Source organism: Commensalibacter intestini A911 (genome assembly GCF_000231445.1).
Taxonomy (GTDB): Bacteria; Pseudomonadota; Alphaproteobacteria; order Acetobacterales; family Acetobacteraceae; genus Commensalibacter; species Commensalibacter intestini.
In genome coordinates this window covers 288356-346026 of sequence record NZ_AGFR01000009.1, presented here as the reverse complement: position 1 = coordinate 346026, position 57671 = coordinate 288356, and the positions used below count along the sequence as shown (strand labels likewise).

Below are 57671 nucleotides of genomic sequence, written 5' to 3'. Positions count from 1 at the left end.
TCAGTTTAGAAAAAACTATTCTGTTTAATATCCTTAAAGAGGCATCTGATCACGGTTTCCCAAATCTCGCTTTAGCAATTTGTAATTATGTTATTGAACAGAAAAAAATTAGTTGGCAAATACTTACTCTGGCAGCTGAATGTCAACATCGTCTAGGCAATTTATCTGCAGGAAAAAAACTAGCATATCAAGCGATAAAAGAATCTCCCTCTACTGGAAACTGTTATCGTATTTTAGCTCGCATTTTGCATGATATGGGAGATTTATTAGAAGCTGTAAAGGCTGCAACAGAAGGTGTTCATGTTGATCCAAATAGTCCACTAGGATGGAAAGATCTAGCTACATATTATAAAGAATTAGGACAACTACAACCTGCACTAGAGAGTGCAAAACAGGCCCATAACCTAGTGCCTTATGATAAATCAGTCACTATATTAATAGACTCTATTACAAAATTAATTACATCAGAAAAATAATCTCAATAAAAAGGAGGCTTAAAGCCTCCTTTTTATTATCTATCACAACAAATATTAATCTGCCATCAAGCGAAGAACATAAGGTAAAATACCACCATGACGGTAATACTCAACCTCTTCTTGAGTATCTACACGACAGATTAAAGGAACCTCTTGTGTCGAACCATCAGTACGATGAATACGCATTGTCATTTTTTGACGTGCTTTCAAGGTTTCAATACCAATAATATCGATTTGCTCATCCCCTTTAAGGTTCAATGTTTGACGTGTTGTGCCCTCCTCAAACAACAAAGGTAACACACCCATTCCAACAAGGTTTGAACGGTGAATACGTTCAAAGCTTTCTGCAACTACGGCTTTAACTCCTAAAAGATTAGTTCCTTTAGCTGCCCAGTCACGAGAAGAACCCATACCATATTCTTTACCACCAAACACAACCAAAGGTGTCTTTTCTTGCTGATATTGCATAGCAACATCATAAATCGCACCTTCTTTGCCATCTGGATAATGTTTCGTATAACCGCCCTCAACACCAGGAACCATCTCATTGCGAATACGAATATTCGCAAATGTACCACGCATCATCACTTCATGGTTACCACGACGAGAACCATAAGAGTTAAAGTCTTCTACTTTAACCCCATTTTCTGTCAAGTAACGTCCTGCTGGAGAGTCTTTACGAATAGAACCCGCTGGAGAAATATGATCTGTTGTTACGTTATCAGCCAAGAGTGCTAATACTCTTGCGCCCTTAATATCTGAACGATGAGCTGGTGCCTCTTTACCCATACCCTCGAAATAAGGTGGGTTACGAACATACGTTGATTTATCATCCCAACCATAAGTTTGTGAACCTGTTGCCACAGCCAATGCTTGCCATTCTTTAGGGCCTTTCTCAACGTGATCATACCCTTTAAGGAACTCACCTTGAGTAATCGAAGAAGCCATTGCATCAGAGATCTCTTTTGCTGATGGCCAGATATCTTTTAAATAAATTTCTTTACCATCTTTAGAAACACCTAACGCAACTTTGGTAATATCTTTACGCAAGGTTCCCAAAATTGCATAAGCAACAACTAATGGAGGGCTAGCAAGATAATTTGCACGAACATTCGGAGAAATACGCCCCTCAAAGTTACGATTACCAGAAAGAACTGCTGTTCCAACCAATTTATTATTTTCAATCGTATCAATGATATCATCCGTTAAAGGGCCTGAATTCCCAATACATGTGGTACAACCATAGCCAACGATATTAAACCCTAATGCATTCAAAGGTTCAATTAACCCTGCATTTTGCAGATATTCAGTAGCCACTTTGGAACCTGGTGCTAATGAAGTTTTCACCCAAGGTTTACGCGTTAACCCCAAAGCATGGGCTTTCTTTGCTAATAAACCTGCAGCCATCATCACTTCAGCATTGGATGTATTAGTACAAGACGTAATCGCTGCAATGACTACAGAGCCATGTTCTAATTCATAATCTGCATTAGCAACAGGATAAGATTTATCTTGATCTGCGGTCACATGGAATCCATCAACCAATTCTTTTTCAAAAGCTGAAGTTGCTTTCGCCAAATCAATACGATCTTGAGGGCGACGAGGTCCAGAAATAGAAGGAACAACGGTGCCAATATCTAACTCTAATGTATCTGTAAATTCAGGATCAACACTACTTGCATCACGGAACATACCCTGAGCTTTAAGATAAGCTTCAACCAGTTTAATTTGATGTTCATCACGCCCTGTTAGACGTAAATAATCTAATGCCTGTTGATCAACTGGGAAGAACCCACACGTTGCCCCATATTCAGGTGCCATATTTGCAATAGTTGCACGAGTATATAATGGCAAATGATCCAAAGCTGGACCAAAGAACTCAACAAATTTACCAACCACACCTTTTTTACGCAACATTTCGGTAACTTTTAAAACCAAGTCCGTTGCGGTTACACCAGCGGCCAATTTTCCTGTTAATTTAAACCCAATCACATCAGGAATTAACATGGTAATCGGTTGCCCTAACATAGCTGCTTCGGCTTCAATACCACCAACGCCCCAACCCAATACGCCAAGACCATTAATCATCGTTGTATGGGAATCTGTTCCATATAAAGTATCTGGATAAGCATAAGTCTTACCGTCTTCCTCATTATGCCAAACGACTTTAGCAATATGCTCCAAATTGACTTGATGACAAATCCCAGTATCAGGAGGCACAACAGAAAAGCCTTTAAATGCTTCTTGTCCCCAACGTAAAAATGCATAACGCTCTGCATTCCGTTCAAATTCCAACGTAATATTTTGCGTTAACGCTGTTGAAGAACCTGCATAATCAACCATCACAGAGTGATCGATCACTAAATTTACAGGAATTAAAGGATTAACTTTTTGTGGATCACCTTTTAAGCTGATCATTCCTTCTCGCATCGCAGCTAAATCAACAACCGCTGGAACGCCCGTGAAATCTTGCATTAAAATACGAGCTGGACGAAATGGAACTTCGGAATCACTGTGACGATTTTTAAGCCATCCAACAACTGACTTCGCATTATCAACCGTGAAAGCATGACCATTTTCAAAGCGCAAAATATTTTCCAACAATACTTTTAATGTATGAGGTAAATGTTTTACTGAGCCTATTTGTTTTTCTGCTTCAGGAAGTGAAAAATAATGATAGCTTTTTCCATCCACATCTAAAGTGCGACAAGTTTTTAAACTATCTTGGCCAATGAGTTTCATAATGGCATCCTTATTCGTATATTTTATTTCTGAACTATTAATATATTATTTATCAAAATTTTCGATTACCTTATAGTTTTTATATCTCGAATCGCATAAAAGCAATTATGAGAACCACTTTGTTTTTTCACTTACGTGTGTACTAAGCATAAAAAGGATGTAAAGCACTGGAACCGATATCTGATAATCTCTTATCTGTGACGAACATCAGTGCTTTTCGTGGGGAAAAACTCGTTTTAAAAAAAGTTAACTTTTCTCTATCCTCTGGCGAGTCTCTGATTATCAAAGGCCCTAATGGCGCAGGAAAAAGCACATTACTTCGCCTCTTAGCTGGATTACGATCTGTTGATGCAGGTCAAATTACTTGGAATAACCAAAATATTGCAGAATATTCTTATGAACACAGCCAAAATATTGCTTGGTTAAGCCATCAAGATTCTCTAAAGCCCGCTTTAACGGTCAAAGAAAATTTACAACTAACTAGTCAGATTTATAAAACAGACCTTTATGCTGCTTTAAAAACCGTTAATTTAACCCATATGGCAGATATTCCAACGCGTATGTTATCTGCAGGTCAAAAACGACGCACGGCTCTGGCTAGAATTTTATTGAAACCTGCACAATTATGGTTACTGGACGAACCTTCAGTGGGACTAGATCAAGAAACTATTCAGCAGCTAGGGTGTATCTTTGAGAATTTCAATCAGCAAGGTGGTATGATCATTACCACAACTCATGTGCCTCTTCCTTTACAAAATAGTAAAGTTCTACATTTAACTCCACCGACATCCATGGCATCAGCGTTATAAAATGCGTATTTTTTTCCTCTTTATTCGCCGAGAAATCCAACTATCTCTCCGATACAGCACAGATAGCCTAGGCACAATTTTATTCTTTATTCTAACGGCCTCTTTATTTCCTCTAGCTTTGGGGCCAGAGCCTCAATTATTACGCCAAATCGCCCCAGGAATTCTATGGGTATGCGTTCTACTTGCCGCATTACTTCCTATAGAGCGTTTATTTAATCATGAATATGAAGATGGATCTTTGGAGCAACTCTTATTGCTAGGCCTTCCCCCTTATGGTTTAGCACTCGCAAAAATGGTTGGACATTGGCTAACAACAGGGATCCCTCTGCTTATTGCTAGCATTCCCCTCGCTTTAATGTTTAACTTTCCTTATCACGCTATTCCGCTCTTTATCCTAAGCCTTATGGTCGGTACAGCCTGCTTATCTCTACTAGGTGGGATGGCAACCTGTATCGCTCTAGGAGCGAGAAGGAACGCTTTTTTGCTTCCTTTACTAACCTTCCCTTTACTGACACCTGTTTTAATTTTCGGGGCTATGATTACTGACGCACAGTTACATGCCCTGAACTATATGCCTCATCTTCAATTACTTGGTGCTTGCTTTGCGTTGGCATTACCACTCTGCCCATTCGTTGCAGGTGCTGGGCTTAAATTAGCAGCAGAGTGATCGCCTACAGGTGCAGCTGCAGTTCCAACAACCTTAAACGGTATTGAACCAGAACTCTCTTCACCTTTCCATGTCCAAATTTGCCATTGTAATTGATATTTCCCAGCTTTGAGCGGATAAGTTGTTTTGACCTCCGTGTGATCCAAAGAAACAGTTGCAGGAATTAAAATCGGCTCCCCTGTTTCACCCACCAATAATAATCTGCTTCGAAACTGATTAAAATCATGATCATATTTAACCATAATTTCTTGATTACCAGCTTGTAACGTTTGGTTTGCTTTTGGAATAGAGCTTTGAACACTAATCGCATAAGCAGAAAGACCACTTACCATCATGCCAACCATTACCATCGAAGTCATCATTGTCATTTTACAAAATTTTTGCACTTTTTTATCCTTTACCTATAAAAAAGAATTTATTCCTTTTGCATCCTAAGCTATCTTATTCCACGAAAACAATATCATTCTTTACTTCTATCCTAATATAGGAAATATAAATGGGTATGCCTATTAATCGTTTCGCCTTATTGACCCTTATCGGGGTTAGTTTCTCTAGCCTTATAGGGGCCTCGTCTGCATATGCCAATTATAAAAGATGTTGGATTCAAAAAGGAGTTGCGACGATTAACTGCGATCCTGCTGATGGATATTATTTTGTCAAAGAAAAAGATCAATATAAAAAATGTAACGTTGCAAATGGTGACTTAACCAATAAATGTAAACAAGAAGACGGCTTTGCCATGTTTTTAACCAATCATCGTTGGTATCAATGCCCTATTCAAAATGGTATAAAAACAGATCATTGCAGCCTTGCAGATGGTTATCATGTGATTTTTGTTCCGCATTTACCGTTATTATAGAATTTATGGGATTATATAATAAAGATAAATTTCTTTATCATTTACCTTTAAAAAATATCTTATTGTTCACACGTTTTAACAATCATAAAGATAAAACAAAAAATGGACCATTCTAATGCTAATAGCAATCAACTTACACATCAAGAAAGCCCACTAGCAATAATCTGTACATTATTTATTTTCATGATAATAATAACAGAACGAGCCTGTTACCTAGTCGAAGAAACACCACAAAACGATGCACGTTATATTGTAACATTATTTTTAATATGCATGATTTTGCTTTGGGTAACCTTATTCATTGTAACACGCAAGATGCAAACAAATAAAAACTTACGCGTATATTTATCGACAATACCTTTTATCCTGATTGTGTTCTGTGCCATAAAGCATATACCTATTAATAGCACGCTATCCTATAATCTAGTTACAATAACATATGGTACTTTTTTTTATCGCTATCATCTCAGCCGTTACATACATAATCAAGAATATATATACGCACTTAGATAAAACTAAGAAAAGCGAAAGGTGGTATTATATAATACCAATATCTGATGGGATAGTAACCACAAGTGTTCTATACATACTCTTACATTATTGTTCTCCAAATTTATTTCCATAAAAATTTATTATTCTCTACGAAAAAGTTAATATATTTTCCACTATTACAAAGATAAAATAATCTATTTTTTATTAACAATAAAAATACATAAAAAAGGCACCTCATTTCAGGTGCCTTTTTTATTTAATAAGCAATTAATTCTTATTTAGACTCTTGCTTTGTTGCTGGTACATCTTTCGCAAAAGGCTCCCCTTGAGGAGGATAAGCAGTATCCCAACTTGGAGGCGCTGGTAAAGAAACAGGATGTTCTTTCAGCTCTTTCATCAAGTAATCAACCGCTGTTTCCAATTGTTTATCATGACCATCTTGTAACTCTGCTGGCGTATTTTCAACTTCAATATCTGGTTTAACCCCATAATTCTCGATAATCCATTCAGAGTTCAATCCATATAGGCTTTCTTCTGGAATAGTAATATATCCACCATCACGCAAAGGCCAATATCCGCGGATACCACGAACACCACCCCATGTGCGTTTACCAATCAATTTACCCAATCCATATTTACGGAAGTAATAAGGGAAAATATCTCCATCAGAAGCAGAATACTGATTAATCAAGGTCACTTTAGGCCCGTTAATTAATTGTTGAGGCAAGGTTGCTTGCATATTTTCACGGTTCGTCGTCATACCAACTAAGATCCGTCGTAATCTTTCCAACAAGATTTGATCAATAAAGCCACCACCATTCCAACGATCATCAATAATCACAGCCTCTTTATCAAGCTGAGAATAGAACTGACGAATAAATTGCTGCATACCTAATTCTTCCATATCGGAAAGATAAATATAAGCAATGCGACCATGAGATAAACGATCAACCATCTGACGATTATGCTCTACCCATGCTCTTTCTTTCAAAGAAAGCTCATTTTTAAGCGTATTCACTTCAACGGTTTTGACCTTGCCTGTATCTTTGTCTTCAAAAGACAACTGAACAGGATTAGAAACCCCAACAAAGAATTGATATGGATTGACATTTCCTTTGACGTCTTGTCCATTCACAGAAAGTAAATAATCCCCTTCGTGAATATTCAATCCAGGCTCGGTCAAAGGACTGCGATATTGTTTACGGCTATTATCCCCTTGATAAATTTTAGCCAATGAGTAACGCTCTTTTTGTGCATCATAAGCAAAATCAACCCCCAATAAAGCCGTTGGAACAGCTTTCACAGGATCTTGTTGATCTCCGCCACCAACATATGTATGAGAATTTCCAATTTCACCAACCATTTGGCCAATAATATAATTCACATCGGAACGAGATCCTGCCAAAGGAATAAGTGCTTCATACTTATCATGCACAGCTTGCCAATCTTGGCCATTCATTTGAGAGTTTACAAATAGATCACGTTGTAAACGCCAAGCATCTTCAAACATTTCTTTCCATTCTTTGGGAGGCTCTACGCGAGTACGCATAGAAGAAACATCTAAGGTTTTATCATCTGCATGTTTTTCTTTGGCATCAGCAACTACCCAAGAATCTTTTTGATTATAGAGAACCTTGCTGCCATCATAAGAGAGACTGTAATTATCAATTCCTTTCTCAATCACGGCATCTTTACGCTCTTTCAAATCATAAACATGCATTGCAGGTTTTTCACCAGAGAACTCACCAGACATCGTTTGTGGTGGAGATAATAAATAATAAATCTTATCCCCCGCAGCCTGCATGTCGGTAATTTCACCACCCGTCATCGGCACAGGAACAATCCGTCGTTCTAAATTCTTAAAATCAATTTTCACTGCTGGTGTAGATGCTTTTTTATCTTTATCTGCTGGATTGACTTGATCTGCTGACTTAGCTTTTTCTTCTTGTGGTAATTGCCCTTCATCAGAACGAACAGCAAAAGGTGAAGGCGTATCTTTATCTAATGTTGCGATATAAATCCCAGCACTTTTAACTGTTAACGCATTCATTTCATTATCGGCAAACACCGTATTTTCATAACGGTTAGATGCAAAATACAAATATTTACCATCAGGAGAAAATACAGGTAAATAATCATTATTTTGCCCAGACGTTAACCTTGCAGGCATTTTTTGATCAATATTATAGGCCCACAGAGCGCGTTGTTGATTTGGTTGAGTTAAACTATACGCAATCCATTTGCTATCAGGGGAAAAACTAAAATCATGAATCTCTGCATTCTCATCAACAGCAATTTTCTTAAGATTATCGCCATTGCTATCCATTAACCATAAATTATGATTGCCATCAGAAAAGGCTATTTTTTTACCATTGGGTGAAAAACGTGGCGCATAATAATATCCCGTTTTAAAATCTGTTAAGATTTTTTCTTCCCCACCGACAGACGGACGAATAGCAATATTTTGTTCACCATTACGATCCGTTGTATAAGCAATCCATTTGCCATCAGGAGACCATACAGGATGGTCAGCATCAACATCACTAGAGTAGATTAAATTACGAATAGCCCCATGCTCAACAGGCACCGTAAAGATATTTCCTCTGGCAGCAAAAGCCGCTCGTTTTCCACTAGGAGATAAAGTAAAATCTGGTTGTTGAGCAGGATCAATTTTACGAATAGAATCAGAAACATTCACATAACGAGGCATTGTTCTGGTGCCATCATCTGGAACGGTTACAGAAACCTCATGCAACTTCTCAGATGGTAAGTCCAACAGATATAGTTTTCCACCTTGTTGGAAAACAATTCCATTATCTCCCAATGAAGGGAAATCAATATCATAATCTGTGAAATGGGTAACTTCTTTTGTCTGACCTGTTGCTTTATCATATACCCACAGATTTAAACGACGATTTGAATCTCTATCAGACAAGAAGTAAATCCTATTCTGATACCACATTGGAATAGTATCCGTGCCTTTCCAATGCGTAATTTGCTCTAGTTTCTTTGTATCAAAATTATAGGTATAAACATCTTGGGCCAGTCCGCCATCATAACGCTTCCATGTGCGAAAATCACGGTAAATACGAGTATAAGCAATATCTTTTCCAGAAGGGCCGTAACTGATAAATCCAGAACGATCCAATGGAAGTTGCTGAGGCAACCCTCCGTCAATAGAAACCGTAAAAGGAAGGCTCATCCAACTGTTCCACGCATTTCTGCGAGATAAAAAGACGATTTCTTTGGAATCTGGTGTCCACGTCACCACCATATTATCAGGGCCCCACCGCTCTGGAGCAGAGGCAACGACATCAGAATGATAGGTTAACCGTTTAACCTCACCACCATTCGCAGGCATGACGTAAACATCTCTATTTCCTTGATAACTCGCCGTAAATGCCAACCACTTTCCATCAGGAGAAAAACGAGGCATCACATCTTCACCCGTATCCGCAGTCAAACGCCGTGCAACACCACCTTCTTTAGGCACTTCCCATACATCACCACGCGCAACAAAAGCAATCTTATCCCCATGTAACGTTGGATAACGCATTAAAGCTTGTTCTTTTGTCGGAGATTTCACAGCCTCTTGTGCAGGTTTACTGTCTTCCTCTGCCAATACAGGGGTAAAGATCATCCCATAACCAATAGCTCCAACCTGTGCGAGCATGGTGCTTAATAATAATTTTTTCCATCGACTGATCTGAACCATTGGTATGTTTTCTCCTTAAATGACTCTTAAATATTTTTATGATCACATTATATAACAGCGATCTTCTTAAATCTTTCACCATCCATAAAACACGCATTATGGCGAATACTCAATCTATTATTTGTCAAATTTTAGAAAGAATTGTTGATGTTTAAACGATTATCTCCACCAAGTTATCGAACAAATCACAAACACAAGATGTTTTCTCTTGTCATGTTTCGATATTTTTTTGTAATAGATAAACACTACATACAGATTACATACAAGGAACCTCTATCATGACTGATACTCTTCCCGATCGTTTATCCGCAGATCCACACAGCCCTTATTATAACGAAGAACTCCTGAACCATGGCGTTGGCATTCGTTTCAAAGGCGTTGAAAAAGACAATGTTGTTGAATATTGTATCAGTGAAAAATGGGTAAAAGTCAGTGTTGGAAACACCGTAAAACGCGACGGTAAACCGATGACAATGAAATTAAATGGTCTTGTTGAGGCTTATGTCAAAGAAAATACTGACGAAAAAGCTAAATAAGATATTAAAAGCATTATATAAATTTATATAATGCTTTTTCTTTATTGAACTATAAATTACGTCCAAACAAACGAATCACAAGTTCCATACATGTTTGAAATAAAGCCGCATCATATCTTGGACCTTCATCACGCAAAAAAGCATGTTGTGCGTTAAATTCATGCCATTCATAAGAAGCTTCTGCTTTATGTAACGCTTGTTGAATTTGAATACGTCCTTCAAATGGCACATGAGGATCCTGTCTGCCAAACACAAACATGGTCTCCCCTTTGAGTTCATTCAAACGATGAATAGTATTATCACACTGCCCTTGTCCTAACGTCGAATCATGCACATTTGTTGCATAAAAACAAGCTGCTGCTTTGACATCAGAATGTAATGCTGCACGTAATGCCAAATGACCACCTAAGCAAACACCCATTGTGCCAATATGACCATTACAATGTTCATAGGTCTTCGCCCACTCAATCACCGTGTTAGCATCTGAATCATACGCAGAAATAGGCTTTTCAAATTTCAAGCAATTTCCGCGATCCGTTCCTTCTTTATCATATTCCAAGACAGTCCCTAGAGGTTCATACTCATGATACACTTCTGGCACAATCACGATATAACCTTGTCCTGCAATATAAGCTGCTAACCGACGAATAGGTTGCGTGACTTGATAAATTTCTGAGTAAAAAATAACTGCAGCATATTTTCCTTCAGCAACTGGACGAAAAATATGACAACGCATCAAGCCTGTTGGTGTTTTTAGATCAATTGTTTCATTCGTTTGGATAATCATGACTTTACTTTTACCGATCAATTTCTATGAAAAGCACTAATGCTCATATCAAGCCGAGTTTACCTAGCCCAACGAGCAATAATCAATGGATTATTTTGTGCGTCTAACAACTTTAAAACTTTGCCATGGATTGAATAAGATTTAATAGATTTCAAATAACTGAAAAAACGCGCATCCTGTGCATTGACATCATTTGATAAACAAGTTTCATTCGTTGTCACAATATCCTGAATGGTAACTGTATTTTTACCTTGGCTAAATTTTCCGAGAAATTTATTACACAAACCACGCCCAGTCACTTTATGACTGTAAGGATTAAAGGAAATAGATGCATAATTCTTTTCCCCTTGATAGGTTTGAAGCGTTTTTTTCTGACCTTGCAGAGATTCAACACGCCATACAGATTCATCAAATGGAGATTGTTTTTCTACCACCTGTGCAAAAGCCAAACCACTGCCAAGAACCATTTGAATACCGACGATCCATGCAAACAGATTTTTAATCATTCCAACCGATCCTAATTTATAAAAAGGATCATACTCTCATATTTTAATAATTCTATAAAGATCATCTGATAAAAGTTTACAATGAAATTTATGAAAGAAAAATCTCATACTTTGTTAATTCTTTTAGCATAATTTTATCCTTATGATACTAAAATATAGCAATAAAAAATTTATAAAACTTTTGAAAAAATTAAGTTCTTATGATTTCATTGCATATTCACATTAACATTGCTCATTTTAATATCAAATTAATTTTGATTAAATAACGATTATTTGATGTCATTACTATTAAAATCATTTCTTCTTATAATCTAGCCACAAAGATAAAACTGTCTATTCATAAAAAAATATGAAAAAGCCTTCTGCAATAATCTAAAAATTACCCATAAATACCACCTGTGCAAATAGATAAAACAACATTACCAGCCGCAGCAGTAATTACTTGATGCATATTAGCCCCTGCATAGAGAATAATTAATATATAATAGGTGTTAATAAGGTGACATAGGCAAAAACATTAAACATGATATTCACAACAGCGTTCGTTTTACTCAAGGGAACTCTGTGTAAAAGAAAGTCTCTATAACTACCATAAGGTTTAGCAATCAACGCATTCACTGGAACCGCAATTAATCGAGCATAAAATGATTGTCCAAAAGTCATCTTAGAAATTAAAATTTCAATAAACATATTGGTAATAGTACAAAAAATAACCATTGCCACCATATCTGCAACGATTAACCTAAATGGATCTGATTTAATTCCTTTTAATATTTTTTTACAAAAGAATAGTGGTGGTTACTAATAAAATTATTTAAAATGAAATGCATATTATCCTCTAATCATCATCTAATAAAACTTAAGGATATTATGCCCGTTTTCTCGCCAATCAGTATAATGAAGGATGGACAATTTATTGTTTAATTAGGACAGAAGATGACCACCAATGTAAAAAATAAACCTCTATTACTTTCTTCTTATTTTTCTGATGATTTTTTATATCCTTGTTGGTTCAGAACATCGGATATGCCTGCCAACTCCACTTACTCTGTCCTACACCATAAATCAGGAGAATTTGTCTTTACTTTTGATGGCAGCCTCGAAGTAAACGTTGAATCCAACCACCTCATTGCCCCAATGAATTATGGCGTATGGATTCCTCCTATGGTTGACCATGAATGCCTAAGTCGTTATATCACCAGCTCTTGCTCTGTTCATATCATGCCAGATTTTTGCATGGGCCTTCCAACTATTCCATGCACACTTGAAACCAATGAACTCTCCCGATCTATCTTAAAATACTTAAAATCTCTTCCACAAACCATGCTGGTTTCTGATGAAATACAAAGACTTTTAGTGGTCTTTATCGATCAATTAAAACAGATGAAAATACATAGTGACTTTCTACCATCATCAAACGATATGACGCTACGCCATCTTCTAGAATTTATAGAAGCCACCCCAGAAGATAACACACCTATCCAAATCTTAGCTCAAAAAGCAGGTATCACTGTTCGGACATTAAACCGAAAAAGTCACCATGAGCTGGGAATGCCATTCACCGAATGGCGCCGACGCTTTAAAATTGTTCAAGCAATGCATTTATTAGATCAAGGATATAAAGTAGAGGTTGTTGCCTATGAACTCGGCTATAGTAGTGCATCAGCCTTCATTACAATGTTCCAAAAAATTACAGGACGAACACCAAGACAAAAATTATAAAATACCTTAGCCATTCATAGACAGATTAAACTATTACAAACCTTATTGATCACCCCATTTACGATCCGGTTATCGCAAAGAATAAACGGTCATTATTCCTAAAATTGTTAAGATAATCGACGCACAGACATGGGTTAAGATAGTTATTCCAGCCCACATAAAACGGCCTTCTTGCATTGATAAAACAACTTCTGCAGAAAAACTTGAAAACGTAGAAAGACCACCAAGGAATCCCGTAATAATAAATAACCGCCATGGCACTAACGCTGGAATTAACACAAAAATAGCTACGGCAATTCCAATTAAATATCCTGCAATACAATTGGCAGCTAATGTTCCCAAAGGCATATAGGGGAACAAAGAATTTAAAGACATTCCTAGCCACCACCGAAGCAAGCAACCAAGCGTTCCACCAACACTGACCATCATAATTGAATTAAACATTTACCCTATCCTTATACAAATAATATGCCAGATAGGTACAGATCTACGCGCCCCGTACATACTGGCTCCGCGTAGATATCATCATCCGCAAAATGCGGCGGTTTACAAGGAGGATATCATCTCCTAAACTTTATTTATTATTGTTAATCCAGCTTTAATACACTGTCAATTTGTATATTCATACCAACAATAAAAAAGTCAGGTTTGAAATCACCTGACTTTTGTAGAATATCTAACAACTACTGATAAATAAATTTATTCAGCATCATTTGTGCTAACTGATATAAATAAAGACTGATTGCCTCTTAATATTCTTAATAAAACATCTGTATCTTTTTTCAGAACATTACGAATGGCATCTGTTACTGCATTAGGATTATCAACGGGATGATTATCAACAGACACAATCACGTCTCCAGGCTGCAATCCAGAACGATCAGCAGGTGAATTACTTTTAATCCCACTAATCACAACGCCTTTAACACTATCATCAACACCAATTTGTTGTCTTAAGTCAGGCGTTAACGGTGATAAAGCAAGCCCAAGATTACTTGTTTTTTTAATAACAGCTTTATTATCTTGTTTATCGTCACTCAGATTCGCAACCTTAGCCGTTAGATCTTTTTTAACCCCATCTCGTAACACGGTTAACTTGATATCTGTCCCTGGCGCAATTCCAGCCACACGCACGGCAAGTTCACGAGGATCTTTCACAACTTGGCCATCTAAACTTAAAATCACATCCCCTACCATAACTCCAGCTTTTTCTGCAGGACTATCCGGAGAAATAGACGCTACCAAAGCACCTTGTGGTTGCATACCATGTTCAGGCTCTGGAAGTTTTAACGCTTTTACCATAGAAGATGTTACAGATTGTGCTGCAACGCCTAAATAACCTCTGGTCACATGACCACTTTTTTCTAATTGCCCAATAATATTTTTTACGGTGTTTGATGGAATAGCAAATCCAATTCCAATGGATCCCCCTGATGGAGATAAAATAGCGGTATTTACGCCAATAACTTTACCATCCTGAGAGAATAAAGGCCCTCCGGAGTTCCCACGATTAATCGGCGCATCAATCTGAATAAAAGAATCATACGGGCCATCGCCAATATCTCGACCACGAGCAGACACAATCCCAGCTGTTACCGTGCCACCTAGACCATATGGGTCGCCAACTGCAATCACCCATTCTCCTGGTTCAACACCATTCGAATCTCCCAATTGAATAAATGGGAAGGGTTTATCAGATTTAATTTTTAATAAAGCTAAATCCGTTTTTGGATCTAACCCAACCACTGTTGCTTGATATTTCGAACCATCCTCTAAAGAAACTGTAATTTTCTTTGAATCTTTAACAACGTGATTATTAGTAACTACATACCCATCAGGAGAAATAATAAACCCAGACCCACGAGCTTCTACAACTTGTTTTTGCATTTGTTGAGGAAACATTGGAAAAGGAAACGGTGCTGGAAATCCACCATTCCCACCACCTGAAAAATTACCATTATCAGGGAAGCCACTGATTGTTTGATCGTCTCCACCAACGGTTATTTTTGATGAAATAGAAACGACTGCTGGTCGCACTTGCTTCACTAAATCAACAAAATTAGGTAGATTTTGAGTCGAGGTAACCGGCTTAATCGCCCCTGCATGTTCAGTTAATACACCAGCCGCATTTGCGGAATAAACCCCACCAAAAGAAATAGAGCTGCCAATCAGCAAAGAAGCCATCATCCCTTGTCTAATATATGGGGTGAATTGAGAAAATGCTTTAACAAATTGGTCTTTATTTAAAAAGTTAATCATTCAACACCTATTGTTTAAATTCATAATAATGAATAGTTGGCTCTACTATGATTGGTAATTATGGCAAAAATTAACAAGAAGTCGATCTCATTTGTTGGAAAAAATTTTTTAACAAGATTTGACTCTCTTGCTCTTGTACTCCACCGATAATTTCTGGACGATGCAACGACTGCCGATGAGAAAAAATACAAGCTCCGTGCTCTACACCACCACCTTTTGGGTCATACGCTCCAAACACAATACGATCAATACGATAATGCATCGCAGCAGCTGCACACATTGGGCAAGGCTCTAACGTAACAACTAAGGTATATCCTACCAAACGTTTTCTACTTAATAATGCACAAGCCTTTTCTAATGCCAATATTTCTGCATGTGCTGTAGGATTTTGTAATTTCTCAACTTGATTAAACGCTTCAGAAACAATCTGACCTTCAGGAGAGATCACCAATGCCCCAACAGGAACTTCACCTGCATCAAAAGCACAGTTTGCTAAATTCAGCGCAATATCCATCTTCCAAAAAGAATTTGCTTTCTTTTGCAATCATATATCCTTAAATAAGTATAATATAACCTAACCTTCATATCCTATTCGAAAGTAATAATATCTTATTTTCAGGAATAAAATAGATGTATTCTTTTACTCGACACTAAAGAGACTTTGACAAATATAACCGTTCTTCTTAATAGAAAAGAATACGTATCTATAACCTATAACATAAATTTTTTATATTCATGACAATGCTCTCCTTGCCGATGATTGGTATTACACTTGATGTATTCAATGGATCTTCCACTGAATATTCTGCCTATCCATGGCTTGCCTTACGGAAAAACTATACAACCGTGACCATAGAGGCCGGAGGTATTCCTATTGGGCTCTCTCCACTAAATGCAAAAAATATTCATGCAATCTTAGACAAACTAGACGGATTAGTGATTAGCAGTGGAAATTTTGATATTCATCCATCACTTTATGGTGCAACAGAAATACACCCTGCGGTCAAACTTAATGCAACACGCACAGAATTCGAATGGACCCTTGTAAAAGCTGCTTGGGAAAGAAATATACCTGTATTAGGCATCTGTGGTGGCGCTCAATTAATGGCTGTATTTTTGGGGGGAGAACTCTATCAACATCTTCCTGATGATGTTCCTGATGCTCTACCTCATGAACAAGACTGCCCCCCACATCAAGGAAGTCATAGCATTAACATACAACCCAATACAATTTTATCAACACTCAGCCAAAGAACCAGTTGGGCAGTTAACTCCTCCCATCATCAGGCCATAAAATCTCCAGGGCGTGGCATTATCAGTGCCATTGCCGAGGATAATATCATCGAAGCGATTGAAGATCCTTCACGGAATTTCTTTGTTGGTGTACAGTGGCACCCTGAATTCGGAATTGAATATCCGGATCGTAAAATTTTTTCTGCTTTAATTGCCAAGGCGAAACTCTATGCACAACACAAATAATGATAACGATTCTCAACCTTCTGTTAAAGGAGAGCGTATTGCCAAATGGTTGGCAAGGGCAGGAGTTGCGTCTCGTCGTGAAGCTGAGACTATGATTCAAGATGGTAAAATCTCTTTAAATAATGAAGTCATCAAACAACCTGCAACATTTGTGCAAGAACACGACATCATCAGAGTTGAAGGGAAAGTAATCTCTGCACCTGATCGAACCCGTTTATGGCGATATCATAAACCCATAGGGCTTATCACCACACACAAAGACCCAGAAGGACGTAAAACCGTTTTTGAAGCAATGCCCGAAGCAATGCCTCGGGTTATCAGCGTTGGTCGTTTAGATTTAAATAGTGAGGGTCTATTACTCCTCACCAATGATGGTGCCTTGGCTAGAAAGCTGGAAATGCCCAGCAGTCAATGGACAAGACGCTATCGCGTTCGAGTCTTTGGCACGATTAACCCAGAAGATTTTAATAGACTAAAAAAAGGAATCACCGTCGAAGGTATCCATTATGCGCCTATTGATGTAAAAATTGATTCTCAAAAAGGCAATAACACCTGGTTAACCGTTTCCTTACAAGAAGGGCGTAATCGTGAAATTAGACGCGTCATGCAGCATATTAATTTACAAGTTAATCGATTGATCCGCATTGCATACGGGCCATTCCAACTCGGTGCGCTACCCAAAGGTGCACTTGAAGAGGTTACCTTTAAAGTTATCAAAGAACAAATCGGTTTACCTTCCGCTGAGCATAAGAAAAAGTAAGATATGCGTATCATTGCAGGAAACTATAAAGGCACGACTCTATATGCCCCTATGGGGAAAGAAACACGTCCAACCTTGGATCGTGCACGCCAAACATTGTTTGATATCTTGTTACATGCCCCTTGGGCTGGCAAGGCCTTTATAGAAAGCGCAATTGTTCTTGACGCCTTTGCTGGAACGGGTGCTTTAGGCCTCGAAGCATTATCTAGAGGCGCCCAAAAGGCTTATTTCTTTGAAAAAAATATACAAACTCGGCAAGTTTTAGAAAAAAATATACAGCTTTGCCGTGCAAATTCTATCAGCATCCTATATAAAGACGTTATAATGCCTCCATTAAGCAATTGTTTTTGCAATCTTATTTTCTTTGACCCCCCCTATCATCACAAACTGATCCCTATTGCGTTAGAACAATTACAAAAAAATCAATGGATATCAGCAGACGCTTTGATCGTTACAGAAACTGCTGTCGATGAAGAAATACAACTTAACCCATCTTTCTCTTTGATTAATGAGAGAAAAATAGGTGCTGCACATTTAAAGTTCTGGAAAAATAGCAATATGATAGAGTAAACATATTGTTACTATCGATACCCTCCCTCTTCTTACCATTCTATAAACAAACGGATAATCATTGTGATCGGCCATAATAAAACAGAAAAGATTATTTCTTCTGAATTACAATCTGCATTTGGAAAACGAATGATGCAGCTTAGTGGTTGGATTCTGTGGGTATTTGCTTTGTTATTAACTTTAGCGTTAATCAGCTATAACCCTTCAGATCCTTCCTTTAATACATCTTCGACCCAGCCTCCAACCAATTTGTTGGGATATATCGGGGCGTATTTATCTGATGTGTTAATTCAATGGGTAGGTATCGCCAGCTTTTTTCCCGTTATCGTTTTTATGGCATGGGGATGGCGGATCATTAGACATCAACATCTGAAAGGATTTATCCTAAGAATAGTAACGATGTTATGTGCAATCCCTGTCAGTGCTGCTGTGATTGCTGCTATTCCTCTTTTTATCTCTAATAATTTCTCTCCAGAATGGCCAAGTGAATCTGGTGTCGGTGGTTCGGTTGGCTTTGTTATCGCCCAAACTTCTTTTACTGCTGCTCATGATGCCCTAGGGCTTTCTGGTAAAATTCTCATTTGGTCTTTGGGAATTATCTTATGCTTGTTATTAGTTCCCTTATCAATGGGATTATCCAAACAAGAATGGTATCGTATTTTAAAATTCTTCAATAGAATTTTTGGAATCATTACTTACCTGATCTTTAAAAGAAAAAAAGCTGTCGCTGAACCTGATCAATATACCAACAGTAATTCTTCAGCGCCTGTGCGTTCATATGATAGAACACCATTTAAATCAAACCCGAAAACAACAGCGTTTGAAGATGACTATACGCCTCCTTCTTATCAAGAGTCGATCCGAGCATCCACGCAAAATCCTTATCCTGCTACAGCACAAAGAAAGCAGAATGCCAGCTCACTAGCACCTGATAATACTCCAATCTTTGATCCGCAAAATGTGCCTGATAAAAACGCAAAACAATCTTCTTACTCCTCTGCGCCTCCAGCACAACAACAGCTCCCTGCGCCAACAGCAGTACCAACACACGCAGAACAATATCATGAAGACACTTCACATTACCAAGAACCCGAACAAGTTGAGCCTCCAAAAGCAAAAGGAATCTTTTCTTTTTTAAACAAACCAATCAAAGAACATTTATCACCGATTAAAGAACATATTGTAAACGAGCATATTGCACCAATCAAAGAAACGTTGCAGGCTGCTGATCCTTATAAACAACATGAACCTTACGCCAACGAAAACTCTTGGTCATTTCCTCCAATTTCTTTATTAAGAGAAAACCCAGAAGGCAATAACAACAGACCTAGCGAGCAAATGTTACAAGCAAATGCTCGTATGTTAGAAAATATTTTAGATGATTATGGCGTCAAAGGAACCATTGGTGAAATTCTTTGTGGTCCTGTTGTCACTTTATATGAATTAGAACCCGCACCGGGAATTCGCTCTGCCCGAGTTATTGGCTTATCAGATGATATTGCTCGTTCGTTAGCTGTTATTTCTGTACGTATTGCAACGGTTCCTGGACGCAATATTATCGGAATTGAAGTTCCAAATAATACAAGAGAAATGGTTTATTTCTCTGAAATGTTAACCACAGAAGCATGGCATAGGCATACGTCTAGACTTTGCCTCGCTTTGGGTAAAAATATTTTCGGCGAACCGATTTACGCAAACCTCGCTAAAATGCCGCATCTATTAATCGCTGGAACAACAGGCTCAGGAAAGTCCGTGGGGGTCAACTCCATGATTTTATCCTTACTCTATCGCCTGTCTCCTGATGAATGTCGATTAATTTTAATTGATCCTAAAATGTTAGAGCTTTCTGTTTATGAAGGTATTCCACATCTTTTAACCCCCGTAGTTACCGACCCTCATAAAGCATTATCCGCACTCAAATGGGCGGTTAGAGAAATGGAGCGTCGTTATCGGTTAATGTCTCAACTGGGTGTTCGAAATATTGACGGGTACAACCAACGCATTACCAACGCACGCAATCAAAGCAAAATCATGACTCGTCGTGTACAAACGGGATTTGATCCAGAAACAGGTAGACCCACTTTCGAAGAACAACAAATTCCATTGGAACATTTCCCATATATTGTTGTCATTATCGATGAAATGGCTGACCTGATGATGGTTGCGGGTAAAGAAATCGAAGCTGCCGTTCAACGCTTGGCACAAATGGCTCGTGCTGCTGGTATTCACGTTATTATGGCTACCCAACGCCCATCTGTTGACGTGATTACAGGCACCATTAAAGCGAATTTCCCAACCCGTATTTCTTTCCAAGTGATTAGTAAATTCGATAGTAGAACTATTTTGGGTGAACAAGGTGCTGAACAACTTCTTGGCCAAGGGGATATGTTATTTATGCAAGCCGGTGGGCGTATCAAACGTATTCACGGGCCTTTTGTTTCTGATGATGAAGTCGATAAAGTTGTTCAACATTTACGCCAACAAGGTGAACCTATTTATGTTGAAGATGTCACTGCTGAACCTGTAGAAGAAAATACAAATACAGGGAGTGGTCGTGGTAACAATAATAATGACGAGCTTTACAACCAAGCCATTGCTTTAGTTGTCAAAGAAGGAAAAGCCTCTACCTCTTTTATTCAACGTCATTTATCCATCGGTTATAATCGCGCGGCAAAAATCATTGAGCAAATGGAAAAAGAACGTATCGTCAGCCCTGCCAACCATGTTGGAAAAAGGGAAATCTTAGTCAACAGAGCTTCCGATGAATAACTCTTTAACTGAACTTCCTTTTCCAATTTTATTTCAAGATAATCACTTTATCATTATTAACAAACCTGCTGGAATGCCTGTTTATACAAATAGGCATTCTACACAAAAATCCGTTGAGGATTATTTCCCTCTTTTATCCAAACGAAAAGATGGCCCTTGGTTAGTTCATCGATTAGATCAAGATACTGCAGGGTGTTTAGTAATTGCCCTTCGCAAACAAGCACTCATCAATGCTCAAAGTTGCTTTGAGAAAAAACAAGTAACTAAAATCTACTGGGCTATTGTCAAAGGAAAGCCTAGCGAAAATAGCGGTCATATTAATGCACCGCTTTTAAAAGTCACCAAAGATAAACAATGGTCAATGCAGCAAGATCCAAAAGGGCAAGCAGCTTCGACAAAATGGAAATTATTAGGATCAAATGGTGACATTAGCTGCCTTGAACTGCAACTCTTAACGGGACGGACACACCAAGCTAGAGCGCATTGCGCAATCTTAGGGCACCCTATTATCGGGGATACAATCTATAATCCTAAGAACAATCAAGAACCTCATTTGCACCTCTTTAGTCGTCAAATATCACTACCTTTATCCCCTCCCCTGTCAGCAGTCTCTGAGCCTCCTGAACATATGCTTTTTATATTAAAAAAAATCAATAATTAATAAAAATAGATGAAATATCTATCCTTCAAATGATCTTTCTTTTGATCTTTTGGTTTTTCAGCTTTCGGAACAGGCTGTTGCAACGACGTTAATCCACCAGCCGTCGCATCAAGACCAATATTCCCGCTCCCAGTAACTATACCAGACAATGCACCCAAACCACCAACAATCAAATCATGCGAAATACTAGAAACAACCTTATTCATATCCGTTGTCGTATCATAGGTTTGTTTATTATTATTCTGCTCATTTTGTGCATTATTATTAGGTGTAATATCTCCTTGAATATTAGTATTTTTCTCCCCCTGATTATTTATAGCCCCACCATTATTAGGATCGCTAGGATTTTTCTGATCTGGGGAGATTTTATCGGCGATTTGTTTGCTGGCATCTGTTGCCCAACTATTAGCAAGGTCACCCGCCACAACACCCGCAGCCGTCGCACCAACGTCACCTTTGCCAAGTGCTGCACCACCTACCGATGCAATTCCAGAAACAACCATATTGCCCGTTGCCGTATCCCCAGCAACATCCCCTGGAGTTTTTTTATCAATTTGAGAAACCACAACGGTGGTAATATTATCCCCAATTTTTGTTAATTGCTGGGTCAAGTTATCTTGCTTGCTAAAGTTATTTTGCATTTGATTTGCATCAAAATTATTTTCAAGATATCCGCTGCCTGTTTCCAGCGTGTTCGCAACTTTACCTGTTGTAGAGCCAGTATTCACCGTAACATTACTGGTAATCACAGAATCTGTTGTTGAGTGTTGATCATTAGTTACCACGTTTCCTTTGACCCCCAGAGCAGACGCACTGTTTAAAACATTCCCTGGTAATAATGTATGATCCTTTGCCTCTGTTGCGGGGCCAGCCACTGTATATTGACTTGTCCCCGTGGTAGAACCATTCACGTTCAAGCCACTCCACACGGAATGGTTATCCAATGAATTGGCAACTAAATTACCCGTGGTAATTTGGTTTTTATCCGCATCCGCTGCACTGGTAATCGCACCCCCTATCCAGGGTCGTTGTCCCAGAAACATTTACATCCAAGCCACCTTTACCCGCGTAAAGTCCAGACATGGTTTGTTCCGTTGATTTGTAATTATTATGAATATCCTTAATTCCCCCCCAAGGTGCCTTGAGTATATGGAATCTCTGGATTTGGGTTGCTACCAAAACCCGCAGAAACCAATGGTAATGAGCCAGATGCATTCACGCTGTATGTATCACCATCATATTTCGACGTGTTTTGTGGGGTAGTAATGTTTAAATTACCCGTATTAATCGTAATCGAACTATCGCTGGCCTTACCATCAGAATTATTATTCGTAATTTGTGCACCATTTAGGTTCAGGCTGCCATTCTTGTTATTAATCACAACAGAATTCGTACCATTTATTACCGTCAGAAATAAAAAAAGGATAGATGGGGGATCTATCCTTGAAGCAAGCTTTATTTTGATCTGTAATATGCAACCGCTATATTTATCTTCATAATAAAAACATTATAATTGTTTACCACGATACATAACACGCAAATTAGGTGCTACAACACAAATATCATAATTATCCTTAGTAGGATAAGGTGTATTGGGTTCTACTGCACACGTAGGATTATATCCACCATTATCTTCATAAACCCACTTCTTTCCCAGCATATTTGGGTTAGGATAACGATAAAAAACTGCCCCTGTTAAATAGGCAAGGTTTCCAATAGAATTGGGATTATCGGTTGATAAAGTCGCATAGCCAGTAAAAATCGTTTTATAATTGCTTGGATTAGCAGGCGCTATACAAATACCCATATTATCTTGACTATGACTTACAGAAAGATACAAGAATTATATATAATGAAGATGGTAGAGAAATTACAAAAGAAGACGTTCAAGACTGTCTTGATGATGAGTTTTTAGAAAACAGAAAAAATTCAAAAGCCACTTACTGTCTTGTATTTTCAATGTCTGAAAATATAGATAAAGATATATACTTAAAGCAGTTCGAAATACTATAAAAGAACTGTTCCCACACAATCAAAAATATTTTGTGCTCCATGATAACACAGATAATAATCATGTTCATGTAACCATTGGCAAAACTTCTTACGATTTTAAAAATCATAAACGCTTACATATTGATAAAACAAAATTGGTTAAAATAAAAAAAATAAAGATGGTTCTTCAACGATTATTAAGGTTGATAGTGATCCTTTTGAAATTAAACTGACTATAGATAAGTTATTTGAATTTGGTAGAATTATATCTGTAGAAACTAAAGCAAAAGAAAAAGAATTATTAATTCAATTTGAAAGTAAGAATGGTGTTGAATTAATAACCAAAAGAGGCAAAGAAGCAAAAGACCTACTTAATATAAAAAATGAATTAATAGGCAAAAATATTAGAATATCAAACACAGAAAACAAAAAATATCTCTATTAAATGATCAAACAACAGTGCCTATATCAAGAGAAAAGAAAATTAATAGAGGTTTTAAAATATAATTTTTGCTTAATTATTTTCGAGCAAACCGTAAGCTTAAAATACAAGAAAGATTACAGCATCATAGTCATACATTAACCGAATTTTCCAAAAGATGATTGAATCTAATTGGATATTTAAAGAGGATATATGCCAAATTCATTCTATGAGTTTGTATAAATTCTACGTATTGTTTGAGTTTCAGAATGTATCACATACTTAATATTACTTTTATCCTTATAAATCTTTTTCTTTCAATAATTAATATGTAAATAAATACAATCTTGTTATTTTGTCTTCTTTCGATTACAATGTCTGGTAAGTTAATATGATTTAAGGTCGTTATGGTTGAGGTTAAACGCTTACCTGAGTTTGACAAATGGTTTTCAAATATCAAAGATAAAACTGTTCGTCTTCGGTTGGCTCTAAGATTATCAAAAGTACAGCGTGGTGTTTTTGGTGATGTAAAGCATTTGCAAGATGATGTTTGGGAAATGAGGGAGTTTTTTTGGGGCTGGTTGGAGATTATATTACATGAAACATAATGATGTTGTGATTGTTATGTTAGGTGGCGGTAATAAATCAACGCAACAAAGAGATATTCGAATAGCTATTCAATTAGCGAAAACGATAGAGGAATAAATAATATGATTAAAATAGCAGAATTACCTAATTTTGATATGGCAGATCAGCTTAAAACGAAAGAAGATATTCTTATTTATTTAAATATGGTTATTGAAGAGAACGACCCATCAGAACTTGCTTATGCTTTAGGTGTTATTGCAAAGTCAGAGGGAATGTCTGAAATAGCTAAAAATACCACAATTCAACGTCCCGCACTTTATAAAGCTTTACGTAAGGGTGCTTCACCACGTTTTGATACAGTTAATCAGGTCGTAAATTCACTAGGATTTAAAATTACTCTTAGCCCAGTTTAAATTACCTAAGTTTTCTTTATGTTTGTAACAGACGTATATATTTATTTGACTACGCTTTAGAGATACCTGTCTTTGAACGTTTAAATCAATTAGCTGCTAATCATAACTATAAGCTACAAGGAAAATTTAAAAATTATGCTAACTATGATTATAAAATAGCTAAAAAAACAGAACCTAAACAAATAATCAATGATATTAAAACCAGAGGTAAAGTTGATTTTATTCTAGAAACAGGTAACGACACTTTAATCATTGAATGCAAAAATATTAGAAACTGGATTTATCCAAACAATTCAGAATTTTTAAAGCTTCTTCAAAAAGCTATAGATACAAACACTATTCCTATCTTAATTGCTAGAAAACATCATTTTATAATGAATATATTTAGGTTATCTGGGGTTATAACACACGATACCCATCACCAAATCTATCCATCACATGAATATAAATTTGCTTCTCAAATCAGAGATAGGAATATTATTGGCTTTCATGACATCGCTATTCACAATGAATATGAAATCAACAAAAACAATTTAGATTATGTAAATTATGAGAATTTAAATCATTTTAATAAAAGTTTAGATCAATTCATATTTAAAAACTTATTACCATCAGCTAAAAAAGCTAGAAAGTTATTTAATTTAGCAAAACCATGTTTACAACAATGGATTGATAAAGAAATAACACTTGCTCAATTATACCAAATCGTAAAAAACAATAGCAAACCAACAAACGAAATTAATAAACCAATAGAAAATCATATTGATTTCATTAATCAATTTAAAATGAATAAAATTTATATGGATAAGAATGAATAAACAAAAACCCCCTATTCATAAGGGATTTTTTATTAAAAAGTTAATCATTTTCAATAAGATGCTTTAAAGAGGGTTGGAAGGTTACAAACCTATAAACTTTAAACACGAATGTTAATGCCACTAAGATTGCCTTAGAGTACGATAAAATACTCTTCTTTAAACCCTACAAGACAAAATTAACCCCACTAGAATCGGATTGTAGAGCATTTATGTGAGTGTATGAGAAAACCCTAGCACTGTTTCATTTAAGTTAGATGAAGACGAAAATCCAATGAGCTATTCACTATCTTGTTTCTAAATATTTAAAACTCCAATTAACAGCAAATAAATACATATCTTCTATAGGATGTTCTGTTTTATCATAATTTGCTGGAAGACTTTTACATACTGAATTCAGAACATGGTAAATTAATAAATTACCTTTCTCAGGATAATTTTTATTAATCCAAGCAAACTTAGCTTCAACATTATTTTTCCATACTTCATTATCACCTACATAATTAGGCATCGTATGAAAAACAAAGTTTGACTTACTTTGATTATTTTTCTTAGACAAAGCAGTAACATCCTTACAAGAATATAAAGGATTACTTCCAGCAGCTAAGCAAGAAGAAGAGATCAACAAAGAAGCAACGGCTAAACTAAAAAGAGCTTTCTTATAGGTCATTAATAGAGTTCCAATCCTAGTAAAATAACAAATAATCAAATTAGATTCTATTTTAATTTATTTAATAAAATATCAAAATAGAATCTATATTGATGTATAATTATAAGGATTAGAGTTTGGGATAATAAAGTTGCTATGGAAATTAAAATATTTAGCAGGATTATTAATATTGCCACTCTTAGATGGCTGTTCTGATACGCCACTAGCTTGCAACAAGATCGATTGAATGACTTTTAAACGGAACAAAATATATTTTATAAATTTATAAAAAAATAGGGAAAAGAATACCAGGGCATATTGGAGAAGAATTAGTAGGGTTTTCTCTTCAACACGGTAATGTAAGAAAATTTGTAAAAAATAATATATTAACTTCAATAAGGCATCAAAATATTTTGTTTAATCAAAAACAACTAAATATACTGGTTATTGGTAATGAATCTTGCAGTAAATTTGATGCGGTAAATATAGGAAATATTGGAGATAAAGTTTATACGATAGACATTAATAAGAAAAATTCTGTTTATGGATTTAATCCCATAAATAAAAAAGATGGATACCATGTTATAGGATCAGCTTTAGAACTGGATCGTTATTTTGAACCAAATTATTTTGATATTATATTATTAAACGGGGTTTTTGGTTGGGGAATTAATTCTATTGAAGATCAGAGAAAAACGATAGAAGTCATATATAAAGTCTCTAAAAAAGATTCAAAGTTGTTAATTGGATGGAATGTTAACTGAAAGTTACTTGGATACAGGTAATCGTCATCAGTTTAATTTAGATCATAAAGTTATTAAACTTTCAGGAGATAGAACGAAGACTTGGCAGAGTGATGCAATTGCACCTTTGATAACAGAACGCTCTATTGTTGAACGGATTTATCATTATCTTTTACAACGCGCGCATGTGAATGGATGTTTAAAGAAAGAGCAATCCTTTGAACTGACACAAGATCCAGATCTTTGTTTAATGACGGATAAAGGCGAAGTTATTCATAAAGAATCATCTTCTACAGATAAGAAACTAAGCTTTCTCATTCCGAATAACGTTAGTGCAGTTTGGATACTCTCTAAAACCAGTCGCCCTTGTGATGTGATTGGATCTTTTGTTGATGATCGCCGTTATTTAGGGGTTCTAGTCGGAGAGGTGACTTTACAAAGAAACGGTAAAAAACATCCAATTACAACGCATTTAGACGCGGATCATTTGTTGGGATGGGATGTCAAAGAAACTATTCCTTGTCGTTGGACAAAAGGAAAAGCATTCTTGCCATTAACTCAATTAAAGTGCCGTTCTGATAAACATAATTTACTTACCTTGGATATCTTGTCAGATCACTCTTATATTCTCGATCAGTTAGAAGAGAATAATAAAAAACTGGCTTAAATCTAAAATCTATTTGCTAAATTAGTATCTGCAAACTCCTTTCTCATAGAGTTTGCAGATTTATTTAATTAAAAATAGGATTTCGTTTATAAACTATTTCATTAAACTAGTTTACGTAAATTCTGAGTATTGTATGAGCTTTTAGCTAATACTCATTTATTATTTAATCGAGTATTAGCTGTTCCATAAACTTTTTTATCTTCACGTTTTCCTACGGCAATAACTAAAATTACAATTTCTTTATCAATGACTTGATAAACTAATCTAAAACCAGAAGATCTTAATTTAATTTTATAACAGTTAGCTAGGTCTCCATGTAAGCGGGCAGATTCAATATGAGGATTACTTTGTAGTTGCTTTAACTTCTTTTTGAATTGTAATTGAATAGATTTATCGAGCTTATACCATTCTTTTAGAGCTCTTTCATCAAAGTCAATATTAAAGATCATCTAAATGAACCCTGATACGTTTTGCAGGATTATGTAGACGTTCGCGGACAATTGTTAAAATATCATCATCTCGATCATTATCACTAACCATCACTGATACTTCAGAAAAAGGTAATTTTTTATTTTCAGCAACATAACGTAAGAATAATCTTAATGCATCTGAGGGGGATAAATTCAAATTATCAAAAGCTTTATAAGCATCTTTTTTTAAGTTTTCATCCACTCTAATTTGAATAGTGCTCATTATTTATTACCTTCATATCAAGTTATAATAGATAAATTATAATGTAATTACAAATGTAGTGCAATATTTTATTATATGAGTTTAATAAAGTATTTCGTATTTAATTGTTATTTTAAATAGAAAGTATTACCTTTACATTACTTTATATGGTGTTTATAATTTCTTTGTAATGTAAAGGAGTTAGGCTATGAAAACAGATGTTATGACATTTAAAGTTGAAGCAGAATTAAAAGAAAATTTTAAAACTATTGCAGCGCGTAATGATAGACCAGCAGCTCAAGTGATTAGAGAGTTAATGAGAGAATATATTTCTAAAAATAGAGAACCTAATGAACTAACGCTTGAAACAATGCGTAAGTCAGAACGTGGAGAAGATTTACATACAGCAAAAGATATCAATGATTTGTATAAGCAGCTAGGTATCTGAGGATGCGTAATATTAAATTTTCGAATTTATTTAAAAAAGATATTCGAAGATGCGAAAAGCGCGGAAGAAATATGAAAAAGATGAAAGCAGTAATAGAGCTTATCGTGAATGATATGCCATTACCTTTTGCGTTAAAAGACCATCCCTTAAAAGGTGTATGGAAACCTCATAGAGAATTACATATAGAGCCAGACTGGTTATTGATTTATTATTGTCCAGATGAAGTTACAGTGCATTTTGAACGCACAGGCACACATTCAGATTTATTTGGTTAATTCTATCATCCTAATTGCGATAGGACATAAGTTTTGGTTATGATTATGTATTTACTAGATTACACTCAAAACAATACATTTCCATAAATACAAAAATCATTGGAAATCGTATTTATTTAAGTTGATTTATTTAAGCATACATATTAATAGGTAAACATCTTAAATTTAAAAGAATACAATAGATATTATTATGAGTGATGTTGGATATATAAGAGTAAGCTCTGAATATCAAAATACAGAAAGACAGCTTGACGAGGTTAAACTAGATAAAATCTTTACAGATAAAACCAGTGGTGTTGATACGCAAAGACCTCAATTACAGGCAATGTTAGAGTATGTCAGGGAAGGTGATGTTATTCATGTTCATTCTATTGACCGACTAGCAAGAAACCTTAAAGACCTAAATCAATTGGTAGAAGATTTAAACGCCAAAGGGATTAGCATTCATTTTCATAAAGAAAATCTAATTTTTACAAATAATGAAGACCCAATTAAAAAACTTATGTTTCAACTCTTAGGAAGCTTTGCTGAGTTTGAAAGAAGCTTGATTAGAGAACGACAAAGAGAAGGCATAGCCAAAGCGAAACAAGCAGGGAAATATAAAGGGCGAAGGAAAACTATTGATAGTAGCGTTATTATAGAAGCTATGAGTAAAGAAGGTGCTAGTTATAGAAAAACAGCCAAAGCTTTAAATATCAGCCTTTCTACGGTTCAAAGAGTAATGAAAGAATATAAACATTTAAAATTATAATATATTTCATTAATATTGTCACCAATGTCAAAAGCTTTGTTTCAGACATTATCAGATAATAAATAATTATCCTGTGCATTGGTTGTTGCCATCGCCACTGTATATTGGCTTGTCCCTGTTGCAGACTCATTCACATCTAAGCCACTTTTACTAGCATAAAGCCCAGACATTTTTTATCTCCTGCTTGTATTGGCGTACTGACTGTTGTTCCATTATTCTCAACAATTGGAGTGGTTAAAGTTGTTCCTTTATTTGCATCAGGAAGGGCAGTCATTTCATTAGAGGCAGAGCCTGAACTTTGAGTATCTCCATATATTAAATTATATAGATAAGCATATGCATATAATGGTCCCCATTCCACCAAATTAGCCGTACTATTAACACTAATTACTAAAAGCATTTTGTATTTGCTGAATATCAGCATCCGTAAGCGTATTTGGGTTATTACCAGCAGCAATAGCACCTCCACCAGCTGCAATAGCATTTTCAATAGCATTTGTTAATGCCATCGCAAGTTTAGGATCACCATTACTATTCGCATCTGCCCATTGTTTAACACTATTCAACGTAGCAGAAGAAAGAACATTCCCTGCGACAGAGCTTCCCGTGGCGGCACCGACATTTCCACCAGTAACACCTGCGACGGCGGCAGATCCAGCAGCTTCGAGAATGATGCGACCTATATCGTTCTTTACATTCGTTTCGTCAAAACCTGACACACCACTATTATGTAAAGCATCAGAGACCTGCCCCATGACTTCGCCAACCAGCTGCATCCCCAGTTGGCTGTTTTGCAGTTCATTGCTCAGCTTATTGGCGTCAAAGTTATTATCAAAGGGACAGTTATAACAGGCTATAGGTTAATCAGCGTAAGGAACGCCGTGTGAATTGGGTAAATTATTATACATATCAACCGCCTCTTGTCCTCCTGCGATAAACTCTACATTGATAATTGCAGGAGGGTTCTCAGGATCCTCATAATCGCCATCTAAAAAGACTCTATATTGTTCCAAAGCATGCAAAAACTGTGCTCTGGTCATCAAAACTTGTGATTCTTCGGCATATTCCGTACCAATAAAAACATAATCCCCAGTAATGAAAATCGAAAAAGCATTTCCCTCACCAAAATCACCATCTGGTGCACGGCTATGTTCTAAATCTGTTAAATTATTCACCCAAATATCAATCGAATGGGTAGAGTATTGAATTTCAGCTCCCAAAAAAGCTGCTATTGCCCCCGCACCATCAGATGTTTCATCTTTATTATTCGGATTAGTGCCAGACAGGCCAAACCATTTAAAACTTTCACTCCACCAAGGATATATTTTAGCTGTAATCATTATTTTTTCACTCCTGTATAAACTGGGTATGCTGTTGAGGCAGAACCATCTTTGTTATAATAACCTTCTATCTTCATTCCACTTGATGACGTTCCCTCCCATTGACCTGGCTTTCCTGTCGGTTTTGCATTTGCAAAGGCACTCTGGATTTCTGATGCAGCCTTAGATTTATCCCAACTTTCTGGAAAAAATGTTGTTTCAGGTCCTTTAGGAACCCATTCCCCTGTCGCAGGATCTCGAACAGAAATATACCCAGAACTTACACCATTCTTATCCGCTGCACCCGTCCATTCCGTTACCTTAATATCAGGATTATCCAAAAGATGTCCACCAGATGAACGTTTTGTTCCGTTCTTATTGGTCTTAACTTCCCCATCTAAAATATGATCCATATTGATATTCGATGCTTCAGAAGTGCCAACCGTTGTTTTTCCATCAACTTGACCGTGGCTTTCTTCAATCGTTACTTTACTTGATGAACCACTACTTTCTGCACCATTCTTTTCTGCATAAACAATTGTATCACCATTCGCATCTGTTACAGTATGGCTAAACCATTTGTCACCACCTTCAACAGCGAATACACCCCCTTTAGCAAAGAGTTTCCCTTCACCAGCAGTAAAGACACCAATAGCTGCCGCAGTTCTTTGATGATAAATTTCCATCACCCACAGCAAAAATACCAACAGCCACTTACTATCACCTTATAATAGCAATTACACTACTTTTAATGACGGCTTACCACCACTTGGGATAAGCAGCAAATCGTTCTTTAACACAAATAAGAAGATCATCAGATATATCCATTTTATAACTTGACGTTATTATATTTTTCTGAATATTTTCATATGATACCGACAAAAAAAATTCAGCACCTTGTTCTTTTTTTGTTATTTGCAATAAAAAAGAATCATTCATATCCCTAAGAGTAGATATTTTTTCTAATGATTTTAAATCGTTCACAAAATGATCCCAATTATCACATTTTATCCAGATCTCTCCTTGGAACTCCAATACACATAAAAATTGCTTAGCTTTTATCTGAAAACTAAATTGAATTGATGGAAGATAATTATCAATATCTATTTCTTCTAATTTTAACTCTAAAGGATCATTTAATTGAATACTCATTTATTACCTCACTGCGCTGGTTTAGCATGAATCAAGGCGGGAAGTCCCCCTGGTTGACGAGAAGGAGATAGTTTCAACTCCCACCCACCAACGATTATTAATTTATCATATTTAACACCATTTTGTGTCGCTGTATTTAAAGCGTTTTGTAAGCTACTTAGCTCCTGTTGAGATGATAATCTCACTGCTTCAGGAGTATTATTTATTGCTTTATATTGTGCATATTCTGCCATATGTTTAGTTGCGTTACCATGAACCCAAATTTTCTCACCATTAGGGAGGCTCATTTCAAATGACTTTGGTATAACTGACCCTAGATAATTATCTTGTGTGGGTTTAATAAAATCCCATACTGTTCCTGTGTATGAACTCTCAGCTACACCCCCTTTTGTATTTCCTTGACCTTCTACGATTTCTTGCTTGGTAATATTACCCTTAACATCTGTTTCCGTTACATAAATAACTGTATTATGTTTACCTGCCAGCAGCTGCTCAGCTGCTTTGTCACCTGCTGTAGCAACAATTTTTCCTGCTCCAAAATCAAAGATCCCAAAACCAACTGAAGCTAAATTCACTAAAGCATTTTTATAATCACCTTGTGCTGCATAAATAATAGCTAACGCTGCACTGGCCACTTCTCCAGGACCACCAGGAACATAAGAAGCGGCTTCCATCGTATTTAAAGCCCAATCATATAGATTGCTTAAAACACTTTGAGTGGTTTCATCTATTTTACCGCCATTAGGGTCTTTGGACTGATTATAGGCCTGCATTATAGAGGCAAGGCTGGAACCATTCAGGCCATCGCCCCCCATCGCAACATCGGTTAATGCACCACCACCACTGGCAAACGCATTGCTGATCGCATTCGCAATCAATACCTGCATTTGTGGATCATCACTCACTTGCTTACCAATTTGTTCAGCAAGTAATCGTGTTTGTGCAGATACTAAACCTCCTGCAGCTGTAACCGCCGCAGCTGATCCCGCATCCCCTCCTGTAATCGCAGCAATTAACGCATTCCCCGCAGATTCAAGGCCAAGACGACCAAATCCACCCTCTCCAAAAGTCGGCACACCATTATCACGTAACGCATCAGAGACCTGCCCCATGACTTCGCCAACCAGCTGCATACCGAGCTGGCTGTTTTGCAGTTCATTACTCAGCTTATTTGCGTCAAAGTTATTATCCATATGACCATCAGCAGAAGCAACATCCGTGGTATAGCTGCCCTGGGTGCTGCCAGCGTTTACCTTGACCTCGCTGGAAATCGCTGACTGAGTGGTCGAATTGTCGTTTTGTTTTCTATTCCCCCCAGTAATCAAACCAGAGTTCGCAGCCATATTGCCAGCAATCACCCCAAGAGGACCCAACGATCCACCCAATGCATCCGTGCCAAGGTTCAATCCACCACCCGTAGACGTCGCATCCCATTTCGAATGGTTCTCTTGATTTTCAGAAATCAATTTACCCGTATCTAGATAACTATTCCCCCCAGTGCTGCTGATTACACCACCCTTTAAATGTGTCGTATCATCAACATGAACCTGAACACCACCATCACCCGCGTAAAGACCAGACTGCTGCTTTCCTGTGCTTTGATAATCATCCTTGATAGTCTGGTTTGAATAATTGCCATTAGCACCCCAACCAGCTCCAGGAATACCAACTTTAAGGCCGCCTCCAACTTGGCTACTACTACTGTTATAATGAGAAGTATCTTGTGGGCTGATAATATCTAAATTACCCGTATCAACACTAATTTGATTACCAGAAACAATCCCACCATTAATCGTCGTCTTACCAGGGGCTGTTATCGTCACTTTGTCCGTCGCAGAGACCGTCGTATTCACCGCACTAGAACTGTCACCATTCGCATGTTGTTGCGATCCACTGCCATTCGCAGCCAGCCCAAGATCACCTTTGGTATTAACTTCAACCCCTATCGCTCCACCAAAGCTACTGCCTTTTCTGGACGAATGCGTCGTATCCCAATCAGACTGTAACGTCACATTATTCCCAGATAACGTCACATTCTTACCCGAAAGATCAGCCCCAGTCGCCGTTAAGTCCCCATTATGAACATCATTCGCATTATCACCACGCGCAACAACACTCAAATTATTCCCAGCCGTTGCAGAAGAACCAACAACGGTGCTTTGCGAATAGTCACTTTTATACTTACTAGAACCAAATCCCAGTTGAGCCGTGCCAGAGATAATACCTCCACCATAACCACCACCATCATTCGCAAGGGCATTCCCAACCGCATATCCACCCTGCATCGCATTCAAGGTCTTGCCCGCAGCGCTGCCTTTGCCATTCATATCAACAGCAGCTTGACCATATTGCGCAGCTTGACCCGCAGCAGAATCAGAGGCTAAACCAACCTTCAACCCGCCAAATACAGAGGATTCTTTATGGGTTTGATCTACCGTATTATGAACCGTGTCAAAATTAACAGAAGATCCACTAATACTTAAATCATTGCCCGCACTCAGCGTCGTGCCTGTAAAGGTCGACGAACCTCCAGAAACACTCGTCAGATTATGACCAGCACTGATCTCACTGGACGTCCATGTCGTCGTCTTGCTCGTATCCGTCCTCTTATTCGATTGATAACCAACAGACGCCAACCCACCACTAAAACTGGCACCAAGTCCAGATGTGCTCTTATGGTAATAATCATCCGTTGTGTCTTTGGTTGCCATCGTTGAAAGATTATTACCAGCAATCAAAGTCACGTCATTTTGACCCGTTACCGTACCAGCAATATTCAAATCATGGCCAGCGCCAATTGTCACATCTTTCCCTGCACCGACTAGAGATCCAATTTCCTCAGTCTTCGTCGAGTTCCCTGCTTCTTTCTCTTTTTGTAATAAACCAGAACTCTTATGAGAGGATGATGTAGATGATGTATTCGTAACAGAGCCAAGATTTACATCATGTCCAGCATATAATGACGTATTACCATCAGCTAACACTACAGAACCGGCAAGATTAATATCGTTCTTAGCACCCATCGTAATATTGCCATTCGAAATAACATTACTACTGAGCGCTGTGGTATATTCATTATGATCAGAAAAAGAACTGGAGTTAAAAGCGCTAGATTTGTGTCCTTTGACGTCTGAAAGGCCACTATCTGTAACGGCATCAAGACCGATACTGCCAGCAGAGGATAAAGAGACATTTCCTGTGGCATTCAAGGTGCTGCCAGATAATGTTAAATCCCCAGCCGTAGACTGTAAAGATGCACTTCCACCCGCTGTAATCGTCGTTCCATAATTCTTGGTTTGATTTCCAACAAAAGATAAGGTGCCATCAGACGCATGGGTTACACTGGATGCTGCTGCATTTAACTCTACTGATCCAATGTTAATCGTCCCAGCTTTCATCGCCAAATCAGAGCCTGACTGAATTGTACCACCATGGGTCGTAATACTATCACTCGCTTGAATACCAAGTGTGCCAGAAGCAAGAATTTGTCCCTGAGAACCCAAATAAGATCCTGTGCCACCATTAACTAAGTAATTATTGACGGTATCTGAATTAATCACAGATCCATTTTGAGCATTTAAAGAAATATTTCCCCCTTTAATCGTGCCCCCAATATTACTGATATCCCCATTCGTCGCGGTTAATGCAATCGAATTCATGCCTTCCACTAATCCAGAATTTGTAATGGAACCCGCTGTAATATTAACGTTTTTACCTTTAATTGCAGCACCCGCCAACACATCTGTTTTAGGAGATAAATATAGTTGAGGAACCAAAACAGTTTGCCCATCAACAACTTGAGGAACATACCATACAATATCTTCATTTAATGCAGCTTGTTGTTCTGCCGTTAACGCCGTGCCAAACTGTAACCCAAGTTTACCAGATTCAGTGCTTGCATTATCCAATAACGTCTTCATCGCATCAGAGGCGGTCATATACGTACCACCTGGATAACTTTGCCCTGTGGCTTGAATATATTGCTGTTGAATATATTGCGTATCAAACCCAGCATCCCCAAGGAACATATAAGATCCATTGATATCTAAGTGATTTAATAGATATTGTGAGCCATAAAACTCATTCACAGAGGTATATTGAGGACGCGTTTCAATTAAATAATTAGAATTTGAACTGACTGATGAAGTATTAACATTTCCTGATTGAACCGGATTTTGAATAGTAACATCTGTACCTGTTACTGTATTCGTTGGACTGTTATTGACAGTATTACCCGTTGATGTGCCTCCATTTCCTGTCGTATTACCAATATTGCCACCAGATACATTGTTTACACTAGAGCTACCATTTGTCACATTAGGATTAGGTCTAAAAAGTGCTTGCCCACCCGTTAAAGAGGATAAAATATCATTAATACTTGTAGAACCTGATCCACTAAACCCAGGTAAAGTAACATGTAAACCAGGATCAACACCTTGTGGATTAGTAACTCCGCTATAGGCTAAATTATTATTTTTACCATCAACTGTTGTTAAATCAGAACTGCTGCTACTTAAATTACTATTTCCAGGACCTTTTAAGCCATCTTTTCCTTCAGAGCCTTCAGTTGTTTGAGCAAAATTACCTGATGAAGGAGACCGATCAGGATCTGTAGGTTTATAATTTAAAACACCATCAATAATCGTTGTATTATTAACCTGCCCTTCAAATTGACCTTTTAAGTCACCACCAGCAACAATTGTTCCACTAAGCCCAGTATTGACCGTATTCGCACCCCAAACGCGTTTAGGAGGATCCTTCATATCATGACCACCAAAATCCCCAAATAATGGATCGGTTAGTTCTGAAGAGTCTTTTGGATTTAATGTTCTACAATAGTCTTTATTATAACAAGCAACTTTAAATACAACATCATTTTGATACCCGACATTATCTAAAGAAGCACCGGTAAGTTGCATATTCCCACCAGCTTCCATATGACTTACATCATTTTTAATGGCTCCTGTTGTGACAATGGTTAGATCTCTACCAGCAGAAATAATCGCTGAAGTGCCGTTTAATGTTGTTTGTGTTCCTGTTGCTGTAATCTCAACACGGGTATTCGGATTACCCGCTCCCCCAGAAAGAAAATAATAAACATAACCCGATGCAGGTTTGCCATCTGTTGTATATAAACCCTCTGGCGCAGCAACCTTTAAGATTTTCACATCGCTACTATAATAATATTGCCCCAATCCAACAACACCAGTTGTTATCGTATAAGTATTAGTTACTTCTTTATTGGTCATCCCAGCATAAGCTTGCCCTGCTGCGTTAATCGCAGTATCATATTTAGCAATTAATTTGTCAGTAAAAGTGGTTGTTTCTAAATTGCCAAAATATTTATTGGTAAAGCTCCTTGCGGTCAGGGTAATATCTCCATAAGCACCTTGAGTGCGAATTAGCCCTCCTATATTGTTAACATCACCAGTTTTAGCATCAATGGTCATTGAGCCTTGATCAGATTGGATAACACCTTGATTATTATTAATATCTCCACTGGTAGTAATCGTCATATCATTAGTGCTTGATAACACCCCTGTTTTATTATTAGTCAAACTACCTGTATTCACAGTCATCGTGTTCAATGCAAGCAAAACACCATTATTGGTAATCGTATCAGCATTAACAACTAAATTACCACGAGAAGTAAGTCCTCCGTTTTCATTAGTCGTATAATTTCCATGAACTGTAAAATTAACACCAGCATCTTGATTAACTCCCAAAGAAGAAAAGAGCATATTTTGATCACTAAAATCCCCTTCAAGAACAGCATTTAATGTTTGGTTTGCAATAATTGTTCCTGTAGCAGATAAAGCTGAACTTTGTGCAGCCAAATCAATATCTTTTGAAGATTGAATAATCCCATCATTTGATAAATCAAGCGTTGTTAATACGCCATTTTGTGCATTCGCAAATAAAGCAACATCTCCAACATTTCCTTTCCCTAGTGCATCATAGGTTAAGATCTTACCATTCTGACTTTGTAATTTATCCGTATAAATTGTTAAATTTTTCGTAGATTGAAGTGTTCCATTATTGTTATTTAATGATGTTAATCCATTCCCATTTTGATCTTTTTGAATGGTCATGCCACCCTGCATACTCACAATCGTACCATTGGAGTTATCAAGAGTTGGGGTCGTTATTTGAATATCTCCCATCCCTTGTAACCAACCATTATTGCTCATACCAGAAGAAGCATTTAAAGATATTTTGCCACCACTAGAAATAATCTGTCCATTTTGAGCAAAAGACAATGTTGATGCCGTTAAGGATAAATCCCCAGTTCCTGTCCCAATTTGTCCGTTTGTGCTATTGGTAATTTGTCCATTTGAAGTAAGTGTTAACCCACTTTCTCCATAAATATATCCATTGGCATTATTATTGATATCTCCAGAGACACTTCCTGTAATCGTTCCACCTGCAAGCATTAAATACGCATTATTAAAGCTACTTCCTGTAAAAACGATATTTCCTTGGTTATAAGCAGTAATCTCACCATTATTTTGATTGGTTAGATTTTGAGAAATTTGCAAATTAATATTAGAATTCGAAAGAATAGATCCATTATCATTCATAAGATTTTGGGCTTGAATGAGAAGGCTTCCTGCATTTGAATCTAGATTCTTAATCACGCCATAATTTGTAACATCGCCATTTTTAGCATTAATCGTTACATTACCACTATCAGCACCAATAACATTATTTGCACTATTCGTTAAGGAAGAGACAGTTAACGATAGTCCTTTCCCTCCCCATAACGTACCATTATTGGTAAAATCAGAACCAATCGTTAAAGATAATAGTCCTCCAGCTAAGATTTTACTTCCTTCAGCACTATCTAACTGACTAAAGTTTAATGTTAAATCTTGGGAAGACTGAAGCGTGCCACCTGCATTATTAAAAGATTGTAGAGCAGAACCCGAAGAGCCTTGATCTAAACGAATATTACCACTTTCACTGGTTAACACACCATTGGTATTATCCAGATTTTGGGTCGCAATCCAAATACGATTATAAGCCTGAATATTACTGCCTGTATTCTTCACAGAAGAAACTGGAAGAATATTATCTGTAGTCGAACCGATCCCCTGTAAGGTAACATCTCCATTAGTACTTAAAAGAACACTTTGTTGAGTATTCTCAATCGTATTTGCCGTTAACGTTACTGAATTCTTACCTTGTATCCACCCATTTTGACTTGTAATATCTTGAGAAGACAAGTTTACAGTTCCACCAACAAAGGAGCCCGAAACAAGTGTCTGTATATCATTACCAAGACCATTACTATCATAACTAAGACCAGAAGACGCGGCTTGAGCAACAATCGAATGACTAGCATTAACTGTTAAGGAACTATCCGCAGATACATATCCTGTATTATTCATCGTCTGGGTTGTGATTGTTAAATTATTGGGAGTAATGATCAACCCAGCATTCACAACTGTAGGAGCATTAATCGTTAAATCCCCACCTTGAGTAATAATTTTACCAAACACTTTTGGATCACTTTGATCACGCTGATTATTCAATTGTTGGCTGATAGTTAACGCAGCACTATTTGCAGATAAAATCGTACCTTGGTTTGCCAAAGTAGACGTATTCATTAATAATTGAGTATTCGTTCCAATAGATCGAATATTTCCAAAATTAGAAATACCACCCTGGCCTAAAACGGTTAAACTAACATTTCCTATTTCACTATATATCAGTCCTAACTTACCATTTGATAATGAATTTGCTGTAAATGTTAAATCTGAACCCGCAACCATTTGACCATTATTAACAGCATCACCTGTAAAATTAGCCTGTAACTGTTGTTGTGCAGTTAAAAAAGATTTATCTGAACTTTGATAAGAAGAACCATTAATAACAATATTTCCATTGGCTTGAATCTTACCATTACTATTATCAATCGCAGCTGTAACTGTCTGTGTTTCTGAAGATCCAATAGATAAATTACCGCCCAAAGCTAAAATGGCTCCGCCGTTATTTTTTAAGTTAGGTGTTACTAAAGTTGTCGCCTTATTCGCCTGTAAATACCCACCATTTGTCAATGTATTTTGTATATTAAGTGTTAAATCAGTATCACTTAAAATTCGGCCATTCGTATTTTGCAAATTATCAGCTGTAATCGTGATATATTGTCCATATCCATCTTTATCTGTTCCTCCAGATTTAATTACACCAGAAGAGTCAGTAGAGTCAGCTAATGATTGATTATAAATATCTCCAGAAATTGCTAATGTAATATACCCTTCTATGCTCTGAATAAAACCTGTATTCTCTAGAGATGAAGCTGTTAACAGCACATTTCCATCTGATTGAATTAATCCATTATCTAACTTACTATCAACAATAACACCGTTATTTTTTATAGACTGAGTTAAATCAAGTTTAACAAGCTGTTTTCCATATACAGCTCCTGAATTTTCTAAAATGCCACCTTGTTGAATATTTAAACTGCCACGCGATGCGTAAATACTACCATTATTAATAATCTCATTGATATTATTAAGACTAACATTTCCCTGTAAACTACTAACAGAAGCTTCTTTATTGGTAAGGGTTAACTGGTTAGCAGATAAAACGGTATCACCCTGACTTTGAATAACGTTTGCAATAGACACATTTCCAGAAGCACTCAGTGTTAATTTTTTACCCGCATATAACACACCACTGCTTGTATCTGTATAACTCGAAATATTCGCCAGCACCAAGTCTCTTGTTGCTTGAATAGTTCCATTACTATTATCAACATCTCCACCATGAAGTGCTACACTACCCCAATTACCTTCACTAGCAGTACTGTCAACCAAAGTGCTATTATTTTCAGCTAAAATCACACCTGAATTATTAACTAAATGTTTAAAGGTAATATCAATAGCACCATTCTTAGAGCCAATTTGACCAGAAGAATTATTATATAAATTATACACATCAACATCTAACAACCCAGAAGTTGTTAAAATTTTTCCTTGAGTATTATTCAGATCACCTGTTTTTGCATTAACAGTAACATTCCCCTGTTGTTCTACACCAATTTTACCTAAAGTATTAAGAATTCCCTGTGATGCATCGACCAGAATATTTCCTGTTGTGGTTAGAATGGCCCCTGAATTACTATTATCTAATGATCCAATAGTTAAAGTAAGATCGCCATCATTGGTTCTAATTAAACCATTCTGATTATTTAAAGCTTGACCACTAAGCGTAACACTATTGCTTTCTTGAGAACCAATCTGACCCGCATTACTATTATCAATATTACCAGATGCATTAAGATCTATTGCGCTATCTGCGGTTACAATATGTCCAGAACTATCTCCAATTGCTTCGTTATAAATATTACCATTATTAGCGGTAATTCCGATATTACCACTCTCCTGTATAGCAATCTTACCAGCTGTATTATTAATATTTTGAGAAGCATTAATTTGCAAATGAGCACCTTGAGCACGCTTCTCATCTGCATCATTAGCAAACTTGCCTGTAGTAATTAAAATTGATCCATTTTGGTTATCGAGTGTATTTACATTTAAAGTAATCGCCCCTGTAGTCGTGCGAATTAATCCACCTTCATTCCAAAGATCTTGACTGTTAATCGTTACATTACCATTGGTTTTTACACCAATTTGGCCATTTGTATTATCAACAGTTCCATCTAAAGCAGTAATTGTAACATCACTTGCATCAGTAACTAATGAACCATTTCTATTGGAAAAATTACCTTTAACATTAAAGTTAAATCCACCTACACCAATATCAATGGATCCATAATTTCCGAAAGACCCCGTGTCTAAAGCTAAACTGCCTTTAGAAAAAGAAATATTACCATTATTAATAAGATCATTCACAATCGTAAGAGATCCATTACCATTTAAACTACTAACAGCCGCATTTTTATTGGTTAGATTCAAATTATTTGCATTAAGCGTAAATTGATTTTGACTTTGGATGGCTCCTCCAACAGACATATCACCAGATGCATTAATGGTTAGATTGTTACCTGCATAAAATACACCATTACCTGTATCAGTATAATTCCCAATATGGGCGTCAACAGAACCATTCGTTGCTTGAAGCGTTCCGTTACTATTATCAACATCCCCACTATGTAAGACTAAATCACCCGCATTATTAACCATTCCAGCAATAATAACACCAGAATTATTCAATAACTTATTAGAGTTAATCGAAATATTGCCAGAATTTGTTAAAATCTTACTATTATTATTTTGCAAAGTATTTTGGGTAATAAGATCAATATCCCCAGACCCTTCAGAACCTATCTGAGCGTTGTTATTATTTAAAATATATTCTGAAGCATTAATCGTAATATTAGCATTAGTAGTAACAATTGATCCTGCATCATTATTCAAGCTATTAGGCTCTAAATTAATAATACCTGTATTGGTCTGAATTAACCCATTTTGATTGTTTAAATTATTTGCTTTGATATGAATAGAAGCTGCTTGATTACCAACGATCTGACCCGATTGATTGCTCATATTTCCTGTTGCATCAAGATCGATACTATTATTAGCTGCAATTTTTCCATTATTATTAGAAATATCACCGTTAATTGTAGCTTTTATTGTTCCTGTTGCGGAGGAAATCTCTCCATTATTGGTAAGATTTTGTCCATCTAACGTTAAATTATTTTGAGCGTTAACAAAACAACCGTAACGATTAACTTTAATATTGAAGATCTTCATAATGTATTTACCGCTATGAATGACCTCATTAATAAAAAAGCTCCTTAATTTTGTTATTGATTTAGATAACGACAATGAATTTAAAAGTATCTTTTTTTCGGTCTATTCTTGCTGCGACTGTATGTTTACCTTTTATGGGAGAACATGCAGAAGCGCAAACGACACCTCCACCTGTTTCCCCTCAAAGCTTTAATCAATATCAGCAATATTTACAGCATAAAGAACGGCAACAACTTATGGAGGGACTTCCCCCTCCATCCAGTAATGTTCAGATCAATCAAAATAAGCATAATGATGCTCAAACTGAACATTGTGTGACCATTCAATCCATTGAAGTGGTGAATGCAAATAACATATCTCCGTCAACAGTCCAAAATATTACCAAACCTTGGCAAAATAAATGTATGAGCCTTGGGGATATGAATTCTATCTTAAATAAAATCAATAAAGCTTATATCGACAAAGGTTTTGTCACAACAAGAGCCTACCTGCCTCAACAAGATCTAAAACAAGGTACGTTACATATTGTTGTCATTGGAGGCAAAGTCCAAGGCTTTCAATTTCATGGAATATCGCAAAGCAACCATGAAACTATGGCCTTTCCGTGGGTTAAAGGAGGAATACTCAATCTGAGAGATTTAGAGCAAGGGATTGATCAGATGAACCGCCTTCCTGATTGGAGTGCATCGATGAAGATTGCTCCAGGGGATGAGCCAGGAACCTCTATCGTTAATATTAATGCCAATAATCCAGGGATCTTACACGGACAAGTGTCAACAGATAATAATGGTCAAAGTTATTCTGGAAGAACCATCGGCAGAACTATTTTAACTGCTGAAGATTTATTTGGATTGTTAGATATGTGGTCTGTTGAATATGACCATTCTTTAAATAATCGTCAAAGCGACCGACACAACTCTTTCTTTACCGCCGAAGGGTCTATTCCGCTTGGGCCATGGACATTTTTTGGTGGATGGTATCGATATGACGATTTTTATCATGTTGATTATGCTTGGCAAGGACGTGGACGTTTTGATTCAACCAATAAAGATTTTCATATCGGCGCTTCACGTGTTGTTGCACGAAACTCAATTGGGGTGACAACCTTACAAGCAACCTATGAATTAAAATCCTTTGATAGCTATATTGAGCATTCACGTATTGGAACACAAAGCGCTAGACTTTCTTCATTAAACCTAAATGCCAGTGAATCGATGCGCATTTGGGGAGGCGCATGGTATGCAAGTCTTGGTATGAAGATAGGACTTGGTGGGGCTATGGGCACCGAGACATGGACGTCCAATCAAGGAACCTATAATCCCCATACTCAATATGTTAAGCCCTCTTTGGATATCGATGGCTACCAACCTATTGCTCAAGATTTTATGTGGCACACATCTATTCATGGGGAATATGCGAGCAAGAACCAATATGGTAATGAACAAATGCAAATTGGGGGGCCTTATACCGTCAGAGGGTTCTTAAAACAAACCATGATGGGAAATGCTGGGATTTATATGCGTAATGATCTTTCATGGTCTTTACCAACAAATGAAATGCATTGTGATGCCTATCAAATTTTTTGTAATAGCTTAGTTAAAGGCACTGAACTTTACGGAATCTTTGATGTCGGTATGACTAGAGGTGTTTTTACCTATGCTGATATGCCTAAGACCGAAAAAGGTGGGAACCTCGTCGGTGCAGGATTGGGTATTCGTAAAACAGCAGGAACCATCTTCTGGAATGCTTCTGCAACTCACGCTCTTACAACAGCAGGTCTTCCTCCAGAAGGATGGATCGCCATGTTCAGTGTAGGTGTCAGGTTATAAATAAAATTGAGTTTTTACTTATTTGAGTAAAAACTCAATGCCTCCAATACGCTCAACTAAATCCTCTAATATTTCTGCGACATTTCTCTTTGTTGTACGATATATATTTTTATTTTTTATAATCAGATTTATCAATAAAAAAAATACTCTAACTTTACCCTTTTGTGAAACATCTTCTAATATAAAATTATGTTAGTTTAGTGTGTTCGTCCTGCTATTGTTTTGATTATAAATTTTTTTCAAATATGTAGTAATAACTATTTTCCCAGAAGTATTCTTTTGATTTAAAACAGATATAACAAACATTATTTTATATTTCGACGATTAAGCTAACAATAGAAATATATATAGGGTGCCTCCATTTTTATAAAAACGATATGGGACGAAAAACAAAGGATAACAATTACCCATAACACCTATTGCTACAAAGTAAAATAAGTTCGTCCATAAGAAAAAAATCTTTTTATGTGTTAAAGCAATCAAAATCGAACAAAAAGTTTGTATCGCGCCAGGCAGTCTAAATAATTATAAAATTATTTTCTCTGATTATGCTACGATAAAAACAACTCATCTTACACATTCAACAAAGGCACTATTTGATAATTATCCGAATAAGATGATTCATCTTGTGACATAATTCTGATTAATAGGAAATAAATTACGTCTAACAGTGAAAATACGGCAACTGATGTTGCAAATTCTACAACCAATACAACGTTACAATCACAGCCTACAAATCAGAAACTTATCGCTTAGCAAGTTAGAACAAAATAAAAAAGCCCCGAACTAATCAGGGCCTTTACAATCTAGCTATCGCTTAAAATAGATTAAGCTTGAAAAAGTGTTTTCACAACTTTTGCAACACTATCCTGCCATTTAGGTAAACGTATATTAAACACTTTATGTAATTTATCTGTGTTTAAACGAGAATCCTGTGGACGTTTTGCAGGCGTTGGCCAATCTTCTGTTTTAATCGCTGTTACTTCTGGCATTTTTTGACCATATAAAGCAGCTTGTTGTAAAGCTTCCACTGCCAAACCATACCAAGTTGCATCCCCAGTACCAACAGCATGATAAATACCGTTCCACTCTGGATTCAAACCTTCTTTTAAGTAGCGATCTGCAATTTGCATAATTGCCCATGCGAGATCATCAGAACATGTTGGATTACCATGTTGATCGCCAACCACTTTTAATGCTGGATTTTTAGCGCCTGCATTAATCATAGTACGAACAAAGTTTTTACCATGTGCAGAATAAACCCAAGCCGTTCTTAAAATTACAGAGTTTGGTTGTGCTGCCAAAATAGCTTCTTCGCCTTCAGCTTTACTTGCACCATACACTGTATTTGGAGAAACAGGATCTGTTTCAAAATAAGGAGAACCTTTATCCCCTGAAAACACATAATCTGTAGATACATGAATAAAAGGCACATCATGAACTGCACATAATTTCGCTAGTTGTGCAGGCCCATCACGATTAACCAAATAAGCATCTTCTTGTTGAGTTTCCGCAGCATCAACAGCAGTCCAAGCAGCTGTATTGATAATCAGCTCTGGCTTTTCACCTTCAAAAGCAGATTTTAATGTATCTGCATTGGTAAAATCCAACTCTGGGCGTCCAAGAAACTTTAAACGATTATCTTTTAAATTCACAAAAGATGTCGCTAATTGACCGTCTTTTCCGCCAATAATAAGAATTGACATTTATATTTTCCTCTTATGGGTATGAAAACCAGCCTTTTGCTTCAGAAAAACCAGGATTTTGAGAATCTTTTTCAGATAAAATTGCTTCTTCTGGTTTAATCGGCCAGTCAATTGCCAAATCTTTACAATCCCAACGCACAGCACGTTCGCTGGCTTTGTCATATAATCCTGTGCACTTATATTGCACCATAACATTATCTGTTAACGTACAAAAACCATGTAAAAACCCTGGTGGTACCCAAAGCTGTGACCAATTATCTTCAGAAAGCTCAGCACCAACCCATTGACCATAAGTCGGTGAGCCTGTGCGTGCATCAATCGCAACATCCCAAATGGAACCTTGTGTACAACGGACAAGCTTGCCTTGTGCATGTGGAGCTAATTGGCAATGCAATCCACGAACCACACCTCTTTGAGTGGATAGGCTTTGATTATCCTGCACAAAAGGTAAATGAATACCAGCATCTTTTAAACGCTCTGCATTATAGGTCTCGGAGAAGAAACCACGATTATCTTGAAAGCGAGGAGGAGTAATTAAAGCAACTTCAGGAATTGCCAAAAATTCGATTTTCATTCATAAATTCCTTTAATGTTCTTGAGGTTCGTTAGAAAGCTCAAATAACATACGACCTAATTCAGTTTTATGGACTCTTTTTGCTAAAACACGTAACTGATCTGCATCAATAAACCCACGACGATAAGCCACTTCTTCCGGAGATCCAACCAACATTCCTTGACGTGACTGAATCGTTTGCACAAAAGTACCTGCTTGCATTAAACTATCTGGCATCCCAGCATCTAACCAAGCACATCCACGTCCAAGACGTTCAACACGCAATTCTTGATTATCAAGGTACATTTTATTTAAATCGGTAATTTCATACTCACCACGAGGAGAAAGCTTTACCTCTTTAGCATATTGAGTGACTTTAGAATCGTAAAAATATAATCCTGTCACCGCCCAATTCGATGGTGGATCCATCGGCTTTTCAATAATTTGCTGAGCTTTTCCTTCTTCATCAAAAGAAACCACACCATAACGCTCTGGGTCACGTACTTGATATGCAAATACAGTAGCCCCAGAAACACGTTGTGCTGCCTGTTGTAACAAAACGCTAAGATGATCAGCAAAAATCAAGTTATCTCCAAGCACTAAAGCACAAGGAGCACCATCCAACCATTCTTCAGACAAAATAAAAGCTTGTGCCAAACCTTCTGGTTTTGGTTGTACACAATACTCAAATCTCACCCCCCAATCAGATCCATCCCCTAACAATCTTTTAAATTGAGGCGTATCTTGTGGCGTGGAAATAATCATAATATCCCGAATACCCGCTAGCATCAACGTAGATAGCGAATAATAAATCATCGGTTTATCATAAACGGGCAACAACTGCTTACTAGATGCCAAAGTCAATGGATGTAAACGTGTGCCAGAACCACCCGCTAATACAATCCCTTTCATAGGTTTTTCTTGCATCTTGTTTTCCTTATTTCGTCCCAAGACGTTGACCGCTATAACGCTTATCGCGAATAGCTTGCCACCAGCTTTGGTTATCTAAATACCACTGAACTGTTTTACGAATTCCTGTCTCAAAATTATTTTTAGCTTTCCAATCCAAAGATTTTTCCGCATGAGAAGGATCAATTTCATATCTAAAGTCATGACCAGGACGATCGCCAACAAACTTAATTAAGCGTTCATATTTCCCTTTTGAATCTGGTCTTAGTTCGTCCAAAATAGCACAAATGGCTTTAACCACTTCTAAATTAGTTCTAGGTTGTCTAGCACCAATCGCGTATGTTTCACCAGGTTCACCAATTTCAACTGCTTTTACTAACGCTTCGGCGTGATCTTCAACAAATAACCAGTCACGAATATTATCGCCTTTACCATAAACAGGTAAATCTTTGCCTTCTAATGCATTAATAATAATCAAAGGAACAAGTTTTTCTGGGAAATGCCAAATACCATAGTTATTCGTCGTATTTGTCACAAACGTAGGTAATCCATAGGTATGGAACCAAGCACGAACGAGATGATCTGATGCTGCTTTTGATGCAGAATATGGGCTACGAGGATCATAAGGAGTTGTTTCGGTAAACGGAGGGTCATTTAACTCAAGGTGACCAAACACTTCATCTGTTGAGATATGATGGAAACGGAATTTCTGTTTTTTATCTTCCGTTAACGCTTTCCAATACTCATAAGCAACATTTAATAATGTATATGTCCCAACAACATTGGTTTCTACAAAAATTCCTGGACCATCAATAGAACGATCTACATGAGATTCTGCAGCCAAGTGCATCACTGCATCAGGTTTAAATTCCTCAAAAACCTTTTTTAATGCCGCCGCATCAGTAATATTGACCTGACGAAAATTATATCTATCATTCTTTTCAACTTCTGCTACTGTTTCAGGAGAAGCAGAATAGGTTAACACATCAACATTAACCACCGAATGTTTGGTATGATGAATTAAATGACGGACAACTGCAGAACCAATAAAACCACATCCACCCGTAACAAGAATTTGCATAGTAAGACACACCTTTAAAAAACTTTAAAGTTAAAACTTTCTTCTTTTGTAACCATCTCTATATATAATATCAAGTAGTTTACTTTCTAGAATAAAAAAACAACTTTGATATATTTAACAACTCTATGTTACTATATTCCAAATTTATCTTATTCAAAAATACAAATGACACAAAATACATATCAATTCCTCGATAATCCTACTTTAACAGAAAATACAACACGCTTTTGGCTTATTCGCCATGCAATTGTTAACCAAAAAGATAGAAATTATCTTTATGGAACAATGAATGTTTCTCTTTGTCATGAACATATTCAACAACAGCAAGCTATTTATCGCTATTTAGCGAAAAGATTACCATCCACAACATCATGGATTACGTCCTCTTTATCACGCGCGAAAGATACCGCTAATTTGATTCAGAACGCTGGTTATGGCCATGTTCCTTTAACCACTAATGATGCTTTCCTAGAACAAGATTTGGGAAAGTGGCAAGGCCAACCACATGATGCTGTCATGCAACACTGTCAATATGATGCGCATCCGTTCTGGCCTTTTTATGCCAAAGAACGTCCTCCTCAAGGAGAAAATATGTACGATGTCATTAATCGTGTTGGTAAAGAGCTAGAATCTTTAGCCCAAACAAAAACTGGTCAGGACATCATTATCGTATCCCACGGAGGAACTATACGAGCAGCCATTGCCCATAGTTTAAAAATACCTTTGGATTCTGCATTATCTCTATCTATTTTAAATCTGTCTTTAACCGTGCTAGAGAAAAAACAAGATCATTGGCGCGCCTTAACCATAAACGAATATCCAACAACCTTATAAATATTTACCTTGCCCCTAGTAAATTACATTGGTAAACCACATACAAACAAAGTAACTTTATCTCAAAGTTTTTATACTAAACAAATATTATTAGCGTTTTTTGGAATATATAGTGTCTCATACAACTATCCCCTCAAACAGAGGTAGTTTAAGGCGTTCTGGGCGTAATCTACTGAAATTATTAGGTGGGAAGGTCATTAACGTTCCCATCGGACTTTTACAAATTTCTTTAACCATCCACCTTTTAGGGGATAAAGGGTATGGTTTTTTGATTCTTTTACACTCTTTCTATCAGACCATCGGAGACATCGCCGAGTTTCAATCTTGGCAAACCGTTTTACATTATGGCATAAAGCCTTATGAAGATAGAAATATTCCTTTGCTTCAACGCGTTCTGCGTTTTACATTTTTGCTAGATTTTTGTAGTAGTATCGCTTCACTCGTCATTAGTTTCTTATGTGCAGTTTACTTCAGCAGACTTCTTGGATGGCCTGCAGAATGGCATTATCTAGGCGTTTTCTATAGCTTTAGTGCTTTTTTTATGACCAGTGCGACTTTCAATGGTATTTTAAGATTACTCAATCGATATGATCTTATCGCAATCCAAGGACTAATTAGTACCTCTATCCGTCTATTAGGAATTATTTTCCTAATGCTGATCGGAGGCGGATTAGCCGGTGCAGTTGGTGTGTGGATGCTGGCCGTTATTGTTAGTTTTTGTTCATTCCTTATTTTTTCTTTATATCAACTTCACCGCCATCAGTTACTTAAAGGTTTTTTTACTGGAATCAATGAAGGCCTAACAAAAGACCTGCCTGGCATCTGGAAATTTGCATGGAATACCAATCTAAATATGACATTTTCGTTGGCTTACAAACAAATTACCACACTGGTTATCGGTGGAACTTTGGGGCCAATTGCTGCTGGATATTATAATATTGCAAATAAAATTGCAGAAGCCATGGCTAAACCCATTGTTTTATTACAATCCACTTTATATCCAGAAATGGTGCGCTCTTGGCAAGGCAGTAAGCCTTCCCACTTATATAAAATGGCCTTGCAAATTACTGCATTAACAGGTGGCATAACAACCGTTGTGTTATTAATTCTGCCTTATATTGCTGTGCCAATTATGCACTTGTTACTCCATAAAGATCCACCCCCTGAAACACTCATATTACTTTATTGGTTAGCAGGCGGAGAACTTGTGCTTATTTGGGGGATGTCCCTTGAACCCATTTTAATTACTACAGACAATACTGCAGGCGCTATTTATGCCAGAGGTATGGATGTTCTTTTCTTCCTCCCGATGCTATTTATCTTTATTAAATGGTGGGGAATGGATGGCGTAGGTCCTGCAACCGTTATTGCAGCGTTTCTACTCATCTTTTTACAAGCGTTCTTTATTCTTTACGGACGAAAGCAAAGAACGCGTTCACAAAAACTATCATCTTGAAATTGGGAAATATGGTGGGTGCACAAGGGTTCGAACCTTGGGCCCGCTGATTAAGAGTCAGCTGCTCTACCAACTGAGCTATGCACCCTCACCAAAAACTATCCCAATTTTCTATCAAGAGATCCTATAGAATACAAGTAAAATCATTCTTTATTCAGAAAAAGTAAATTCTCCACTTTTCCCACCTTGTTTTTTAACAAGATGAATATCTTGAATCACCATTCTTTTATCCACTGCTTTTAACATATCATATATGGTCAAAAGTCCAGCTGACGCGCCAGTCAAAGCTTCCATCTCAACACCCGTTTTACCAACGGTTTCTGCTGTGACCTCAATTTGAACACTTAAAGCAGATTCATCTTTATAAAACTCAACATGAACATGACTTAAAGATAAAGGGTGGCATAAAGGAATCATAGTTGCTGTCATCTTTGTTCCTTGAATTGCTGCAATACGCGCAATCCCCAGCACATCCCCTTTGCGACTAGCATTGAATTCCAACAATTTAAATGCTTCCGCAGACATTGAAATTGATCCAATCGCAATTGCAGTACGTTTTGTTTCTTCTTTATGTGCAATATCGACCATATGCGCTTGCCCTGATGCATCAAAATGAGATAACTTAGTCATATGTTTTTCCTATTATAATTTACCTTAACCATCATAAACATATGATCCAAAGGAAACCATGATTAAAATCTGTTATTTCGGTTTTTTAAAAGAAATTCTTAATCTTGAAGAAGAACAAATAGAATGGTCTGAAGGTGATTCTCAAGAGTTATTAACATTTTTGAGATCACGCAGCGCTTTCTGGGCTGAAAATCTTTCTGATCAAAATATTTTTCGTATTGCGATTAACAAGAAAATTATTTATCAAACCACCTCCATTTCCCCAGGAGATGAAGTCGCTATTCTTCCCCCAGTTACAGGAGGATAAACATGTTTTGGGCAAAAATCCAAGAAACACCCTTTGATTCAGAGATTCCAAATCTGGATCAACAAATCCAAACGAATAATTGCGGCGCGCTGGTCAGCTTTAAAGGCGTTGTGCGTGGATATGATGAACAAGAACCACTAAGCTATCTTTATCTTGAGCATTTCCCTAAAGTCACAGAGCAAGAAATTGAACGCATTCTTCAACTTGCCAAAGAATATTGGGAAATTAAGAGTGCTTTTGTTATCCACCGTGTAGGCAGACTTAATGTCGGGGAAAGTATTGTGCTGGTTATGGTTTCGGCCTCTCACCGCAAAGCTGCTTTTGAAGCATCTGAGTTCATCATGGATTATTTAAAAACTGAAGCACCATTCTGGAAAAAAGAATTTTTTCAAAATGGCACCTCTCGTTGGGTTGAAGCAAAAACAACAGATCTTGAACAAAAGAAACGCTGGCAAATTTCATGAAGTCTAAGCGTATTATAACAGGTGTAATCCTAGCAGGTGGCGAGGGTCGACGTATGGGAAGGAAAAATAAAGGGCTTATTCCTTTTAATAACCTTCCTTTAATTCATTACGTCCTTCAACAATTACGCCCTCAACTAGATCACATCATCATTAGCGCGAATGAGGATATTTTAACCTATCAAGGCTTTGGATTTCCTGTTGTTTCTGATCAAACAGAATGGCAAGGTAAAGGGCCACTGTCAGGCATTCTCAGCACCTCTGCGTTGATCCCAAAAGAGACTGATGCTGTTCTTGTTACCCCTTGCGATACCCCTTTTCTTCCTGACAATCTCATTTCTACTTTAGCAAACGCTTTATATAGTCAACCAAAATATGAAATTGCCTACGCTGCAACAGCCGACAGAATTCATCCCAGTATCTTTTTATATAAACCCCATATTAATAGCACATTGTCTGATCATTTAAGCCAAGAACAATATAGTTTAAAATCTTGGATTTTTAAGCATAATTCTATTAAAACTATTTTTGAAGATGAACATGCATTTACCAATATGAACGATATGCAAACCCTTCATCAAAACCAATAGGAAACTCTATCATGCTCGATTATTATCAAGCACTCCATGATTTATTAACTCAAAATATCCCCTCTTTAAAAAAACAAACCGTTTCATTACAAGAAGCTGATTGTCTTATTCTCGCTGAAAACCTGACTGTGCAATATGACACACCGTTCTTTAGCAATAGCGCAATGGATGGCTATGCTTTGGGTGGTGATATTGATACATGCCAAGAATGGAAAATTATTCATCGTATTGCCGCTGGTGATACCGCACAATCCATGACTTTAAAAACTGGCGAAGCTGCTCGAATCTTTACTGGCGCCCCTATCCCAGAAGGCACGACTGCGGTTATTCAGCAAGAAAACACGGAAGTAAACGACTCTATTTTAACGCTTACGTCTCCTGTAAAAAAAGGTCAGAATATTCGCTATCAAGCCGAAGAGTTAAAAAAAGGAGATGTTTTCCTTTCTTCTGGTCAATATATTACCCCTGCGGTTATTGCTTTACTGGCTAGCCAAGGATATGCACAAATCCCAGTTTTTAAACCATTAACCATTTATGTGTTTTCAACAGGAAATGAACTAATTAATCCAGGTGAAACGTTAAGTGCTGGTCAAATCTATGATGCTAATCGTTATTTGCTTCTCTCATGGTTAAAACAAACCCCTCATCAGATTATTGATGCAGGAACCTTACCCGATAACAAAGAAGCAACCGAGCAAGCACTCAGCAATGCCAGTCAAAAAGCTGATATTATTATTACATCTGGTGGCGTTTCTGTTGGTGAAGAAGACCATGTTCATGCTGCGATTACAAAGCTAGGCAAATTAACTTTGTGGAAGCTTGCTATCAAACCAGGGAAACCATTTGCATGGGGCGAAATTGATAAAGCAACTGTCTTTATGCTCCCAGGCAATCCTGTCAGCACCTTTGTAACATTCCAACAATTGGTTGTCCCTGCCCTGAAAAGATTATCAGGCATTGCATTAGAACATTGTATGCCAAAAGCAGTCATGGCCAAAACAACGTTCTCAACAAAAAAGACACAAAGTCGCAAAGAGTTCTTAAGAGTTCAACTGCAACCCAGTGCTACTGGACTTTATGTCAAACTTCTTGCACATCAAGGATCTGCAATGCTCTCTGCATTCACACAAGCAGATGCATTGGCTGAAATACCAGAAAATACTCTGGTTCATGAAAATGACTATATCAAAGTCTACCCTCTTTCTTACAATTTCAACGCATAAAATCATTTGAGTATTTATTATGGAAAAAATTAAAATTGGTCTTATTTCTATCAGCGACAGAGCCAGCAAAGGCATCTATGAAGATAAAGGCCTCCCTGCCCTTAAAGACTGGTTAAACCTCGCAGTTTTAAATGACAAAGAATATATCGAACATTTAATCCCAGATGAACAAGATCTGATTGAAAAGACACTTATTGAATTAGTCGATAAAGAAAAATGCCCTCTTGTTTTAACGACAGGCGGAACAGGCCCTTATATTCGTGACGTTACGCCAGATGCAACCCTTGCTGTTGCAGATAAAGTCATGCCTGGCTTTGGGGAACAAATGCGTCAAGTCAGTCTGTATTATGTGCCAACAGCGATTTTATCCAGACAAGTCGGTGTAATTCGTAAAAATAGCCTGATCTTAAACCTTCCTGGCCGTCCAAATGCGATTAAAGAAACTTTGGAAGGTGTTAAAGATGAAAACGGCAAAGTTAAAATTCATGGTGTTTTTGCCTCCGTTCCAATGTGTATCGAAGTCATCGGCGGCCCAAGAATGGAAACAGACGAAAAAATCGTCAAAGCATTCTTACCTAAAATATAATTAGCCACCTGTCATTGACATAATACGGTTAATTTTCTTTGGCTTTTCTAAGAAATCATGAGCTTGAGGTTTTAATTTAACAGCTTGCATAATCGCATTTTGTAATTCTTCATCACTACATTGATTTCTTAGCAAAGGCTTCAATTGAAAACTACTATCCTGCCCTAGGCACATTAATAAAGTGCCATCAACGGTTAAACGAACACGATTGCACGTCTCACAAAAATGCTGAGATAAAGGCGTAATTAACCCAAGATTAACAAACCCATTTTCGGTTTCCCAATATCTGGCTGGGCCATTTCCAATTTTCTTACTAGTTGGGTGTAAATTAAACTTCTTCTCTAATTTTTGAACGGTTTCTTGTAAATAGACAGAAGCAGTGCTGCGCCCACTTTCACCCATCGGCATCACTTCTATCAAACATAAAATATATTGTTGCTGAATACAGAAACGCAACATCTCTTCGACTTCGTCAAAGTTACGGTCTGGCATCACCACCATATTAATCCGAACTCTTTCAAAACCTGCTTTTTTTGCTGCCGACAATCCAGCCAAAATATTATCTAAACAATTACTACCTGTTATTTCTTCCATCTGTTTAGAATTAAGCGTATCTAAACTAATATTTAATCGATCTAAACCTGCTTCGAATAAAGCCTCTGCTTTATCAGCAAGTAAAGTCGCATTGGTTGTCATGGACAAGTCTTTTACTTGCTCCATCGCCTTCATATCACGAACCAACTCAACAATATTTTTACGAAGTAAAGGCTCTCCGCCTGTTAAACGAAAGTGATGAGTGCCTAAGACTGAAAAATTATAAACTACACGCAAAATTTCTTCGGTAGATATCCAATGATCAGAAGCCTCAAACCCTTTAAAGCCCTTCGGAATACAGTAATTACATCTTAAATTACAGCGGTCTGTAACAGATATTCTTAAGTAATCTATCGTTCTACCAAAATCATCGATAAGCATTATACAGACCGTTCTAACAATAATAACCGTTTTTAAAAACTATACTCTAATCTATACGTGTATTTTTCCTACATTACATATAAATTTTATCTTTTTTATATCAATAACAAGCCTCTAATTTTTTAACTTTCCATCCTCTAAGAACAAAACATCATCAGCAAAAAAATCGATATCTTCTGGATCATGGGAAATAATTAGTAATAAACAGTTTATTTGTTGTTGAATATTTTTAATCTCGTCCCGTAAACGCTGGCGTAACTGATAATCCAACATTGAAAAAGGTTCATCAAGCAATAAGAGTTTTGGCTTGGTTATTAGGGCTCTTGCCAATGCTACTCTTTGCTGTTGTCCACCAGATAATTCATGAGGATATTGATGCGCTAAATTAGATAGTTCAAAACGCTCTAATAATCCCTCCACCTCTTTGCTAAACTGATGTTTCGTTGGATTAAAAATCCCTCTTCTCAAAGAAAAAAAAATATTTTGTTGCACCGTCAAATGTGGAAATAAACTATAAGCTTGAAAAAAATAAGCTAAATTTCTTTGTTGCGGTTTTAAATTAATCTGTTGTATTTCATCAAAAAAAATACGATCCCCAATGTTAATAAATCCCGTATCAGGCGTAACTAATCCAGCGATCATTTTAATTAACGTTGTTTTTCCAGCACCAGAAGGGCCAAAAATAGCAACAGACTGGCATGAAGATGCATATTCCAACGTTAATTGAAAAGAACGTTGAGGCGTTAATAATGTTTTTTGAATATTCCAATTAAAATTCATCATCAACCATTAATAAAAAATTTTATGACCGGTTAGTTTTTTAGCAATAACTAAAACAAAAATACAAACAATCGATAAAATAATGACTGCTATATTCGCAGCATGGTCATTTCCCTCTTGCACAGCTTCATAAATGGCAATCGACAAAGTTTCCGTTTTTCCTGGAATACTGCCTGCGACCATTAAGGTTGCACCAAACTCTCCCAATGCTCTAGCAAAAGACAATAATAGACCTGCAAAAATCCCTCTCCAGGCCAATGGTAAAATAATCCGAAAGAAAATAGAAAGATCAGAAATACCTAAAACACTTGCAGCT

At 36.9% G+C, this 57671-nt stretch carries 56 protein-coding genes, 1 tRNA gene, 2 pseudogenes and 1 riboswitch (2 of these 60 running past the window's edge); of the genes and pseudogenes, 28 read left to right on the top strand and 31 right to left on the bottom strand.

Annotated features, from left to right (window positions below):
* On the top strand, positions 1 to 476 hold the 3' portion of the coding sequence (locus tag CIN_RS08715; RefSeq protein WP_008854717.1) for a tetratricopeptide repeat protein. It extends 916 nt beyond the left edge of the window; the window shows 476 of its 1392 coding nt (coding positions 917-1392); the start codon falls outside the window, past its left edge; the stop codon is at positions 474 to 476.
* Positions 477 to 530: 54 nt separating this feature from the next.
* Here CIN_RS08715 and acnA read toward each other — a convergent pair whose 3' ends face one another.
* On the bottom strand, positions 531 to 3218 hold the full coding sequence (acnA, locus tag CIN_RS08710) for an aconitate hydratase AcnA (protein ID WP_008854716.1): 2688 nt from the start codon (positions 3216 to 3218) through the stop codon (positions 531 to 533).
* Positions 3219 to 3385: 167 nt separating this feature from the next.
* On the opposite strand from acnA, the gene ccmA reads away from it, so the two are divergent.
* Positions 3386 to 4027 (top strand): heme ABC exporter ATP-binding protein CcmA, encoded by a 642-nt coding sequence (gene ccmA, locus CIN_RS08705; RefSeq protein ID WP_170314054.1) that lies wholly within the window; start codon positions 3386 to 3388, stop codon positions 4025 to 4027.
* Position 4028: 1 nt separating this feature from the next.
* Positions 4029 to 4694, top strand: coding sequence for a heme exporter protein CcmB (ccmB, locus tag CIN_RS11740; RefSeq protein WP_083813378.1), 666 nt, complete (start codon positions 4029 to 4031; stop codon positions 4692 to 4694).
* On the opposite strand, the gene CIN_RS08700 is transcribed toward ccmB, so the two are convergent.
* Positions 4610 to 5080, bottom strand: a complete 471-nt coding sequence (locus CIN_RS08700) for a copper resistance protein CopC (protein WP_008854714.1) — start codon at positions 5078 to 5080, stop codon at positions 4610 to 4612. The genes ccmB and CIN_RS08700 overlap by 85 nt on opposite strands.
* A 110-nt stretch (positions 5081 to 5190) precedes the next feature.
* Between CIN_RS08700 and CIN_RS08695 the strand changes: the two genes are divergently transcribed.
* Entirely contained in the window at positions 5191 to 5553 is a 363-nt protein-coding gene (locus CIN_RS08695; RefSeq protein WP_008854713.1) for a hypothetical protein, read from the top strand.
* A gap of 766 nt (positions 5554 to 6319) precedes the next feature.
* On the opposite strand, the gene CIN_RS08690 is transcribed toward CIN_RS08695, so the two are convergent.
* The gene (locus tag CIN_RS08690; protein ID WP_008854712.1) at positions 6320 to 9760 is read right to left on the bottom strand and encodes a S41 family peptidase; all 3441 of its coding nucleotides are present in this window, start codon (positions 9758 to 9760) and stop codon (positions 6320 to 6322) included.
* A 278-nt stretch (positions 9761 to 10038) separates the two neighbouring features.
* On the opposite strand from CIN_RS08690, the gene CIN_RS08685 reads away from it, so the two are divergent.
* Positions 10039 to 10296 (top strand): DUF3297 family protein, encoded by a 258-nt coding sequence (locus CIN_RS08685; protein ID WP_008854710.1) that lies wholly within the window; start codon positions 10039 to 10041, stop codon positions 10294 to 10296.
* Between the two features lie 49 nt (positions 10297 to 10345).
* Here CIN_RS08685 and CIN_RS08680 read toward each other — a convergent pair whose 3' ends face one another.
* The 3 genes and pseudogenes from CIN_RS08680 to alaE form a co-directional block, all read right to left on the bottom strand.
* On the bottom strand, positions 10346 to 11083 hold the full coding sequence (locus CIN_RS08680; protein WP_008854709.1) for a dienelactone hydrolase family protein: 738 nt from the start codon (positions 11081 to 11083) through the stop codon (positions 10346 to 10348).
* Positions 11084 to 11142: 59 nt separating this feature from the next.
* Positions 11143 to 11589 carry an META domain-containing protein gene (locus tag CIN_RS08675; protein WP_008854708.1) on the bottom strand — a complete coding sequence of 149 codons (447 nt, stop codon included), beginning with the start codon at positions 11587 to 11589 and terminating at the stop codon, positions 11143 to 11145.
* Positions 11590 to 11968: 379 nt separating this feature from the next.
* Positions 11969 to 12279, bottom strand: a pseudogene (gene alaE, locus CIN_RS08670) (L-alanine exporter AlaE).
* Between the two features lie 246 nt (positions 12280 to 12525).
* Between alaE and CIN_RS08665 the strand changes: the two are divergent.
* On the top strand, positions 12526 to 13311 hold the full coding sequence (locus tag CIN_RS08665) for a helix-turn-helix domain-containing protein (protein ID WP_008854706.1): 786 nt from the start codon (positions 12526 to 12528) through the stop codon (positions 13309 to 13311).
* 69 nt (positions 13312 to 13380) lie between these two features.
* On the opposite strand, the gene crcB is transcribed toward CIN_RS08665, so the two are convergent.
* The 3 genes from crcB to CIN_RS08650 form a co-directional block, all read right to left on the bottom strand.
* Positions 13381 to 13755, bottom strand: coding sequence for a fluoride efflux transporter CrcB (crcB, locus tag CIN_RS08660; RefSeq protein WP_040364233.1), 375 nt, complete (start codon positions 13753 to 13755; stop codon positions 13381 to 13383).
* Between the two features lie 65 nt (positions 13756 to 13820).
* Positions 13821 to 13888, bottom strand: a riboswitch (Fluoride riboswitch).
* A 122-nt stretch (positions 13889 to 14010) separates the two neighbouring features.
* Positions 14011 to 15570, bottom strand: coding sequence for a Do family serine endopeptidase (locus CIN_RS08655; protein WP_008854704.1), 1560 nt, complete (start codon positions 15568 to 15570; stop codon positions 14011 to 14013).
* Between the two features lie 70 nt (positions 15571 to 15640).
* The gene (locus CIN_RS08650; RefSeq protein ID WP_008854703.1) at positions 15641 to 16084 is read right to left on the bottom strand and encodes a nucleoside deaminase; all 444 of its coding nucleotides are present in this window, start codon (positions 16082 to 16084) and stop codon (positions 15641 to 15643) included.
* Between the two features lie 221 nt (positions 16085 to 16305).
* Here CIN_RS08650 and CIN_RS08645 point away from each other — a divergent pair, with 221 nt between their 5' ends.
* The 5 genes from CIN_RS08645 (at position 16306) to CIN_RS08625 (ending at position 21809) form a co-directional block, all read left to right on the top strand.
* A complete protein-coding gene (locus CIN_RS08645) occupies positions 16306 to 17049 on the top strand; it encodes a gamma-glutamyl-gamma-aminobutyrate hydrolase family protein (RefSeq protein WP_008854702.1) in 744 nt (247 codons plus the stop codon).
* Positions 17033 to 17809, top strand: a complete 777-nt coding sequence (locus CIN_RS08640) for a pseudouridine synthase (RefSeq protein ID WP_008854701.1) — start codon at positions 17033 to 17035, stop codon at positions 17807 to 17809. Before CIN_RS08645 ends, CIN_RS08640 begins: the two co-directional genes overlap by 17 nt.
* A 3-nt stretch (positions 17810 to 17812) precedes the next feature.
* On the top strand, positions 17813 to 18379 hold the full coding sequence (gene rsmD / locus CIN_RS08635) for a 16S rRNA (guanine(966)-N(2))-methyltransferase RsmD (protein ID WP_008854700.1): 567 nt from the start codon (positions 17813 to 17815) through the stop codon (positions 18377 to 18379).
* 63 nt (positions 18380 to 18442) lie between these two features.
* Complete coding sequence (locus CIN_RS08630; RefSeq protein WP_008854699.1) at positions 18443 to 21148, top strand: DNA translocase FtsK; 2706 nt, start codon at positions 18443 to 18445, stop codon at positions 21146 to 21148.
* Positions 21141 to 21809, top strand: coding sequence for an RluA family pseudouridine synthase (locus tag CIN_RS08625; RefSeq protein WP_008854698.1), 669 nt, complete (start codon positions 21141 to 21143; stop codon positions 21807 to 21809). Before CIN_RS08630 ends, CIN_RS08625 begins: the two co-directional genes overlap by 8 nt.
* Here CIN_RS08625 and CIN_RS08620 read toward each other — a convergent pair.
* The 3 genes from CIN_RS08620 to CIN_RS08610 form a co-directional block, all read right to left on the bottom strand.
* Positions 21806 to 22852: a hypothetical protein gene (locus tag CIN_RS08620; protein ID WP_040364231.1), complete on the bottom strand. Its 1047-nt coding sequence runs from the start codon at positions 22850 to 22852 to the stop codon at positions 21806 to 21808. The genes CIN_RS08625 and CIN_RS08620 overlap by 4 nt on opposite strands.
* A gap of 77 nt (positions 22853 to 22929) precedes the next feature.
* On the bottom strand, positions 22930 to 23190 hold the full coding sequence (locus tag CIN_RS08615) for a hypothetical protein (RefSeq protein ID WP_008854696.1): 261 nt from the start codon (positions 23188 to 23190) through the stop codon (positions 22930 to 22932).
* 126 nt (positions 23191 to 23316) lie between these two features.
* Positions 23317 to 23616, bottom strand: coding sequence for a hypothetical protein (locus CIN_RS08610; protein ID WP_008854695.1), 300 nt, complete (start codon positions 23614 to 23616; stop codon positions 23317 to 23319).
* Positions 23617 to 24629: 1013 nt separating this feature from the next.
* Here CIN_RS08610 and CIN_RS08605 point away from each other — a divergent pair.
* From CIN_RS08605 to CIN_RS12090, 4 genes and pseudogenes are all read left to right on the top strand, one after another.
* On the top strand, positions 24630 to 24830 hold the full coding sequence (locus CIN_RS08605; RefSeq protein ID WP_008854694.1) for a type II toxin-antitoxin system RelE/ParE family toxin: 201 nt from the start codon (positions 24630 to 24632) through the stop codon (positions 24828 to 24830).
* Positions 24831 to 24932: 102 nt separating this feature from the next.
* Positions 24933 to 25223, top strand: coding sequence for an addiction module antidote protein (locus CIN_RS08600; protein ID WP_008854693.1), 291 nt, complete (start codon positions 24933 to 24935; stop codon positions 25221 to 25223).
* A gap of 35 nt (positions 25224 to 25258) precedes the next feature.
* Positions 25259 to 25588, top strand: a pseudogene (locus tag CIN_RS12225) (nuclease-related domain-containing protein); the annotation flags it as partial.
* 9 nt (positions 25589 to 25597) lie between these two features.
* The gene (locus CIN_RS12090; RefSeq protein WP_008854692.1) at positions 25598 to 26041 is read left to right on the top strand and encodes a hypothetical protein; all 444 of its coding nucleotides are present in this window, start codon (positions 25598 to 25600) and stop codon (positions 26039 to 26041) included.
* Between the two features lie 283 nt (positions 26042 to 26324).
* Here the strand turns inward: CIN_RS12090 and CIN_RS08590 are convergent, their stop codons facing one another.
* Entirely contained in the window at positions 26325 to 26708 is a 384-nt protein-coding gene (locus CIN_RS08590) for a hypothetical protein (protein ID WP_008854691.1), read from the bottom strand.
* Between the two features lie 392 nt (positions 26709 to 27100).
* Between CIN_RS08590 and CIN_RS08585 the strand changes: the two genes are divergently transcribed.
* Entirely contained in the window at positions 27101 to 27451 is a 351-nt protein-coding gene (locus CIN_RS08585) for a class I SAM-dependent methyltransferase (RefSeq protein WP_040364230.1), read from the top strand.
* Positions 27441 to 28097, top strand: coding sequence for a hypothetical protein (locus CIN_RS08580; protein WP_008854690.1), 657 nt, complete (start codon positions 27441 to 27443; stop codon positions 28095 to 28097). The genes CIN_RS08585 and CIN_RS08580 overlap by 11 nt, the downstream gene beginning before the upstream one ends.
* A 152-nt stretch (positions 28098 to 28249) precedes the next feature.
* Here the strand turns inward: CIN_RS08580 and CIN_RS08575 are convergent, their stop codons facing one another.
* Positions 28250 to 28546, bottom strand: coding sequence for a type II toxin-antitoxin system RelE family toxin (locus CIN_RS08575; protein WP_008854689.1), 297 nt, complete (start codon positions 28544 to 28546; stop codon positions 28250 to 28252).
* Positions 28536 to 28790, bottom strand: a complete 255-nt coding sequence (locus CIN_RS08570) for a type II toxin-antitoxin system RelB/DinJ family antitoxin (RefSeq protein ID WP_040364229.1) — start codon at positions 28788 to 28790, stop codon at positions 28536 to 28538. The genes CIN_RS08575 and CIN_RS08570 overlap by 11 nt, the downstream gene beginning before the upstream one ends.
* Positions 28791 to 28977: 187 nt before the next feature.
* Here CIN_RS08570 and CIN_RS08565 point away from each other — a divergent pair, with 187 nt between their 5' ends.
* From CIN_RS08565 to CIN_RS08555, 3 genes are all read left to right on the top strand, one after another.
* Complete coding sequence (locus CIN_RS08565; RefSeq protein ID WP_008854687.1) at positions 28978 to 29217, top strand: addiction module antitoxin; 240 nt, start codon at positions 28978 to 28980, stop codon at positions 29215 to 29217.
* A 2-nt stretch (positions 29218 to 29219) separates the two neighbouring features.
* On the top strand, positions 29220 to 29492 hold the full coding sequence (locus CIN_RS08560; protein ID WP_040364228.1) for a type II toxin-antitoxin system YafQ family toxin: 273 nt from the start codon (positions 29220 to 29222) through the stop codon (positions 29490 to 29492).
* Positions 29493 to 29682: 190 nt separating this feature from the next.
* On the top strand, positions 29683 to 30243 hold the full coding sequence (locus CIN_RS08555; RefSeq protein ID WP_008854685.1) for a recombinase family protein: 561 nt from the start codon (positions 29683 to 29685) through the stop codon (positions 30241 to 30243).
* 41 nt (positions 30244 to 30284) lie between these two features.
* Here the strand turns inward: CIN_RS08555 and CIN_RS12160 are convergent, their stop codons facing one another.
* From CIN_RS12160 to CIN_RS08525, 7 genes are all read right to left on the bottom strand, one after another.
* Positions 30285 to 30413 carry a hypothetical protein gene (locus CIN_RS12160; RefSeq protein WP_008854684.1) on the bottom strand — a complete coding sequence of 43 codons (129 nt, stop codon included), beginning with the start codon at positions 30411 to 30413 and terminating at the stop codon, positions 30285 to 30287.
* Entirely contained in the window at positions 30380 to 30643 is a 264-nt protein-coding gene (locus CIN_RS08550) for a hypothetical protein (RefSeq protein WP_040364227.1), read from the bottom strand. Before CIN_RS08550 ends, CIN_RS12160 begins: the two co-directional genes overlap by 34 nt.
* Positions 30627 to 31019: a hypothetical protein gene (locus CIN_RS08545; protein WP_008854682.1), complete on the bottom strand. Its 393-nt coding sequence runs from the start codon at positions 31017 to 31019 to the stop codon at positions 30627 to 30629. The genes CIN_RS08550 and CIN_RS08545 overlap by 17 nt, the downstream gene beginning before the upstream one ends.
* An 84-nt stretch (positions 31020 to 31103) precedes the next feature.
* Positions 31104 to 31583 (bottom strand): hypothetical protein, encoded by a 480-nt coding sequence (locus CIN_RS08540; RefSeq protein WP_008854681.1) that lies wholly within the window; start codon positions 31581 to 31583, stop codon positions 31104 to 31106.
* Positions 31583 to 32269: an EndoU domain-containing protein gene (locus CIN_RS08535; protein WP_211475714.1), complete on the bottom strand. Its 687-nt coding sequence runs from the start codon at positions 32267 to 32269 to the stop codon at positions 31583 to 31585. The genes CIN_RS08540 and CIN_RS08535 overlap by 1 nt, the downstream gene beginning before the upstream one ends.
* A 52-nt stretch (positions 32270 to 32321) precedes the next feature.
* Positions 32322 to 32714 carry a hypothetical protein gene (locus CIN_RS08530; protein WP_008854679.1) on the bottom strand — a complete coding sequence of 131 codons (393 nt, stop codon included), beginning with the start codon at positions 32712 to 32714 and terminating at the stop codon, positions 32322 to 32324.
* 8 nt (positions 32715 to 32722) lie between these two features.
* Positions 32723 to 43435, bottom strand: a complete 10713-nt coding sequence (locus CIN_RS08525; protein ID WP_008854678.1) for a hemagglutinin repeat-containing protein — start codon at positions 43433 to 43435, stop codon at positions 32723 to 32725.
* Positions 43436 to 43509: 74 nt separating this feature from the next.
* Here CIN_RS08525 and CIN_RS08520 point away from each other — a divergent pair, with 74 nt between their 5' ends.
* Positions 43510 to 45264 (top strand): ShlB/FhaC/HecB family hemolysin secretion/activation protein, encoded by a 1755-nt coding sequence (locus CIN_RS08520; protein WP_008854677.1) that lies wholly within the window; start codon positions 43510 to 43512, stop codon positions 45262 to 45264.
* Between the two features lie 827 nt (positions 45265 to 46091).
* Here CIN_RS08520 and rfbD read toward each other — a convergent pair.
* The 4 genes from rfbD to rfbB are packed head-to-tail and all read right to left on the bottom strand — an operon-like array spanning position 46092 to position 49513.
* Positions 46092 to 46970, bottom strand: a complete 879-nt coding sequence (gene rfbD / locus CIN_RS08515) for a dTDP-4-dehydrorhamnose reductase (RefSeq protein ID WP_008854676.1) — start codon at positions 46968 to 46970, stop codon at positions 46092 to 46094.
* 13 nt (positions 46971 to 46983) lie between these two features.
* Complete coding sequence (gene rfbC, locus CIN_RS08510) at positions 46984 to 47544, bottom strand: dTDP-4-dehydrorhamnose 3,5-epimerase (RefSeq protein ID WP_008854675.1); 561 nt, start codon at positions 47542 to 47544, stop codon at positions 46984 to 46986.
* A gap of 12 nt (positions 47545 to 47556) precedes the next feature.
* Positions 47557 to 48450: a glucose-1-phosphate thymidylyltransferase RfbA gene (gene rfbA / locus CIN_RS08505; protein ID WP_008854674.1), complete on the bottom strand. Its 894-nt coding sequence runs from the start codon at positions 48448 to 48450 to the stop codon at positions 47557 to 47559.
* A gap of 10 nt (positions 48451 to 48460) precedes the next feature.
* On the bottom strand, positions 48461 to 49513 hold the full coding sequence (gene rfbB, locus CIN_RS08500) for a dTDP-glucose 4,6-dehydratase (protein ID WP_008854673.1): 1053 nt from the start codon (positions 49511 to 49513) through the stop codon (positions 48461 to 48463).
* A 165-nt stretch (positions 49514 to 49678) separates the two neighbouring features.
* On the opposite strand from rfbB, the gene CIN_RS08495 reads away from it, so the two are divergent.
* Positions 49679 to 50347, top strand: a complete 669-nt coding sequence (locus CIN_RS08495) for a histidine phosphatase family protein (RefSeq protein WP_008854672.1) — start codon at positions 49679 to 49681, stop codon at positions 50345 to 50347.
* Between the two features lie 112 nt (positions 50348 to 50459).
* Entirely contained in the window at positions 50460 to 51803 is a 1344-nt protein-coding gene (locus CIN_RS08490; RefSeq protein WP_008854671.1) for a lipopolysaccharide biosynthesis protein, read from the top strand.
* A gap of 12 nt (positions 51804 to 51815) precedes the next feature.
* On the opposite strand, the gene CIN_RS08485 is transcribed toward CIN_RS08490, so the two are convergent.
* Both CIN_RS08485 and moaC read right to left on the bottom strand, forming a co-directional pair.
* A tRNA-Lys gene (locus CIN_RS08485) sits at positions 51816 to 51891 on the bottom strand.
* 62 nt (positions 51892 to 51953) lie between these two features.
* Complete coding sequence (gene moaC / locus CIN_RS08480) at positions 51954 to 52433, bottom strand: cyclic pyranopterin monophosphate synthase MoaC (protein ID WP_008854670.1); 480 nt, start codon at positions 52431 to 52433, stop codon at positions 51954 to 51956.
* A 58-nt stretch (positions 52434 to 52491) separates the two neighbouring features.
* Between moaC and CIN_RS08475 the strand changes: the two genes are divergently transcribed.
* From CIN_RS08475 to mog, 5 genes are read left to right on the top strand one after another with little or no spacing between them, the layout of a single operon-like run.
* Positions 52492 to 52740, top strand: a complete 249-nt coding sequence (locus CIN_RS08475) for a MoaD/ThiS family protein (protein ID WP_008854669.1) — start codon at positions 52492 to 52494, stop codon at positions 52738 to 52740.
* Between the two features lie 2 nt (positions 52741 to 52742).
* Positions 52743 to 53204 (top strand): molybdenum cofactor biosynthesis protein MoaE, encoded by a 462-nt coding sequence (locus CIN_RS08470; protein ID WP_008854668.1) that lies wholly within the window; start codon positions 52743 to 52745, stop codon positions 53202 to 53204.
* Positions 53201 to 53791, top strand: coding sequence for a molybdenum cofactor guanylyltransferase MobA (mobA, locus tag CIN_RS08465; protein ID WP_008854667.1), 591 nt, complete (start codon positions 53201 to 53203; stop codon positions 53789 to 53791). Before CIN_RS08470 ends, mobA begins: the two co-directional genes overlap by 4 nt.
* 11 nt (positions 53792 to 53802) lie before the next feature.
* Positions 53803 to 55014 (top strand): molybdopterin molybdotransferase MoeA, encoded by a 1212-nt coding sequence (locus CIN_RS08460; protein WP_008854666.1) that lies wholly within the window; start codon positions 53803 to 53805, stop codon positions 55012 to 55014.
* 19 nt (positions 55015 to 55033) lie between these two features.
* A complete protein-coding gene (gene mog, locus CIN_RS08455; RefSeq protein WP_008854665.1) occupies positions 55034 to 55600 on the top strand; it encodes a molybdopterin adenylyltransferase in 567 nt (188 codons plus the stop codon).
* On the opposite strand, the gene moaA is transcribed toward mog, so the two are convergent.
* From moaA to modB, 3 genes are all read right to left on the bottom strand, one after another.
* The gene (gene moaA, locus CIN_RS08450; RefSeq protein ID WP_040364225.1) at positions 55601 to 56575 is read right to left on the bottom strand and encodes a GTP 3',8-cyclase MoaA; all 975 of its coding nucleotides are present in this window, start codon (positions 56573 to 56575) and stop codon (positions 55601 to 55603) included.
* 114 nt (positions 56576 to 56689) lie between these two features.
* Positions 56690 to 57358, bottom strand: coding sequence for an ABC transporter ATP-binding protein (locus CIN_RS08445; protein WP_008854663.1), 669 nt, complete (start codon positions 57356 to 57358; stop codon positions 56690 to 56692).
* Positions 57359 to 57364: 6 nt separating this feature from the next.
* Positions 57365 to 57671, bottom strand: partial view of a molybdate ABC transporter permease subunit gene (modB, locus tag CIN_RS08440; RefSeq protein WP_008854662.1) — the end only. 365 nt of this gene lie beyond the right edge of the window; the window shows 307 of its 672 coding nt (coding positions 366-672); its start codon lies off the right edge, out of view; its stop codon occupies positions 57365 to 57367.

Bases quoted from the DNA above. Each gene is read 5' to 3' on its own strand.
- acnA (WP_008854716.1), bottom strand. From the start codon at position 3,218: ATGAAACTCATTGGCCAAGATAGTTTAAAAACTTGTCGCACTTTAGAT.
- ccmB (WP_083813378.1), top strand. From the start codon at position 4,029: ATGCGTATTTTTTTCCTCTTTATTCGCCGAGAAATCCAACTATCTCTC.
- CIN_RS08695 (WP_008854713.1), top strand. From the start codon at position 5,191: ATGGGTATGCCTATTAATCGTTTCGCCTTATTGACCCTTATCGGGGTT.
- CIN_RS08690 (WP_008854712.1), bottom strand. From the start codon at position 9,760: ATGGTTCAGATCAGTCGATGGAAAAAATTATTATTAAGCACCATGCTC.
- CIN_RS08685 (WP_008854710.1), top strand. From the start codon at position 10,039: ATGACTGATACTCTTCCCGATCGTTTATCCGCAGATCCACACAGCCCT.
- CIN_RS08680 (WP_008854709.1), bottom strand. From the start codon at position 11,083: ATGATTATCCAAACGAATGAAACAATTGATCTAAAAACACCAACAGGC.
- CIN_RS08675 (WP_008854708.1), bottom strand. From the start codon at position 11,589: ATGATTAAAAATCTGTTTGCATGGATCGTCGGTATTCAAATGGTTCTT.
- CIN_RS08665 (WP_008854706.1), top strand. From the start codon at position 12,526: ATGACCACCAATGTAAAAAATAAACCTCTATTACTTTCTTCTTATTTT.
- crcB (WP_040364233.1), bottom strand. From the start codon at position 13,755: ATGTTTAATTCAATTATGATGGTCAGTGTTGGTGGAACGCTTGGTTGC.
- CIN_RS08655 (WP_008854704.1), bottom strand. From the start codon at position 15,570: ATGATTAACTTTTTAAATAAAGACCAATTTGTTAAAGCATTTTCTCAA.
- CIN_RS08650 (WP_008854703.1), bottom strand. From the start codon at position 16,084: ATGGATATTGCGCTGAATTTAGCAAACTGTGCTTTTGATGCAGGTGAA.
- CIN_RS08645 (WP_008854702.1), top strand. From the start codon at position 16,306: ATGACAATGCTCTCCTTGCCGATGATTGGTATTACACTTGATGTATTC.
- CIN_RS08640 (WP_008854701.1), top strand. From the start codon at position 17,033: ATGCACAACACAAATAATGATAACGATTCTCAACCTTCTGTTAAAGGA.
- rsmD (WP_008854700.1), top strand. From the start codon at position 17,813: ATGCGTATCATTGCAGGAAACTATAAAGGCACGACTCTATATGCCCCT.
- CIN_RS08625 (WP_008854698.1), top strand. From the start codon at position 21,141: ATGAATAACTCTTTAACTGAACTTCCTTTTCCAATTTTATTTCAAGAT.
- CIN_RS08620 (WP_040364231.1), bottom strand. From the start codon at position 22,852: ATGTTTCTGGGACAACGACCCTGGATAGGGGGTGCGATTACCAGTGCA.
- CIN_RS08610 (WP_008854695.1), bottom strand. From the start codon at position 23,616: ATGGGTATTTGTATAGCGCCTGCTAATCCAAGCAATTATAAAACGATT.
- CIN_RS08605 (WP_008854694.1), top strand. From the start codon at position 24,630: ATGGTTGAGGTTAAACGCTTACCTGAGTTTGACAAATGGTTTTCAAAT.
- CIN_RS08600 (WP_008854693.1), top strand. From the start codon at position 24,933: ATGATTAAAATAGCAGAATTACCTAATTTTGATATGGCAGATCAGCTT.
- CIN_RS12090 (WP_008854692.1), top strand. From the start codon at position 25,598: ATGAATATATTTAGGTTATCTGGGGTTATAACACACGATACCCATCAC.
- CIN_RS08590 (WP_008854691.1), bottom strand. From the start codon at position 26,708: ATGACCTATAAGAAAGCTCTTTTTAGTTTAGCCGTTGCTTCTTTGTTG.
- CIN_RS08580 (WP_008854690.1), top strand. From the start codon at position 27,441: ATGTTAACTGAAAGTTACTTGGATACAGGTAATCGTCATCAGTTTAAT.
- CIN_RS08575 (WP_008854689.1), bottom strand. From the start codon at position 28,546: ATGATCTTTAATATTGACTTTGATGAAAGAGCTCTAAAAGAATGGTAT.
- CIN_RS08570 (WP_040364229.1), bottom strand. From the start codon at position 28,790: ATGAGCACTATTCAAATTAGAGTGGATGAAAACTTAAAAAAAGATGCT.
- CIN_RS08565 (WP_008854687.1), top strand. From the start codon at position 28,978: ATGAAAACAGATGTTATGACATTTAAAGTTGAAGCAGAATTAAAAGAA.
- CIN_RS08560 (WP_040364228.1), top strand. From the start codon at position 29,220: ATGCGTAATATTAAATTTTCGAATTTATTTAAAAAAGATATTCGAAGA.
- CIN_RS08555 (WP_008854685.1), top strand. From the start codon at position 29,683: ATGAGTGATGTTGGATATATAAGAGTAAGCTCTGAATATCAAAATACA.
- CIN_RS12160 (WP_008854684.1), bottom strand. From the start codon at position 30,413: ATGTCTGGGCTTTATGCTAGTAAAAGTGGCTTAGATGTGAATGAGTCT.
- CIN_RS08550 (WP_040364227.1), bottom strand. From the start codon at position 30,643: ATGCTTTTAGTAATTAGTGTTAATAGTACGGCTAATTTGGTGGAATGG.
- CIN_RS08545 (WP_008854682.1), bottom strand. From the start codon at position 31,019: ATGCAGCTGGTTGGCGAAGTCATGGGGCAGGTCTCTGATGCTTTACAT.
- CIN_RS08540 (WP_008854681.1), bottom strand. From the start codon at position 31,583: ATGATTACAGCTAAAATATATCCTTGGTGGAGTGAAAGTTTTAAATGG.
- CIN_RS08530 (WP_008854679.1), bottom strand. From the start codon at position 32,714: ATGAGTATTCAATTAAATGATCCTTTAGAGTTAAAATTAGAAGAAATA.
- CIN_RS08525 (WP_008854678.1), bottom strand. From the start codon at position 43,435: ATGAAGATCTTCAATATTAAAGTTAATCGTTACGGTTGTTTTGTTAAC.
- CIN_RS08520 (WP_008854677.1), top strand. From the start codon at position 43,510: ATGAATTTAAAAGTATCTTTTTTTCGGTCTATTCTTGCTGCGACTGTA.
- rfbD (WP_008854676.1), bottom strand. From the start codon at position 46,970: ATGTCAATTCTTATTATTGGCGGAAAAGACGGTCAATTAGCGACATCT.
- rfbC (WP_008854675.1), bottom strand. From the start codon at position 47,544: ATGAAAATCGAATTTTTGGCAATTCCTGAAGTTGCTTTAATTACTCCT.
- rfbA (WP_008854674.1), bottom strand. From the start codon at position 48,450: ATGCAAGAAAAACCTATGAAAGGGATTGTATTAGCGGGTGGTTCTGGC.
- rfbB (WP_008854673.1), bottom strand. From the start codon at position 49,513: ATGCAAATTCTTGTTACGGGTGGATGTGGTTTTATTGGTTCTGCAGTT.
- CIN_RS08495 (WP_008854672.1), top strand. From the start codon at position 49,679: ATGACACAAAATACATATCAATTCCTCGATAATCCTACTTTAACAGAA.
- moaC (WP_008854670.1), bottom strand. From the start codon at position 52,433: ATGACTAAGTTATCTCATTTTGATGCATCAGGGCAAGCGCATATGGTC.
- CIN_RS08475 (WP_008854669.1), top strand. From the start codon at position 52,492: ATGATTAAAATCTGTTATTTCGGTTTTTTAAAAGAAATTCTTAATCTT.
- CIN_RS08470 (WP_008854668.1), top strand. From the start codon at position 52,743: ATGTTTTGGGCAAAAATCCAAGAAACACCCTTTGATTCAGAGATTCCA.
- mobA (WP_008854667.1), top strand. From the start codon at position 53,201: ATGAAGTCTAAGCGTATTATAACAGGTGTAATCCTAGCAGGTGGCGAG.
- CIN_RS08460 (WP_008854666.1), top strand. From the start codon at position 53,803: ATGCTCGATTATTATCAAGCACTCCATGATTTATTAACTCAAAATATC.
- mog (WP_008854665.1), top strand. From the start codon at position 55,034: ATGGAAAAAATTAAAATTGGTCTTATTTCTATCAGCGACAGAGCCAGC.
- moaA (WP_040364225.1), bottom strand. From the start codon at position 56,575: ATGCTTATCGATGATTTTGGTAGAACGATAGATTACTTAAGAATATCT.
- CIN_RS08445 (WP_008854663.1), bottom strand. From the start codon at position 57,358: ATGATGAATTTTAATTGGAATATTCAAAAAACATTATTAACGCCTCAA.